Genomic DNA, 56,885 nt, shown 5'->3' with positions numbered 1-56,885 from the left:
CCGCGGACGCCGCGCTCGCCTCGTACGACGCCGTCGTGCTGGCGGTGAAGCCGCAGATCCTGAAGAGTGTCGCCGAGGCACTGGCGCCGCATCTGCAGGCGTCGCAACTGGCAATCAGCATCGTCGCGGGCATTCGCATGGATGACATGTCGCGCTGGCTGAACGGCCACGCGCGCATCGTGCGCGTGATGCCGAATACGCCGGCGCTGATCGGCATGGGCGTCACGGGCCTGGTTGCGACCGGCAGCGTCGACGAAACCGGCCGCGCACTCGCGTCGCAGGTGCTGGGCGCAGTCGGCGAAACCGTCTGGTTCGACGACGAAGCGAAAATCGACGCTGTCACCGCGATCTCGGGCAGTGGTCCCGCGTACGTGTTTTATTTCATCGAGGCGCTGCAGGAAGCCGCGCGCCAACTCGGCATGGATGAAGCGCAAGGCCGCGCGCTGGCGGTCGCGACCTTTACCGGCGCGGCACAATTGGCCGCGAACTCGGACGAGCCGCCGAGTCTGTTGCGCGAGCGTGTGACGTCGAAGGGCGGCACCACGGCGGCCGCGCTGGCCTCATTCGATGCGAGCGGGATCAAGGATGCGATCGTACGCGGCGCGCTTGCCGCCGATGCGCGCGCCAAGGAAATGGGCGACGAGTTCGGCAAGCTGTAAGGGCGATCAACTGGCAATTGCCAGCACGGCAGGAAAGTAGAAAGTACGCCAAAGGACGCTGCGCCTCGAATTAATCCGAGGCTGCATCCGCGGCGCAAACAAAAACTCTGTACGAGACCAGCCGCGGCATAACAGCAACGCAAGAGAAGCGCCGTCGAATCGCAGCGGCGGCGCAACAGAACCGCAGAAGAATTAAATCGAAGCCGCCGCGTAATGCGCTGCGATACCGACAAACAACGCGCCGCCCAGCCAGTTGTTATGACGGAACGCCGCGAAGCACGCCATGCGCTCGCGATTGCGGATCAGCGTGTAGTGATAGATCGCGCAGCCCACCGCCGCCGCCCATCCCAACCAATACAACACGCCGAAGCCAAGCATCACGCCGATGCCGACGTAAATCCCCAGCGTCACCGCATAGCACAGCATGATCGCCGCCACGTCGAAGCGGCCGAAGGTCAGCGCCGACGTGCGGATACCGATCTTGATGTCGTCGTCGCGATCGACCATCGCGTATTCAGTGTCGTACGCAACCGACCAGAACACGTTGGCCAACAGCATGACCCAGGCGAGCATCGGCACGTGATCCTGGATCGCGGCGAACGCCATCGGAATGCCGAAGCCGAACGCGATGCCCAGATAAGCCTGAGGAATCGCAAAGAAGCGCTTCGTGAACGGATACGATCCGGCGACGAACAGCGCCGCCACCGACAACTCCTTCGTCAACGTGTTCAGCGGCAGAATCAGCAGAAAGGCCAGCAGCGACAAGCCGGCCGCCAGCGCCACCGCTTCCCATGCCTTGATCTTGCCGGATGTAATCGGCCGGTTTTCCGTGCGCTTCACGTAGCGATCGAAGTCGCGATCCGCGTAGTCGTTGATCGCGCAGCCCGCCGAGCGCATCAGCACGGTACCCACCGTGAAAATCACCAGCAGCGGCCACGACGGATGACCGTCGGAGGCAATCCACAGCGCATTGAGCGTCGGCCACAGCAGCAGCAGGCTGCCGATCGGCTTGTCCATGCGCACGAGGCGCAGATACAGGGGGAGTCGGGCGAACATGGGCGGATTCGGTGAAGTGCAGACGGTGCCGCTATTTTACGGGATGCGGACGGCAGGCGGCCTTCAGGCGGGCGAAGCTCGCCTTCTGGGAGCCCAGAACCGGGGCTGCAACCGCAGCCGGGCCTTGAGCTACAGTTGGATCCGGATCCGGCGCCGCAAAAAACAAAACCTCCCGCAAAGGGAGGCTCTGTTTGTTTTGCCACGCAACGGCTCAAGCGCCACGCGGAGATCCCAGACACAACGCCTGGAACGCTAAAGCAAGCATTTAAGCCAGCATCGAGCGCAGCATCCACGCGGTCTTTTCGTGCGTTTGCATGCGTTGTGTCAGCAGGTCGGCGGTCGGCTCGTCGTTGGCGGCTTCCGTCGACGGGAAAATCGCGCGCGCGGTACGCACCACGGCTTCCTGGCCCTCCACCAACTGGCGGATCATGTCTTCCGCCGCCGGCACGCCGTCAGCTTCCGGAATCGACGACAGCTTCGCGAATTCCTTGTAGCTGCCCGGCGCATGCACGCCCAGCGCGCGAATACGTTCAGCGATCGAATCGACCGCGAGCGACAACTCGTTGTACTGCGTTTCGAACATCAGATGCAGCGTGTTGAACATCGGACCCGTCACGTTCCAGTGAAAGTTGTGGGTCTTCAGGTAGAGCGTGTAGGTGTCGGCGAGCAAGCGCGACAGACCTTCTGCAATCTTCTTTCGATCCTTGTCGCTGATCCCGATATTGACGTGCTGTACGGCTTCTTTCTTGGCCATGACGACTCCTTTGAAGAGTGATACGAACCGGTCGGTAGAGTGACGGCGTGCGGATAGCGAACCCGGCACGTCGAACGCCCGCCAGTTTAGCTTAGAAAGCCGCTGCGTTCGTGTGACGCGTGGTCGCTTGCCGCACCCGCGGCCTCGCGTTCAATCACGCACCCAATGCATGTTGCACGGCTTGCGCAACGATCACCACGAGTCCGCTCGAGACGATCGCGAACCCCACTGCCTTGCGCAGCATCGACGCGTACTGCCGTTGCTTGCCGCGAGCGGCCGGCGAGCCGCCAATGGTGGACATCATCATCTGGATCATGATCGTGCTTCCTCGGTTCGTATCAATACCGGCGGGGCGCCGATGCGCCCCGCCCTGCTGCATCAACTCACTTCAACTGCTTACTTCTTGCTGCCTTCGGCAAGTTCGGCCAGCGCGGCGATCACACCTTCCGCATAGGCCGGATCGGCGCGACGGAAATGCTCGATCTGACGCGCGACGATCTCTTGCGGCACACCGTTGATATGGCGTGCGATGTTGCCGAACAGACGCTGGCGCTGTGCCGCATCGAAGAGCGCAAACAGCATGCCCGGCTGCGTGTAGTAGTCCTCGTCCTCGCGATGGTCGTAACGATCGACCGTCCCCGCTGCGAGCGGCGGCTCCGCCGCGTTGGTGTCCTGCGCGAAATCACCGAAGCGATTCGGCTCGTAGTTCACGTTGCCGCCGAGGTTGCCGTCCGTGCGCATCCCACCGTCGCGATGGAACGAATGGTGGACCGGGCAACGCGGGGCATTCACCGGAATCTGATGGTGATTGATACCAAGGCGATAGCGCTGCGTGTCGCCATACGAGAACAAACGGCCTTGCAACAGACGGTCCGGCGAGAAGCTGATACCCGGCACCACGTTGGCGGGCGTGAACGCTGCCTGCTCCACATCCGCGAAATAGTTCGCCGCGTTGCGATTCAACTCGATTGTGCCGACGTCGATCAACGGGTAATCCTTCTGCGACCACACCTTCGTGATGTCGAACGGATTGAAGCGGTACTTCGCGGCTTCCGCTTCCGGCATCACCTGAATGGCAAAACGCCATTTCGGGAAGTTGCCTGCTTCAATGCTCGTGAGCAGGTCCTGTTGCGCGCTTTCACGGTTCTGTGCGACCACTTGTGCCGCTTCGGCATCGGTAAAATTCTCAATGCCTTGCATCGACTTGAAGTGGAACTTCACCCAGAAACGCTCGTTGTTCGCGTTGATAAACGAGTACGTGTGCGAGCCGAAGCCGTGCATCTGGCGGAAGTTCTGCGGAATGCCGCGATCGCTCATCAGGATGGTGACCTGATGCAACGACTCCGGATGACGCGACCAGAAATCCCATGCCGCGATATTGCTGCGCATGTTGGTGTACGGGTCGCGCTTTTGCGTGTGGATGAAATCCGGGAACTTGAGCGGATCGCGGATGAAGAACACCGGCGTGTTGTTGCCAACCACGTCCCAATTGCCTTCTTCCGTGTAGAACTTGATCGAGAAACCGCGCACGTCGCGTTCCGCGTCGGCGGCGCCGCGTTCGCCGGCCACCGTCGAAAAGCGCATGAAAAGCGGCGTGTCCTTGCCGACCTCGGCGAACACTTTCGCCTTCGTGAAACGCGAGATGTCGTGCGTGACTTTCAGCGTGCCGAATGCGCCCGAACCTTTGGCGTGAACGCGGCGCTCCGGAATCACTTCGCGGTCGAAGTGGGCGAGTTTTTCGAGCAGCCAGACGTCTTGCAGGACGACCGGACCGCGCGCGCCGGCGGTCATCGAGTTCTGGTTGTCGGCGATGGGTGCGCCGGCTGCATTGGTGAGCTTACGTTCGGACATGCGGGACTCCTGAGTGGCTTTGATCGGAAACGGAATGCGGGGAGAGGTGCGGCGCGCTGATGCCTACGGCTTATGCGGATAGGGCCCGATCGACCAGCAAGGACAATGCAACAGTGCCCATGCCGCGCACCGACGCGGCGAAAGTGCCGGTGCTGCCAGTGGTCGTGCGGGCGGGTTGAGCGGCGACGGTTTGGACTTGCTGCGAGTTCGGCTGCGTCATGATTTCCTCCGGGTCTGATGGGATCGGGCGATCCATGGAGGAAACTATAACAATGCTATCGAATTATCGTGTTTGATTAATTATATCTATTCGATAGGGAGTGCAACTAGCGGCGCCTTAAGTGCCGCCGGGCCGGCCGCACAGGGTGCGCGGCGGGCCGGCTTGGGCGCAGGCGTCGCCGGTCAGTTGACGGCGACAGGCAGATCGAGCTTTTTGACGCCCGTCAGATCGCAGGCGTTGATGGCGTCGCAGATGGCGTCGATCGCGGGCGTCCGCGTGAAGCTCTTGCGCCAGGCAAGCACCACACGGCGATCCGGCACCGGCTCGTCGAAGGCGACGTAGCTGAGCAGACCGGCGTCGATACCGCCGGCGTGCGGCTTGACCTCCTGCACCGACATGCGCGGCAGCACGGTAATGCCGACGCCGCTCGCCACCATATGACGGATGGTTTCCAGCGACGAACCTTCGAAGGTCTTCTGGATGCCGTCCGCGTTCTGCGAGAAGCGCATCAGTTCCGGGCAGACGCCCAGCACATGGTCGCGGAAGCAGTGGCCGCTACCGAGCAGCAACATGGTTTCCTGCTTCAGATCCTCGGCGTCGATCTTCGCGCGGTTTTCCCACGCATGACCTGACGGCAGTGCGACGACAAACGGCTCGTCATAGAGCGGACGTTGCATGAGACCCGTTTCCGGGAACGGCAGCGCCATGATGGCGACGTCGATTTCGCCCTGCTTGAGCAGCTCAATCAGCTTGACCGTGTAATTTTCCTGCAGCATCAGCGGCATCTGCGGGACGCGCTTGATCATCTGTTTGACGAGCGTAGGCAGCAGATACGGCCCGATCGTATAGATGACGCCGAGGCGCAACGGCCCGACCAGCGGGTCTTTGCCCTGTTTCGCGATCTCTTTGATGGCGAGCGTCTGTTCGAGGACGCGCTGCGCTTGCGTGACAATCTGTTCGCCGATCGGCGTGACACTGACTTCGCTGGTGCCGCGCTCGAAGATCTGCACGTTAAGCTCGTCTTCGAGCTTCTTGATTGCCACCGACAGGGTCGGCTGGCTAACGAAACACGCTTCGGCGGCCCGGCCGAAGTGCCGTTCGCGGGCAACCGCGACGATGTATTTCAATTCGGTGAGCGTCATTGGGGGACCAATCAGTGCGATGAGTTCGATAGGTTCTAGTTATACACCTATAGGGTCGGTTCGCCAACTTTTTGGTCCTTTGCCGGCCTGGCTGACGGACGTCTCCGCCGTCAAGGACCCATCCTCAAGCCTTCAGATATTGCTCCCGCGCTCCGAGCCAGCGGGCCAGATGCTGCAGCACCACCTCGGGATACTTTTCGAGCAAAGCCGCGGCGGCCTCTCTGGCCGGCTCGATGAGCCACTGATCATTCTGGAGATCGGCAAACCTCAACATGGCCGCGCCCGACTGCCGGGCGCCAAGAAACTCTCCCGGACCGCGAATCTCGAGGTCGCGCCGGGCGATTTCGAAGCCGTCAGTAGTCTCCCGCATGGTCTGCAAGCGCGCCCGCGCCGTCATCGATAGCGGACCGGTATAGAGCAGCACGCAGACCGAAGCCGCACTCCCGCGCCCCACCCGCCCGCGCAACTGATGCAACTGCGCGAGACCGAAGCGCTCGGCGTGCTCGATCACCATCAGCGAGGCATTCGGCACATCGACACCCACTTCGATCACCGTCGTCGCCACCAGTAGCTGCACTTCGTTGCGCGTGAACGCATCCATCACCGCGGCCTTCTCCGCCGGCGCGAGACGTCCGTGCACCAGCCCGACGTTCAATTCGGGCAACGCGGCCACCAGCGTCTCGTAAGTCTCCACCGCGGTCTGCAACTGCAAGGTCTCGCTTTCTTCGATCAGCGGACACACCCAGTACACCTGGCGACCCGTCAACGCAGCCTCGCGCACGCGGCCGATCACCTCTTCGCGCCGCGCATCGGAGACGAGCTTGGTCAGAATCGGCGTGCGCCCAGGCGGCAATTCGTCGATGGTCGAGACGTCGAGGTCGGCGTAATAGGTCATCGCGAGCGTGCGCGGAATCGGCGTCGCCGACATCATCAATTGGTGCGGCTGGAAATCGCTCGCCCCGTCGGCGGCATTCTGCGCCTTGGCGCGCAAGGCAAGACGCTGCGCCACGCCGAAGCGATGCTGTTCGTCGACGATCACCAACCCCAGTCGCGCGAACTCGACCGCGTCCTGGATGATCGCGTGCGTACCGATCACAAGCTGCGCCGTGCCAAGCGCCGCTGCTTCGATCGCAGCGCGCTTTTCCTTCGTCTTAAGACTGCCGGCAAGCCACGCGACGCTTACTCCGAGCGGCTCCAGCCAGCCGCGCAATTTGCGCGCGTGCTGTTCGGCGAGGATTTCGGTCGGCGCCATCAGCGCGGCCTGGTAGCCGGCGTCGATCGCCTGTGCCGCGGCCAGCGCGGCCACGATCGTCTTGCCGCTGCCAACGTCACCCTGCAACAACCGCTGCATCGGATGAGGCTGCGTCAAGTCGAGCGCGATCTCGCCGCCCACGCGCTCCTGCGCCGCGGTCAAGGAAAACGGCAGCGCCTTCAGCAAACGCGCCACGAGCGCCGCTTCGTCGCCCAGCTTGCGGCGCGGCATGGCCGGCGCCGCACGCGTGCGGCGCTCGTCATGGGCGCGCTTCAACGACATCTGCTGCGCCAGCAATTCCTCGAACTTGATCCGCACCCACGCCGGATGCGTGCCATCCATCAACGAGTTTTCATCGGCCTGCACACCCGGGTGATGCAGCGTGCGCACCGCCTCCATCAGCGCCGGCACGCCGAGCGGCTGCAAATAAGCTTGCGCGATCGGTTCGGGCAGCAACTCCGGCAACGAGGTGCGCGACAACGCGTTGTCGATCGATTTGCGCAGATACGCCTGCGTCACGCCCGCGGTGCTCGGATAGACCGGTGTCAGCGCCTGCGGCAGCGGCGTGTCTTCGTCGACCACGCGCACCGCCGGGTGCACCATCTCCATGCCGAAGAAACCGCCGCGTACATCGCCGCGCACGCGCAGCCGCGCGCCGATCGCCATCTGCTTGACCTGCGAGCCGTAGAAATTCAGAAAGCGAAGGACGAGTTCGTCGCCGGCGTCGTCGCGCAGTTTCACCAGCAACTGGCGGCGCGGACGATAGGCAATTTCGTTGTCGAACACCACGCCTTCCGTTTGCGAGATGCCACCCGGCAGCAGATGCCCGATCGGCGTCAGCGAGGTCTCGTCTTCGTAGCGCATCGGCAGATGCAACACCAGATCGATGTCGCGCGTGAGACCGAGTTTGGCGAGCTTGTCGACGGGTTTGGCCGCCGGCTTGGCACCGGCTTCGGCAGCAGGCTTCCTGGCGGCTTTGCCCGCGGATTTGCCGGCAGGCTTGTCACCGAATGGGTCAACCATTTCACCTTCACGCGCGGCCTTGTCGCTCTCCGGCGCGACACCCCCGCCAAGGTCGTTCTGGTCGGCCGCCGCTGCTTTGCCCCGCGAGACGCGGCGCTTCGGCTCGGCGCTCACTTCATCGGTAGCGGAGGGCAATCGGCGTTCGGACAAAGGCATGGGTTGCTTCGCAAGTACAATATCGGCTGTCAAAGGTGTCGCCGCCAAGCAGCGCGCGGGCTCGCGGGCCGCTCCGGCGTCCCGCAATCATAGCCGCCCGGCTCCGGCTTCGGCTCAATTCAGTCCCAATTCGCTCCCAGTCGTCCGCATGTTTACGCTTTCCGATTTCGATTTCGATCTGCCGCCCGAGCTGATCGCGCAAGTCGCGCTGCCCGAGCGCAGCGCCAGCCGTCTGCTCGAAGTGGCCAACACGGCCGACGCAACCGACGCCGCGCGCCTGATCGACCGCCGCTTTGCTGAATTACCCGAGTGCATCGCGCCCGGCGATCTGCTGGTCTTCAACGATACCAAAGTCCTGAAGGCGCGCTTCCTCGGCCAGAAGGCCAGTGGCGGCAAGATCGAAGTGCTGGTAGAGCGCCTCACGGGCGAGCGCACGGCGCTTGCGCAGATCCGCGCGAGCAAGAGCCCGCAGCCGGGCACCACAATTCGCCTCGCCGACGCGTTCGATGTGACGGTCGGCGAACGCGTCGAGCCGTTCTACACGCTGCATTTCCCCGACGACTGTCTGACGCTCATCGAGCAATTCGGCCGCCTGCCGCTGCCGCCATACATCGAGCACGACCCCGACGCGACCGACGAAACCCGCTACCAGACGGTGTTCGCGCAAAACCCGGGCGCGGTGGCCGCACCCACGGCCGGCCTGCATTTCGACGACGCGCTGCTCGCGCGGCTCGACGCCCGCGGCGTAGAGCGCGCGACGCTGACGCTGCATGTCGGCGCCGGTACTTTCCAGCCGGTGCGGGTGGAGAATCTGGCCGAGCACAAGATGCACAGCGAGTGGTACCACCTGCCGCAATCGCTCGCCGACAAGATCGCGGCGACGCGTGCGCGCGGCAACCGCGTGATCGCCGTGGGCACGACGTCGATGCGCGCGCTCGAAGCCGCCGCGCGCGATGCTGAAGCCGCCGGACGTCCGCTCGGCGCGGCCAGCACGGAAACCGACATCTTCATCACGCCGGGCTATAAATTCCGCGTGGTCGACCGGCTTGTGACCAATTTCCATTTGCCGAAGTCGACATTGCTGATGCTGGTGTCGGCGTTCGCAGGCGTCGAAACGATTCGCGGGGCTTACCGCCACGCGATCGAACAGCGTTACCGCTTCTTTAGCTATGGCGACGCGATGCTGCTCACGCGCCGCGACGCTTGAACCATTTCGTGTCGCATGGCGATATCCCGTGCGATAGCGTTGCGCGCCGGCAGCGCGCGCGGTAGTCTGCCGCTCCTTGCTACATTGATGTAGCGGCAGCCGTTGCTGACCTCTCCTGCACCCACGTGCAGCAGCAGATCGGCGCCGCATCTCGAGTTTTCTTTACCCAGCCGCCGTGGCCTGCCCGGCGGCGTTCATCATTTGCGCCGGACTGTTTTCCGGTAGCACAGGAGTCCCCCATGACCGACGGTCATACCCACGATGCAAGCGGTACCTGCAATACCTGCGCAAGCACCCCCTCGCGCCCTGACAACGGCCTCAAATTCGAACTGCTCGGCACCGACGGCCAGGCACGCCGCGGCCGCGTCACGCTCAATCACGGCGTGGTCGAAACGCCGATCTTCATGCCGGTCGGCACGTACGGCACGGTGAAGGCGGTCCAGCCGCGCGAGCTCGAAGAAATGCACGCGCAGATCATCCTCGGCAATACCTTCCACCTGTGGCTGCGCCCGGGCCTGGAGACGATCGAGGCGCACAGCGGCCTGCACGGCTTTATGGGCTGGAAGAAGCCGATCCTGACCGACTCGGGTGGTTTTCAGGTGTTTTCGCTCGGCGATCTGCGCAAAATCACCGAAGATGGCGTCACGTTCGCATCACCCATCAACGGCGACAAGCTCTTCCTGTCGCCCGAAGTGTCGATGCAGATCCAGAAGGTGCTGAACTCGGACATCGTCATGCAGTTCGACGAATGCACGCCCTACGCGACCAACAACGTGCCGACTTCGCATCAGGAAGCCGCCGATTCGATGCGCATGTCGATGCGCTGGGCCAAGCGCTCGATCGACGAATTCAACCGCCTCGGCAATCCGAACGCGTTGTTCGGCATCGTCCAGGGCGGCATGTTCGAAGACCTGCGCGACGAGTCGCTGGCGGGTCTCGCGGAGATGGATTTCCACGGCCTCGCAATCGGCGGCCTGTCGGTCGGCGAGCCGAAAGAAGACATGATACGCGTGCTGAACCATATCGGCCCCAAGCTGCCCGCCGACAAGCCGCACTACCTGATGGGCGTGGGCACGCCGGAAGATCTGGTGGCGGGCGTAGCCGCCGGCGTCGACATGTTCGACTGCGTGATGCCGACCCGCAACGCGCGCAACGGCTGGCTCTTCACCCGTTTCGGCGACATCAAGATCCGCAACGCCGCGCACAAGAACTCGCTGCGCCCGCTCGACGAGCAATGCGGCTGCTATACCTGTCGAAATTTCACCCGCGGCTACCTGCATCACCTGCATCGTGTAGGGGAAATCCTCGGTGCGCAGTTGAACACGATCCACAACCTGCACTACTACCTCGAGTTGATGCAGGAAATGCGCGACGCGATCGACGCAAAACTGTTCGAGCCTTTCCGCAAGCGCTTCCACGAGGACCGCGCGCGCGGCATCGATTAGCCGGCATTTGGGAATCAACTGACGAATTTGCCGGAGGAATCCGCTGGTGTCTCGCGGAAAACCTTACAATTAACTTTCGCACACGGCAAAAAAGGCTTTAAACGGTTGATCGGAAAGCCGATTCGCCGCGCCGACCCCTGTCAGGCCAGTGGTAGAATAACCGGCTGATTTTTTTGATCGTTTTGACTTATAACGGAGAGACCAACGTGTCGTTCATTTCCAATGCCTTCGCCCAAGGCACAGCAGCAGGTGGCATTGAATCGAACCTGATGAGCTTCCTGCCGCTGATCCTGATGTTCGGCGTGCTGTACTTCATCATGATTCGCCCGCAAATGAAGCGCCAGAAGGAACATCGCAACATGCTCGCCGCCATGGCCAAGGGCGATGAAGTGGTGACGAATGGCGGCATCGTCGGCAAGGTGACCAAGGTGGGTGAGGCTTACGTCGGCGTCGAAATCTCGGAAGGCACGGAAATCACCGTGCAAAAGGCGTCGGTTACGACGATTCTCCCGAAGGGCACGATCAAGTCGCTGTAAGGCCTGCTCTCTCGCGTCCGGCGCGGCCTCGCCGGCAGTTCTCGCAGCACAACGCTGAACTGCCCGCGCTCATCGCCGGACGCATCGCTTCCAAGCCAACCTTCCCGTTGGACCACTCATGAATCGCTACCCCCTCTGGAAATACGCCGTGATGCTGGTGGCTCTGGTCATCGGCCTCGTCTACACGCTGCCCAATCTGTTCGGCGAAGCGCCGGCGGTGCAGGTGTCGAGCGGCAAGGCAACGGTCAAGCTCGACTCGACCACGCTGTCGGCAGTCGAAACGGCGCTTGCCGCCAATCAGATCAAGCCTGACGAAGTCACGTTCGACAACTCGTCGACCAACGCGAACATCCGCGTGCGGCTCCTCGACACCGACACGCAATTGCGCGTGAAGGACCTGCTGCAGAAGTCGCTGAACAGCGACCCGACCGACCCGCAATTCATCGTTGCGCTGAACCTGCAAAGCGCGTCGCCGCGCTGGCTGACCGCCCTGCATGCGCTGCCGATGTACCTCGGTCTGGACTTGCGCGGTGGCGTGCACTTCCTGCTGCAGGTCGACATGGCCGGCGCGCTCAACAAGAAGCTCGACTCCGACGCCTCGGATGCACGCACCATGCTGCGTGACAACAACATCCGCGACGGCGGCGTGAACCGCGTCAACCAGACGGTGGTGATCAATTTCGCCGACCAGGCCACGGCAGACGCGGCATCCAAGCAACTGGGCCGCGGCATCGGCGAACTCCAGTGGGCCTCGCAAGCGAACCCGGACGGCGGTGTGCAACTGGTCGGCACGTTCACGCCGGCGGTGCAGAAAGCCGTGCAGGACGCCGCGCTCAAGCAGAACATCACCACGCTGCATAACCGCGTGAACGAACTCGGCGTGGCCGAGCCGGTGATCCAGCAGCAAGGCTCGGACCGTATCGTCGTCGAACTGCCGGGTGTGCAGGACACGGCGAAGGCAAAGGACATCATCGGCCGTACAGCAACGCTCGAAGCGCGCCTCGCCGATCCGGTCAATACGCATCCGAATCCGTCCGATCCGGTGCCGCCGGGTGACGAACTGTTCACGCAAGGCAACCAGACGCCGGTGCTGCTGCGCAAGCAGATCATCTTCACGGGTGACCGCATCATCGACGCGTCGGCAGGCTTCGACGAACATCAGCGTCCGTCGGTCAACATCCGCCTCGACTCGGCCGGTGGCCGCGCGGTGCGCAGTGTCTCGCGCGATAACATCGGCAAGCCGATGGCCATGGTGCTGTTCGAAAAGGGCAAGGGCGAAGTGCTGACGGTGGCGACCATCCAGTCGGAACTGGGCGACCGTTTCCAGATCACCGGCCAGGCCACGCCGCAAGGCGCCGCCGACCTCGCGCTGCTGTTGCGCGCCGGTTCGCTCGCCGCACCGATGGACATCATCGAAGAACGCACGATCGGCCCGAGCCTCGGCGCGGACAACATCAAGAAGGGCTTCCACTCGGTGGTGTGGGGCTTCGTGGCAATCGCCGTCTTCATGATCGCGTACTACATGCTGTTCGGCGTGATCTCGATGATCGGCCTGTCGGTCAACCTGCTGCTGCTGATCGCCGTGCTGTCCATGTTGCAGGCCACGCTCACCTTGCCGGGTATCGCCGCTATCGCGCTCGCGCTCGGTATGGCGATCGACGCGAACGTGCTGATCAATGAGCGCGTGCGCGAAGAACTGCGCCACGGCGCGCCGCCGCAACTGGCGATCCAGAACGGCTACGCGCATGCATGGGCGACGATTCTCGACTCGAACGTCACCACGCTGATCGCCGGCCTCGCGCTGCTCGCCTTCGGCTCCGGCCCGGTGCGCGGCTTCGCGATGGTCCACTGTATCGGCATCTTGACTTCGATGTTCTCGGCTGTGTTCTTCTCGCGCGGTATCGTCAACCTCTGGTACGGCGGCAAGAAGAAGCTCAAGTCGCTGGCTATTGGCCAGGTGTGGCGTCCGCAACCGGAAGGTATCGACGGCGCCGCCGCTTACCTCGGTAACGAAGATGCTGCGACCGACACGGCACGTGCCGTCGCCGCGGCAAGCGCCAAGCCCAAGGCCAAAGCTGCGGCCCAGGCGCGTACCAAGCCGACCGTGCGCCGCCGCGATGCGTCGGGTTCGTCGAACACGCCGCAGAAACCGGGTTCATCCCGCTGAGTCCCGGAGAACAAGACCATGGAATTTTTCCGTTTTCGCAAAGACATTCCGTTCATGCAGCGTGCGTTGCTGTTCAACGCAATCTCGCTGCTGACGTTCGTCGCTGCTGTGTTTTTCCTGCTGCATCGCGGGCTGCATCTGTCGGTGGAATTCACCGGCGGTACCGTCATCGAAGTGCAGTATCCGGGTGCCGCGCCGCTCGAACCGGTGCGCGGCACGCTCAACAAGCTCGGCTATCCCGACGCGCAAGTGCAGAACTTCGGCACCTCGCGCGACGTGCTGATCCGTCTGCCGCTCAAGCAGGGCTACACGTCGGCGCAACAGAGCGACCAGGTGATGGGCGCGCTGAAGGGCGAGGACCCGCAGGTGCAATTGCAGCGTGTCGAGTTCGTCGGCCCGCAGGTCGGCAAGGAACTCGCGACCGACGGCCTGCTCGCGCTGGCCTGTGTGGTGGTCGGCATCGTGATCTACCTGTCGTTCCGCTTTGAGTGGAAATACGCAGTAGCCGGCGTGATCGCTAACTTGCACGACGTGATCATCATTCTCGGCTTCTTCGCGTTCTTCCAGTGGGAGTTCTCGCTGTCGGTGCTGGCCGCGGTGCTCGCGGTGCTCGGCTACTCGGTGAACGAATCCGTCGTTATCTTCGACCGGATTCGTGAAACCTTCCGCCGCGAACGCAAGCTGACCGTGATCGAGGTGATCAACCACGCGATTACCAGCACGATGTCGCGCACGATCATCACCCACGGCTGTACGCAGATGATGGTGCTGTCGATGTTCCTGTTCGGCGGTCCGACGCTGCACTACTTCGCTCTGGCACTGACGGTCGGTATTCTGTTCGGTATCTACTCGTCGGTGTTCGTCGCCGCGGCGCTCGCCATGTGGCTCGGCGTGAAGCGCGAAGATCTGGTGAAGGACAAGAAGGAACGCACCGATCCGGACGATCCAAACGCAGGCGCGCAAGTTTGAGCTTGCTGTAGTCAGACCTCGCAATAGGAAAGGCCGGTTCTCTCGAACCGGCCTTTTGCGTTTACCGCCTTTGCCGCGCGTTAGCGAAATCCGAGTTTGCGCCGCGCCGCCATCAGTGCCACCAGGCTCACGGCCGCAGCAAAAATCATGTAATAGCTCGGCGCGGCCTTCGACCCCGTGAAGCTGATCAGCCACGCGATGATGAACGGCCCAAAGCCGCCGAAGATCGTCACGGCGATGTTATAGGCCAGCGACATGCCGGTCGTGCGCGTCTGCACCGGGAACATTTCGGAGAGCAAACCCGGCAGCGCCGCAAAATAGCCCGTCATCAGAAAGCCGAACACCACCTGCAGCGCGATCAGCGTGCCGAAGGTCGGATGTGCGACCAGATACACGAACGCCGGATTGATCAGCACGAGAAGCAACAGCGCCGAGATCAGCATGATCGTGGTACGCCCGTGGCGGTCCGACAGATGGCCGACCAGCGGCGAAAACACCATCTGGATCACACCGGTCAGCGCAATCGCCGCGAACGCGACCGAAGGCGCCAGCCCCAATTGCTTTACGCCATAAGTCGGCATGAACAGCACCAGATAGGTCGACACGGTACCGAGCACCACCACGCCGATCGCAATCACGAGGCGCAGCTTCTGGCTCGCGAACGTGTCGCGCAGCGGCGTCGTGGTGGTTTCCGCCGCGAGGAACTCAGGCGTTTCGTCGAGTTTGGTCCGGATGTACCACGCGACCGGCCCGATCAGGAGACCAAAGAAGAACGGCACGCGCCAGCCCCACGAGGCCATCTGCTCCGGCGACAGCTTGCCGGTCAACAGCACGCCGAAGCCGGCCGCGAGCAGCGTGGTGAGCCCCTGGCTCGCGACCTGCCAGCTCGCGAAGAAACCGCGCCGTCCCGGTACGTGTTCCGCGAGAAAAGCCGTGGCACTGCCGAACTCGCCGCCCGCCGAAAAGCCTTGCATCAGGCGCGCCACCACGAGAATCACGGGCGCGGCAATGCCGATGCTCTGATACGTCGGCAGAAGCGCGATGATCAGCGTGCCGCACATCATCAGCAGGATCGACAGCGTAAGCGCCGCTTTGCGTCCGGCGCGGTCGGCGTAAGCACCGATCACGATCGCGCCGAGCGGCCGCATGAAGAACGACACGCCGAAGGTGCCGAGCGTCAGCAGCAGCGAGACCGTGTCGTTACCCGCCGGGAAAAACAGCTTCGCGATGGTGACCGCGAAAAAGCCGTACACCACCAGATCGAACCATTCCAGCGCGTTGCCGATCGAGGCGGCGACCACCGCGCGCCACGAATTCCGCCGGCTCCCCGCCAGGCTTGCCGCTGTCGTTGCGTTCATGCAGATCTCCAATGCGCGCGAAATATTATTAACGTAGGTTTTACGCCGGATCTTGCCGAACTGGGTGCGCGCACAACCAATGCGGTGTCAGCGCTCTATGTACCTGAAAAATTAAAACGGCGCGAGCGGCAATTCGCTCGTGGCCATTGCACAAGGCTTCCGGCGTTTCAGGCAGGCAATAAAAAACCGCTTCATCGCAAAAGCGAACGAAGCGGTCTTTTTTTGTTGCGGCGCAACGGCCGCGCCATAAGCGACATTAAATACAGATACGCAAGAGGCTCGTTAAAGCGCTTATTGCTTGATGCCCTCGGCCTGAATATGCAGCTTGGTATCCATGCTGAAGCCGTACTTGGCACCGAAATCCATGCCGTAATCGCTACGGTTGAAATGAGCGCTCGCTTCCACGCCGCACACTTCGCGCTTGAGCACCGGATGCGGCATGCACTTGAACGATTCGATCGTCAGATTCAGCGGCTTGGTCACGCCATGGATCGTCAGGCTGCCGACCACCTGGACCGGCTTGTCACCGTCGAACTTGATATCGGTACCCTTGTAGGTCACCGACGGATACTTGGTCACATCGAAGAATTCGTCCGTCTTCAGATGCTCGTCGAGCTTGGTGTTGCCGGTTTCGACCGAAGCCGGGTCAACCGTGACGTCCACCGTGCCGGTCTTCGCTGCGCGGTCGAGCGTGACCGTGCCCGAGCTCTTGACAAACTTGCCGCGCCACACCGAGAGGCCACCGAAGTGATCCGCCTCGAAGCTTGGAAACGTGTGGGTCGGGTCGAGCTGATAGGTGTCCGCTGCAGCAAACGCGCCGAGCGAGAAAGAAGAAGCCAGTGCGCCGACGGCGATCAACAGGGATGTTTTCAATTCATGCTCCTTATGTTTTTCGGAATTCCTGACTTGAAGGAAAGCGGCTGCGCCCGGAGAGCGCGGCGAACGTCACTTGTGTGCTGCAACGAGATGAAACTTGATCACCACGTCATCGGCCACTACCGAGGTGTCTTTCCATTCGCCGGTACCGATGTCGAATTGCGAGCGTTTGATCGGCAGCGAGCCGTCGAACGTCTGGGTTGCGCCCTGCTGGGTGACCGCGACCGGCACCACGACGGTCTGCGATTTACCCTTGATGGTCAGCTTGCCGGTGACCTTGAACTGATTGCCACCGGCCGGCGCAATCGCGCTCGACACGAAGGTAGCAGTCGGATATGTCTTCGCGTCGAACCAGTCCTTGCCGCGCACCTGGTCGTTGTAGCTTTCGTCGCCGAGATCGTAGCTGGCCACGTCGATGCTGAACTGCGCACTGCCGTCGGCCGGTTTTGCCGGGTCGAACTTGACTTGCGCGGTGAACTTGCCGAATTTGCCTTCCACCGGCACGTTCATCTGCTTCGAAATTGCCGTCACCGAACTCTTCGTGACGTCGACCTGGGCGAGCGCACTGCCGGCCGCGGTCAGCGAGGCCGCAGCAAACGCGGCGAGCATGTAGCGATAAAACGAAACTTTCATGGTTATCCTTATTTGATGAAAGGGAGCATGCGCGACAGCAGGCCGTCGCGGTCCAACCATTGATGCTTGAGCGCCGCCGCGACGTGCAACGCGACCAGCACGAGCAACGTGTAATTCAGCGCGATATGCACGTTCTTCAGCAGTTCCTTGAGATGCGGGTCCGGTGCGATCAGGCGCGGCAGCGGAATCAGGCCGAGGTACACCACCGGTATGTTGGCCGCCGAGCTATACAGATAGCCGGAGGCGGGAATCGCGATCATCAGCACGTACAGCAGCAGATGCGTGAGATGCGCGGCGCCGCGCTGCCAGGCCGGCATGCGCCGCGGCATCGGCGGGGCAGCATGGGTGGCGCGCCACAGAATGCGCGGCACGGCGATCGCGAACACCGTCACGCCGATCCATTTGTGCCAGGAGAAGTAGCGCAGCTTGGTGGGCGTGAAGCCGGGGATGTCGGTCATCACCCAACCAAGCGCGAAGCCGCACACGATCAGTAGCGCGATCAGCCAGTGAAAGGCAATGGCCGTCCGCGTGTACGACTCCCGGCCACCGAAAGAAGGATTGAGTGCCATGACAGGTCAACGCAAGCTAAGAAAGGTTAACGGAGCAGCCGGCCCTGCTATTCCACGCCGCCAATGCATGCAGCATCGTGCGGCGCGATAGAAAACATGGCGGCTGCGGCACAGGCCAAGGCCGCCATGCTACCGCAAGCGGAAAAAGCTGGCTGTGTCGACCGGAGTCAGCGCTTCAGCGCTTACTCCGGTCCCATGCAAAGCCGGCACCCGGAAGTTTTCCCGCGTGCAGAACGGCATTGAACAATTGGGGCCGGACAATGTCAGAAGCAGGTATTTTTGTGTAAGACTATTCCTGATTCCGACGCCACCGGGTTCACTGCTTGCATAGGGTGCAATGGCCTGCCCCGCGGCGAAGCGCGTTTGGTACTATTGCTCCACGCTTTCTGCAGCCCCGCCCTGAAACGGGCATTGCACGCCTCCCATCACGTCGTTAGCCCTTCTGCCGTATGGACCATGACAACCTGATCGCGTGCCATGAATGCGATACGCTGTTCCGCAAGCCCCCGCTTGTCGGGCGCGTGGTCGCGCGCTGTCCGCGCTGCGGCGCGACGCTCTATCGCGGCGTCTCCCGCAAACTCGACAGCATCTGTGCGATGACGCTGGCCGCACTGATCACCTTCGTCATCGCCCAGGCCTTCCCGATCGTCGAACTCGATGCCAACGGCATCACCTCGCAAACCACGCTGTTCGGCGCGCTCGTCGCGTTATGGGGCGAGGACATGCAGATCGTCGCGGTCATGGTGTTCTGCTCGACCATCCTGTTCCCGCTGACCGAGCTGGTCGCGCTGCTCTACGTGCTGATCCCGCTGCGCGCCGGCTATGTGCCGCCCGCCTTCAACCGCGTGTTGCGCGCCATTCAATTCGTGCGGCCGTGGGGCATGATCGAAGTGTTCATGCTCGGCGTGCTGATCACCATCGTGAAGATGGTGAGTCTCGCGCGCGTGATTCCCGAAGCGGCGCTATTCGCGTTCGGCGTGCTGACGCTGATGATCGCGGTAGTCCTCACGTTCGATCCGCGCGTGCTGTGGGATGTTGCCGACGAAATGGACGACCGCGGCCCGCGGCCGTTGCCGCGCACCTCCGCGGACAGCGCGGCGGCTGCCGTCAGTTCGGTCGCCGGGCCGCCCGCGCCACCGGAGGTGCAAGCCGGGTCGCAATCCGCTTTGCCGCCAGGCGTGCCGCCGGCCCCGCATCAGGGATGAGCGCACGATGAAATACGTCACCGCGAAGCGCGCGGGTCTGGTCTCCTGCCATGCATGCGGACGCGTCGAGCCGCGCATCCGCTCCGTCACGCCGCAGCACTGCAGCCGTTGCGGCGCGGTGCTGCACCGGCGCAACCCCGACAGCCTGATGCGCACGTGGGCGCTGCTGATCGCCGCCGCCTTGCTGTATATTCCCGCGAATCTGCTGCCGGTGATGCATACCTCGTCGCTCCTCGGTTCGGAAGACGACACCATCATGAGCGGTGTCGTGTACTTCTGGACCTCGGGCGACTGGCCGCTGGCCGTGATCGTGTTCATCGCCAGCATCATGGTGCCGATGCTCAAGCTCAGTGTGCTGGTGCTGCTCACCGCCACCGCGCAGCGCCGCTCGCGCTGGCGGCCGGAGCAACGCACCACGTTGTACCGCATGGTCGAACGGATCGGGCGCTGGTCGATGCTCGACGTCTTCGTCGTCACGCTGACCGTCGCGCTGGTCCGTTTCAAGTCGCTTGCTGTGATCACGGCCGGCCCGGGCGCGATCGCCTTCGGTTCGGTGGTGATTCTGACGATGATGGCATCCATGCAATTCGATCCACGGCTCATCTGGGACAACGTGGAAGGCAGTACTCCAAAACCTCAGGACCTCGACCATGACTAGCCCGCAAGGACCGACGCCCGCCTCCGATGCGCCGCGCAACGATTCGAACGGACCGAAGCTGCCACCCCAACTGCCAGACCCCGACATCGAGCCGAAGAGCCGCTGGCTGCCCTCGCTCGTCTGGGTGATTCCGCTGATCGCCGCGCTGATCGGCGTCGCGCTCGTGATCAAGTCGGTAACCGAAAGAGGCCCGACCATCACGATCACGTTCACCAGCGCCGAAGGCCTCGAGCCCGGCAAGACCAAGGTCAAGTACAAGGACGTCGATGTCGGCTCGGTGAAGACCATCACGCTCTCGAAAGATCTGTCGCACGTGCTGGTTCAGGTGCAGCTCACCAAGGAAGGCGAAGACTTCGCGGTCAAGGATTCGCGCTTCTGGGTGGTGCGCCCTCGCGTCGGCGCGAGCGGCGTGTCCGGGCTGACCACGCTGCTCTCGGGTGCGTACATCGGCGCGGACGCCGGCCATTCACCGGACACCGAAAGAGACTTCGTCGGCCTCGAAACACCGCCGCCTATTACGGGCGACCAGAAGGGTCACCAGTTCATTCTGCACGGCGACTCGCTCGGCTCGATCGACATCGGCTCGCCGATTTTCTACCGGCGCGTGCAGGTCGGCCAGGTGGTCGGCTTTTCGCTCGACAAGGACGGCACCGGCGTGACGATGCAGGTGTTCGTGTCGGCGCCGTTCGACCAGTACGTCGGCACCAATTCGCGCTGGTGGCATGCGAGCGGCGTCGATCTGCGGCTCGACTCGAGCGGCTTCAAGCTGAATACGCAGTCGCTTGCGACGGTGATCGTCGGCGGCTTGTCGTTCCAGTCGCCGCCGGGCCAGGGCGTGGGCGCGCAGGCGCCGAACAACATGACGTTCCGCCTCGGTTCGGATGAACAGGACGCGATGCGCGAGCCGGACGGCGTGCCGTTGCGCGTGGTGATGAACTTCAATCAGTCGCTGCGTGGGCTGTCGGTCGGCGCGACGGTCGACTTCCGCGGCATCGTGCTGGGCCAGGTGACCAACATCGGCATCGACTACGATCCGAAGACCCGTAGCTTCACGATGCCGGTGACGATGAACCTGTACCCGGACCGCCTCGGCAAGCGCTTCCGCGAAACTGCACCGACACCGGGGACCCTCGCAGGTCAGGCCTTGCTGCAACAGCTCGTCAAGCATGGCCTGCGCGGCCAGTTGCGCACCGGCAATCTGATTACGAGCCAGTTGTACGTGGCGCTCGATATTTTCCCGAAAGCGCCGCCGGCCACGGTCGACGTCACAGGCGATCCGCTCGAGTTGCCGACCATCCCGAACTCGCTCGACGAGCTGCAGGTGCAAGTTGCCGACATTGCGAAGAAGCTCGACAAGGTGCCGTTCGACCAGATCGGTTCGAACCTGAACAGCGCGTTGAAGAATGCCGACCAGCTATTCACGCGACTCGACAAGGAAGTCGTGCCGGAGGCACGCGACACGCTGGCCGCGGCGAAGCAGACCTTCGGTTCGGCCGAGGCGACGTTGCAGCAGGACTCGCCGTTGCAGTCGGATGTTCATCTGGCGTTGCAGGAACTGACGCGCACGTTGCAGTCGCTGAATGCGTTGTCGGATTATCTGGAGCGTCATCCGGAATCGCTGTTGCGCGGTAAAACAGGAGATAAACCATGATGTTTGCCCGGCTCCCCCGCCCGCCGCGCGGGCTCGTGCGCGGCGCTGTTTATATCGGCGCTCTGGCCGGACTGGTGGCGATGGCGGCGTGTTCGTCGCCGAGCAGCCGCTTTTATACGCTCGGCGCGGAGGGTACGCCTGCCGGCTCCGCGGCGCCGGTTAGCGCCAGGACTTCGGCTGCGCCAGCGTGGCTGATTGAAGTCGCGCCAATCGATGTGCCGCCGCAAGTGGCGAAGAATCAGCTTGTGGTGCAGACGGGACCGACGCAGGTCCAGGTGCTCGAGCAGGAGCGTTGGGCTTCGTTGCCGGGTGACGAGATTCGTCGAGCTTTGTCGACTAGTCTTACGCAGCAGCTGGGCACAATCGATGTGTATGGCACTGCTTATCCGGATACGACGCCGGTGTATCGGGTCAGCATGAATGTGCAGCGGTTCGAGTCGTGGCCGGGGTCGCATGCGTTGATCGATGCGGTTTGGAGTGTGCGGGCTGTACGTGGTGCTGCGGTGATGACCTGTCGGAGTGTGGTGAGTGAGCCGGTGAGCGGCGGCTACGATGCGCTTGTTAATGGGCATCGCGTCGCGTTGCAGCGGATTGCTGTGCAGGTGGCTGCTGCTGTGCAGGCGATGGCTGCTGCTTATCCTAAGGGGGGCTCCGCCGGGAAGGGGGTTGCTATTGCTGTGCCGGCTTGTCCTTCTGCTGTTGTGAGTAGTTGAGGGAGGTTTTTGCCTGCGCGGCGCTTTTGTCAGTGTTCTTGTGGTGTTGGCCTTTCCTTGAATTGTTAGTGGTCTATTAGCGTTGCCCCTGTGCGGGGCGGCACCTACTTTTCTTTGCCGGCTGCAAAGAAAAGTAGGCAAGAGAAAGCGGCTCAAACCGCTCATGCTAAGTGGGTCCCGTGGTTTGCAACGGGTAGTGGTGCATCTGGAATCCGTGTTCTCGCACATTCCGCGTGAGTGACAAAGGACTCATCAGCTCCCACTCCGCACTACGTGCGTCGCGGACGGGTCTGCGTGGGAAACCAGGGGCTTCAGTTGAGCACGGTGGGGGCCGTCGGCTTCGCCTCGGCGACGCACCTCAACACTCGTCCGGGAACACCAACTTCATAATGATTTGTCGGTGTACTGCAATCACAGGCACAGTTGCAGTCACAATCGCGATGGCGGTGCAAAGGCAAGCCACGGTTCGGTGGCGAGACGCGAGCGTCAAAACGTAGCGGGTGGTTTTATGAAGTACGCTTCGGCGCGCGCAGCGCCGCCGGAAGTATGACGCCCTTGTCACTGGCGTATGCAGGTGCACGAACCCAGATTCCAGATGCACCACTATCCGTTGCAAACCACGGTGCCCACTTAGCAGGAGCGGTTTGAGCTGCTTTCTCTTGCCTACTTCTCTTTGCAGCCGGCAAAGAGAAGTAGGTGCCGCCCCGCACAGGGGCAACGCTAATAGACCACTAACAAATCAAGGAAAGGCCAAAGCCCTAAGAACACTGACAATAAGCGCCGCAGGCAAAAAAACCCAAATGCTCACCTCATTCAAAACCCTCCTAAAAAAATGGCGCGCCTCCCGCGACAGCGGCCACCAGCTCGACGCGCTGCTAGCGATCGCCGACAAGACGGCGCCATATCCAGACCGTAGCGAATGGCTGATCGAACTCGCCCACTGGATCCACCGCGGCCGCGCAGTCCACCCCGAGCAACCAGGCACCGCCAGCCCCACCCCAGCACACACAAGAATCCGCTACATGCTCAACGTGCTGGACCGCAACCCAGCCTGGAAGTCAAACGTCGCCGGCATTCTCCGTGCGCTCCTGCGCGAAAGCGACGGCCTTTCGCTTCTCTGCGATGCAGGCATGCCCGTGCACTCAGGCTTCTTCGGCGCACTCTTCGAGCGCCTCGAAGCCTCACTGATCCCGCCCGCGCCAAACCGCCGCGATCTGAGAGCAATCGTCACGCTGATGTTCAGCCAGGAACGCGACGCCGAGTGGATCGCAAATCTGCCCACCGATCTGCTCACCCGCATCCGCGCGCTCTTCGATTACGAACAGGACGACAGCGAAAAGCGCGACACCACCCCGTTCTCGCTCGACCTGCTGGCCGCCCTGCACAACCTCACCTGCCAGATCAGCTCGACCGGTCTGTCGCAAACCGTCCGCAGTCGCCTCGGTGAAGTCGACCTCGGCGATGCCGGCGGCGTGCGCGTCGCCATGGAAAAGCAGCCGTTCTACCGGCTCACGCGCGCCATGCTCGCCGTCGAAGCGGCCCATCAGGCAGTCAGCGAAGGCGCCCCGCAGGAGAAGCTGCTGCATGAGGTCAACTATCTGCGCCTGCTGCTCGACGAGTGCCGCAGCGCCACCGACAACGTCTTCGCCCATCTCTATCGCAACGGCGTCAGCGTCGATATCGTGTTCCAGGTCGAACGGATGCGCATGCGCATCGTACGCGCGGAACACCTGCTGAACGCCTGGATGGCGCAGGACGATCCGCATGCCGGCGCACGTCTCACCGCCGAACTGGTGGACGCGAACCACGCGAGTCAGAGCGTGGCGCATCTCGTACGCAGCAATTTCTCGTTGCTCGCGCGCAAGGTCGTCGAATACAGCGCCGATACCGGTGAACACTACATCGCCCGCGATCGCGCCGAATACCTGAAGATGCTGCGCATGGCGGCCGGCGGCGGGCTCGTGACCGTCGTCACGGTCTGCGTGAAATTCGCCATCACCGGCGCGCATCTGCAGTCGATGTTCGAAGGCCTGCTCGCCGGCATCAACTACGCGGCCAGCTTCCTGCTGATGCACTTCCTGCACTTCTCGCTCGCCACCAAACAACCGGCAATGACCGCGCCCACGCTCGCGCGCGAACTCGACGGCACCGGTACGCCGGCAGGCGTCGACAGCTTTGTGAGTTCGGTGACCGCGTTGATGCGCACGCAGGCAGCCGCGGTGCTCGGCAACGTGCTGCTGGTGTTTCCCGTGTGCTTCGGCGTGCAATGGGTGTGGCATGCGCTCTTCAACGCCAACATCATTTCGCCCGAGAAGGCCCACGCCACACTGCACTCGTTCTCAGTCCTGGGACCGACACCGTTCTACGCCGCGCTGACCGGCGTGCTGCTGTGGTCGTCGAGTTTGCTGTCAGGATGGGCGGACAACTGGTTCGTCCTGCATCGCGTGGCGGATGCGCTCGCCTACAACCGGCGCCTGCGCATGACGCTCGGCGCGGCCGGCACCGCCCGGCTCGCTGCCTTCTGCCGCTCGAATGTGGCGGGCGTCGTGGGCAACATCACGCTCGGCCTGATGCTCGGGCTCGTGCCGGCGATCCTCACCGCCTTCGCCTTCACTTTCGAGGTGCGTCACGTGACACTGAGCGCCGGCTCGATCGGCATCGCGCTCGGTGTGCTCGGCGAGGACGCGTTGAAGTTGCCGGAGCTGTGGTGGGCGGTTGCGGGTGTCGGCAGCATGGCGATCCTCAACGTGGCCGTGAGTTTCGCGCTCGCCTTCTACATGGCGGTGAAATCGCGCGATTTGCGGCGCAATGCGGTGCGCTCGCTGCGCGGCGCGATCTGGCAGCGGGTGTTCAGGCATCCGCTGGAGCTGGTATGGCCGGCCAAAGCGGCGCCGCACCCCGACCGCGTACAATAGCGCCTTATCTAACGCCTTCCGGCAACCTCAATGTCCTTCGATTTCTTCCTTCCCTGTCCGCGTGGCCTTGAAGCCTCGCTCGCCGCCGAACTCGCGGAAATTGCCGCGAAGCACCTGAACGGCGCGCCGTTCACGGCCGGCGCGCAAGTGCCCGGCGGTGTGCATTTCCGCGGCGGCTGGGCCGCCGGCATGGCCGCCAACCTGCACTCGCGCCTCGCGAGCCGCGTGCTGCTGAAAATCGCGCATCGGCCGTATCGCAGTGAACAGGACGTTTACGCGCTCGCGGTCGAACAGCGTTGGGAGCAGTGGTTCTCGGCAAACGAAACGCTGCGCGTGGATGTCACCGCCATCAAGTCGCCGCTGCGCAGCCTCGAATTCACGACGCTGCGTGTCAAGGACGCGATCTGCGACCGTCTTCGTGAAGTGAGCGGCGCGCGTCCGAACATCGATACCGCCGCGCCCGACGTGCGCGTGTTCGCGTTCCTCACCGCCACCGAATGCACGCTCTACCTCGACACGTCCGGCGATCCGCTCTTCAAGCGCGGCTGGCGGCTGGACAAGGGCGCGGCGCCGCTGCGCGAAAACCTCGCGGCCGGCATCCTGCGTCTGACCGGCTGGACCGCCGGCACACCGCTGTACGACCCGATGTGCGGCAGCGGCACCTTCCTTGCGGAAGCCGCTCAAGTGGCGCTGAATATCGCGCCGGGTGCGGAACGCCGCTTCGGCTTCGAGAAGCTCAAGCAATTCGACGCCAAGACCTGGCAACCGCTGAAGGCCGCCGCGCTCGACGCCAAGCACGCTGCGCGCACCTCGCGCGCCGATCTGCAGATTTTCGGCAGCGATATTTCCGGCGACATGCTCGACAAGGCGCGTGCGAACTTCCAGCGCGCCGGTCTGCCGTCGATTCCGCTCAAACAGGTCGATGCGCGCGGCATGACGGCGCCGTCGGCTGAGCCTGGCATCCTCGTCGCGAATCCGCCGTATGGCGAGCGGATCGAAGTGCGCGGCCGCAACGCGCGTGGTGAAATCCGCGAAGGCCGCGCTACGCGCGAAGGTCGCGACGACGACAGCTTCCACCGCGCCCAGGAAGAGGCACCGGACAGCGAGTTTTTCCAGTCGCTCGGCGATGCGCTGAAGCAGCGTTTCACCGGCTGGCATGCGTTCATCCTGACGTCGGATCGCAAACTGCCTGGCCAACTGCGTCTGCGTGAATCGACCAAGACCCCGCTCTTCAACGGCGCGCTCGAATGCCGGTTGTTCCGTTTCGATCTGATCGCGGGCAGCGTTCGCCAGCGGCCGCAGAACAACGACACACCGGCAGCGTAAGCCGGAGCAGAGCAACATCGAAAAAACCGCGGATTCTGGTCCGCGGTTTTTCTTCGCCGGTAGCTCGGCGATCGGCCGGGGTTGGGTCCCACCTGTTGTCACACAAGCTTCTCCGTTCCTCCGTTCGCGGCCGCCTCGCCCCGCCATTCGGCCATCCCGCGCGCTCTGCCGCTTTACCATCCCGCCACGGCTGCCGGCTCATCGACCACCACGTCCTTTTGCTACGCCCGCCACTCCCTACTGACACTACGCTGTCAGTAGCCCCCACGCACACTCCTTCTCACGCCATCCGGCGCTTTGCATGGCTTACCGCCATCCCCAGGAGAGTGTCATGTCCGCATCATCCAAAGTTGTTGCATGGTTTGAGATTCCGTCCGTCGATTTCGAGCGCGCCGTTCGCTTTTACGAAGCCGCGCTCGACGTCAAACTGACTCGCGAGGGAATCGGCGGCCAGCCGATTGCCATCTTCGGCTACGAGGAACCGGCCACCGGCGGTGCGATCATCCATAGCCCGTCGATGACGCCCTCCGACGACGGCGTGCTCGTCTATCTGAACGCCCGGCCGACCGTCGACGCCACCCTCGCCCGCATCGAAATGGCCGGTGGCAAGACCGATGGTCCGGTGATCAAGTTGCCGCAGGACATCGGCTACATCGCGTTCTTCACCGACACGGAAGGCAACCGCCTGGGCCTGCATTCGCTCACCAACGGCTAATACCCAACGCGGCGCACAAGCGCGGCGGCCAGCAGGCACCGCGCAGAACGCTGACCGGAGCGCGGCATGCGGCGCTATCATCGCGGGACTGTTCCTGTCCTTTTCTACAAGACGCCCACGATGACGCGCCGCGCCGACCGTCTGTTCCAGATCGCCGAACTGTTGCGCGGACGGCGTCTGACCACTGCGCAACAACTCGCCGACTGGCTGCATATCTCGCTGCGCACGGTCTATCGCGACGTGCGCGATCTGCAACTGTCAGGCGTGCCAATCGAAGGCGAAGCGGGCATCGGCTACCGGTTGAGCCGCGCGGCAAGCCTGCCGCCGCTTACCTTCACCGCCGATGAACTGGCCGCGCTCGCAGCAGGCGCGCGGATGCTCGAATCGTGGGGCGGCGCCGGCTTCGCGAGCGGCGCACGCGGGGCGTTGGCGAAGATCGCCTCGGCGATGCCCGCCGACAAGCGCGCAACGATCGAACGTCTGGCGATCTTCGCGCCGTCGTTTCATATCAAGGCGGAGTTTTCAGCGAAGGTGGACGTGCTGCATCGGGCGATCGATGCACGTCAGGTGGTGAGTTTTGCCTATACCGATGCGAATAGCGCAGAGACCGAGCGGCGCGTGTGGCCGCTGTCGCTGGCTTATTGGGGCGCGCGCTGGACGCTCGGCGCGTGGTGCGAATTGCGCAGCGATTTCCGCAATTTCGGGTTGCAGCGGATCCGGGATCTTGAGGTACTCGAAACGTATCCAGATCAGGAAGGACGACGATTGGCGGATTGGCTGCGGCATGTGAATGCGAAGCCGCGGTGAATCACGAAGCGCCTTGCCTCGGCCAGATTTCGCGCACGCATCAGCCGCGTATCTGGCGGTTCGCGGCCCGCCGCGAGGCAGGCCGCGTAGCACAGTAGCGCGTTATTCCACCGCCTTCACCATATCCTCAATCACCTTCTTCGCGTCGCCGAACACCATCATCGTCTTGTCCATGTAGAACAGGTCGTTGTCGAGACCGGCGTAACCCGCTGCCATCGAACGCTTGTTCACGATGACGGTACGTGCCTTATACGCCTCAATGATCGGCATGCCCGCGATCGGCGACTTCGGGTCGTTCTTCGCGGCCGGGTTCACCACGTCGTTCGCACCGAGCACCAGCACCACGTCCACCTGACCGAACTCGCCGTTGATATCGTCCATTTCATAGACCATGTCGTACGGCACTTCGGCTTCGGCGAGCAGCACGTTCATGTGGCCAGGCATCCGGCCGGCCACCGGGTGAATCGCGTACTTCACCTCGATGCCCTTCTCGACCAGCTTGTCGGTCAGCTCCTTCAACGCATGCTGCGCGCGTGCGACCGCAAGACCGTAACCCGGCACGATCACCACGGTTTCGGCATTGCCGAGCATGAACGAAGCGTCATCAGCCGAACCGGATTTCACCGGACGCTGCTCTGCCGACCCACCTGCTGCCGCCGCACCCGCCTCGTTACCGAAGCCGCCGAGAATCACGTTGAAGAACGAGCGGTTCATCGCCCGGCACATGATGTACGACAGGATCGCACCCGACGAACCCACCAGCGAGCCCGCGATGATCAGCATCGGATTGTTCAGCGAGAAGCCGATACCCGCCGCCGCCCAGCCCGAGTACGAGTTGAGCATCGACACGACCACCGGCATGTCCGCGCCGCCAATCGGGATGATGATCAGCACGCCGAGCACGAACGCGATGATCGTCATGATGATGAACGGCAGCCACGATTGCGTGAGGAAGAAGATCACGCCGAAGCCGAGCATCCCGATCGCAAGGAACAGGTTGATCAGGTGCTGACCTGCATAGACCACCGGTGCGCCCTGAAACAGCCGGAACTTGTACTTGCCCGACAGCTTGCCGAACGCGATCACCGAACCGGAGAACGTAATCGCGCCAACGAACGTGCCGATGAACAGCTCGACGCGATTGCCATACGGCAGAAAGCCCGGCACCGGATTCTCCGGATCGACCAGACCGAAGGCCGACGGCTCCGAGACCACCGCATACGCAATGCATACGGCCGCCAGACCGATCAGCGAGTGCATCGCCGCGACCAGTTCCGGCATCTTGGTCATCTCGACGCGCGCGGCGACAAACGCGCCGATCGCGCCGCCGATCACCAGGGCGACCAGCAGCAGGCCAAGCCCCAGCCCAAGGTTCGAGCCGAGCGCATTCGCCTGTTTGACGATCAGCGCGATGGTGGTGAGGATCGCAATCGCCATCCCGACCATGCCGAAGGTATTGCCGGTGCGCGCCGTCTTCGGATTCGACAGCCCCTTGAGCGCCTGAATGAAACAGACCGACGCAACCAGATAAAGCAGCGTGACGACGTTCAGACTCATTACGCGTTCTCCTTGGCCGTCTTGTCAGCGATGAGCTTCTTCGGCTCTTTCTTGCGGAACATCTCCAGCATTCGCCTCGTCACCAGGAATCCGCCGAACACGTTCACCGCCGCGAGCGCGACAGCCAGCGTGCCGAAGAACTTGCCGGTGTCGCCTACGGTGAGGCCTGCTGCGAGCATCGCGCCGACGATCACGATCGCCGAGATCGCGTTGGTCACCGCCATCAGCGGCGTGTGCAGCGCGGGCGTGACGTTCCAGACGACGTGGTAGCCGACGTAAATCGCCAGCACGAAGATGATCAGGTTGATGACGGTGTGGTTGATGACTTCCATCGCCGTTCTCCTCTATGCCTTGCGCGTGACTTCGCCGTCACGGGCCAGCAGCGTGGCCGCGACGATGTCGTCTGCGAGATCGATGTTCAGGGCGCCTTCCTTGGTGATGATCAGCTTCAGGAAGTCGAGCAGGTTGCGTGCGTATAGGGACGACGCATCGGCGGGCACCATCGAAGCCAGATTCGTATAGCCGACGATCTGCACGCCATGTTTCAGAACAACCTGGTCCGCTTCGGTGAGCGGACAGTTGCCGCCGCGCCGGCCTTCGTATTCGGCGCCGCGGCCTGCCGCGAGGTCGACCAGCACGGAGCCGGGTTTCATCGCCTGCACGGTTTCTACCGAGATCAGCGTCGGTGCGGCGCGGCCTGGGATCAGGGCGGTGGAAATCACCACATCGGCCTGCTTCGCGCGCTCGTGAACCAGTGCCGATTGCCGTGCAAGCCACGAAGGCGGCATCGGCCGCGCGTAGCCACCGACGCCCTGCGCGGCTTCACGCTCCTCATCGGTTTCGTAAGGGACATCAAGGAATTTGGCGCCGAGCGATTCGATCTGCTCTTTCACCGCCGGACGCACGTCCGAGGCTTCGATCACGGCGCCCAGGCGCTTGGCGGTCGCGATGGCCTGCAGACCGGCCACACCTGCGCCGAGAATCAGAACACGGGCCGCTTTCACGGTGCCCGCCGCGGTCATCAGCATCGGCATGAAGCGGGGATAAAGCGTGGCAGCCAGCAGCACCGCCTTGTATCCGGCGATGTTCGCCTGCGACGACAGCACGTCAAGGCTCTGCGCACGGGTGGTTCTTGGCGCGGCTTCCAGAGCGAACGCAGTTATGCCCGCGGCCGCCAGCTTTGATGAGTTTTCGGTATTAAACGGATCAAGCATGCCGACCAGCGTCGCGCCGCGCTTCAGAAGCGGCAACTCGGCATCGGTCGGCGACTGGACCTTGAGGACCAGATCAGCCCCAAAAGCGGTAGCCGCGTCGACAATTTCCGCGCCGGCGGCTGTAAAAGCTTCGTCAGGAAAGCTTGCGCCGGTGCCGGCGCCGCTCTGGATCGTGACCCGGTGGCCCTGGGTCACATACTTCTTGACCGTTTCGGGCGTCGCGGCGACGCGGGTTTCGTGCGCGCGCGTCTCGGCTGGCACTCCGATGTGCATCTTTTCTCCTCCTCGACTTCCTGTTTTACGACAGAGCTGCCGACGAGGCACGCCGGCTTGCAAGTGCAACGGCTAACGGCGTCACTTTAACCGAAACCTGGGGGTGCGCAGAAATCGGGGACAATCCGGGGGTGCCCGGCGGGCGACGCGGCTCGTCGGCTGGGGCTGAGCGGCCCTCGCAGCCGCCCGCCCGCTTCCAGGCAGCCCAGGCCCATAAACGGTAAAATGCGCACCCATGAAACCGGAAACTTGGCTGCCGCACGTCACCGTTGCGGCCATCGTCGAGCGTGACGGGCGTTTTCTCGTCGTCGAGGAACATACCGTCGACGGCGTGCGCCTGAATCAGCCCGCCGGCCATCTGGAAGCGGGCGAAACGCTTCTGGAAGCGGTCATCCGCGAAACGCTCGAGGAAACCGCGCAACCGTTCACGCCCGAGGCGCTGGTCGGCATGTATATGACGCATTTCGAGCGGCCCGGCAGTGAGGGCGTGACGTATCTGCGCTTCACCTATTGCGGCACGAGCGGCAAAGCGGATACCGGGCGCGCGCTCGATCCCGACATCGTCCGCACACTGTGGATGAGCGCCGACGAACTACGCGCCTGCCCCGAACGACATCGCACGCCGCTTGTCATGCAATGTCTCGACGATTACCTCGCGGGACGGCGTTTCCCGCTCGACTTCGTGCACACGCATTCGGTCGGGCGAAAACAGGCGTAAATAGACGTACGCAACCCGCACAAGCGGTCCTGATCCGTCACGAGCGACCAGGCAGGCGACAGGGCAACACGGTCAACCCACGATCAACGAAGTCACGCAGTACCCAGTGAGCACCTTATGAGCAAGCAGAAAGTCGTAGTAGGCATGTCGGGCGGCGTCGATTCGTCGGTTACCGCGTGGCTGCTGAAGGAACAGGGCTACGACGTAGTCGGCCTGTTCATGAAAAACTGGGAAGACGATGACGACAGCGAGTACTGCTCGACGCGCCAGGACTGGATCGACGTCGTCTCGGTAGCGGACCTGATCGGCATCGACGTGGAAGCGGTCAACTTCGCCGCCGAATACAAAGACCGCGTGTTCGCCGAATTCCTGCGTGAATATTCGGCTGGCCGCACGCCGAATCCGGACGTGCTGTGCAACGCCGAAATCAAGTTCAAGGCCTTCCTCGATCACGCGATGTCGCTCGGCGCGGAAACCATCGCGACCGGCCACTATGCGCGCGTGCGCGAGAACAACGGCCGCTTCGAACTGCTGAAGGCCTTCGATCATACGAAGGACCAGTCGTACTTCCTGCATCGGCTGAACCAGGCGCAGTTGTCGAAGACGCTGTTTCCGCTCGGCGAGATTCCGAAAACCAAAGTCCGCGAGATCGCCGAACAGATCGCGCTGCCGAATGCGAAGAAGAAAGATTCGACCGGCATCTGCTTCATCGGCGAACGGCCGTTCCGCGACTTCCTGAACCGCTATCTGCCGACCAAACCCGGCCCGATGAAAACCACCGACGGCAACGTGGTCGGCGAACACATCGGCCTCGCGTTTTACACCTTCGGGCAGCGCAAGGGCATTGGCCTCGGCGGCAGCAAGGAAGGCAGCGGCGAGCCGTGGTTCGTCGCCGGCAAGGATATTGCGTCGAACACGCTGTATGTCGCGCAAGGCCATGACCATCCGTGGCTGCTGAGCCATACGCTTTCCGCAGGCAATACGAGCTGGGTCGCGGGCGAACCGCCGGCTGACGGTTTCGCGTGCGGCGCGAAAACCCGCTACCGGCAAGCGGACGCACCGTGCTCCTTCAGCGCGGCAGGTGTCGGCGAAGGCCTCTTCGAGCTGAATTTCGACGCCGCGCAATGGGCTGTCACACCGGGGCAATCTGCGGTGCTCTACGATGGCGACGTATGTCTCGGCGGCGGCATCATCGAACACGCGGTGACCGGGCAGCCAACGGCGCGCCAGCCGCAACAGGCAGCATTGCTCACCGCCCGTTGAACCATGAGTTCGATCGTGCGGCAACGCTTCGGCGCCGCCGCACGCGCTTAACCTGCATGCCTTATCTTCAAGCTTCAGACTTCACGCTTCACCCATACGTTTCACCTTCGAGCCGCAGCTGGCTTCACCATAACAAACAGGTGTTCGTTCCCCTCGCGGCAGACTCCGTTTGCGCCGGCAGCGTTGACGATCCCTCCGCGACGATCCTCACTGCACTGGAGCCCCCATGTTTTCTCGACGTTATCTGGCGATGTGGTGCGCAGTCGTGCTGTTCGCCATCTGTGCCCTGTTTGCCGCGACGAATCACATTTCGTGGTTCTGGATCATCGTGCCGGTGGCGCTCGTCGCGCTCGGCCTGTTCGATCTGACGCAGCAGCATCACGCAATTCTGCGTAACTATCCGCTGTGGGGCCACTTCCGTTTCCTGTTCGAATTCATCCGCCCGGAAATCCGCCAGTATTTCGTCGAGGACGATACCGACGAGAAACCGTTCTCGCGCGCGCAACGCAGCATCGTCTATCAGCGCGCGAAGAACGATGTGGACAGCCGCCCGTACGGCACCGAGCTCGACGTCAAAGCCATTGCGCACGAATGGATCAGCCACTCGCTCGCGCCGACCACGCTCGATAACCACGACTTCCGTATCGTCGTCGGCCCGGACCGTGCACAGCCCTATTCGATGTCGATCTTCAACGTCTCCGCGATGAGCTTCGGCTCGCTGTCGGCGAACGCGATCATGGCGCTGAACCTCGGCGCGAAGAAGGGCAACTTCGCGCACGACACCGGCGAAGGTTCGATGTCGAAATACCACCGCGAGCATGGCGGCGACATCATCTGGGAAATCGCCTCGGGCTATTTCGGCTGTCGTAACGACGACGGCACCTTCAGCGCGGAGAAGTTCGCGAAGCAGGCTGCCGAGCCGCAAGTGAAGATGATCGAGGTGAAGCTCTCGCAAGGCGCGAAGCCTGGTCACGGCGGCGTGCTGCCGGCCGCGAAGATCACGCCCGAGATTGCGGAAACGCGCGGCGTTCCGATGGGCCGCGATTGCATCTCGCCCGCCACCCACTCCGAATTCTCGTCGCCGCGCGGCCTGCTCGAATTCGTCGACCGTTTGCGCACGCTGTCAGGCGGCAAGCCGACCGGGTTCAAGCTGTGCATCGGGCATCCGTGGGAATTCTTCGGCATTGCGAAGGCGATGCTCGAAACGGGAATTCTGCCGGACTTTATCGTGGTCGACGGTGCGGAAGGCGGCACGGGCGCAGCGCCACTGGAGTTCACCGATCACGTCGGCGTGCCGTTGCAGGAAGGCTTGCTGCTGGTGCACAACACGCTCGTCGGCATCGGCTTGCGTCAGCGCATCCGCATCGGTGCGAGCGGCAAGATGATTACTGCGTTCGATATCACCAAGACGCTGGCGATCGGCGCGGATTGGGTCAACGCGGCGCGTGGCTTCATGTTCGCGGTCGGTTGCATTCAGGCCCAGACCTGCCACACCGGCCGCTGCCCGACGGGCGTCGCGACGCAGGATCCGGTTCGTCAGCGCGCGCTGGTCGTGCCGGACAAGGCCGAGCGCGTGTTCAACTTCCATCACAACACGCTGCATGCGCTGAAGGAAATCATTCAGGCGGCGGGGCTCAAGCATCCGGCGGAGCTGCGCGCGCATCACATCGTGCGGCGCGTGTCGTCGCATGAAGTGCGGTTGATGTCCGACCTGTTGAAGTATCTCGATCCGAACGATCTGCTGAAGGGCAACTATCGCTACACGTTGTACGAGAAATATTGGCCTATGGCGCAAAGCGATTCGTTTGCGCCGAAAGTTGAACTGGCCGCGACGTAAGGCAGTTGTGGCGGCGATTGGCTTGTGAACCAGTCGCCGCTTAAGTCTCAGATTTAGACGACGAGTTCTTGCAGAAAGATAAGAATCCTTAGGAACCCGTCTTATATACAACCGCGGCGACGGGCCGTACATTGGCAGGGTCTTCTGCATCCGCTTAATGTTCATGCTTACACCCCCTCCTGCTCCGCTGCCGCTTGGCGCTCATACGCAACTCGTCCAGACCCGCCACGGCTGGATGCTCGCCAATCCGAACGACTTCTATCTCGGCCGCGCGCTCATCGAATACGGTGAATGCAGCGAACTCGAATCTGCCGTGTTACGGCAGTTGCTGGTGCAGCCAGGCATCGTCGTGGAAGTCGGCGCGAATATCGGCGTTCACACGATCATGCTGGCGCGTGAGGCGCAGGCGCGTCACCAGGTGCTCGTCGCGTTCGAGCCTCAGCCGGTGATTTTTCAAAACCTCTGTGCGAATCTCGCGGCCAATGGTCTGCGCAACGTGCTCGCGTGGCCGTACGCGTGCGGCGCGACTGCGGGGACATTGCATTTTGCGCGACCGGATTACGATGCGCCGGGCAACTTCGGCGGCGTGTCGATGCAGACCGAGGCTGCGGCGAATACGCTCCCGGTTCCGTGCGTGCGGCTGGACGATGCACTGCGCTCACATACCGTGGGGCTGCTGAAGCTCGACGTGGAAGGGTTCGAGTTGAACGCACTGCTAGGGGCTGAGGAAACGATTGCCTGCTCGTGACCGGTGATTTATGTGGAAAACGATTGGCTCGATCAGTCACGGGCTTTGATCGAGTGGTTGTGGTCGAAGGAATACCGGTTGTGGTGGCACTTGCCGCTTTTGTTCAATCCGGGCAATTTCTTTGGACGCTCGGAGAATATCTACGGCCGCGTGGTGTCCTGCAATATGCTGGCGCTTCCGCGGGAACTGGAGATGGAGATTGACGGGTTCGTCGAAGTGACGGATTCGGCGACGCATGCGTTGATGAGTTTGAGCAGTTAGCGGACGGGACACATCCCGACAAAACGAACGACAATCGGCCGCATGAAGCGGCCTTTTTCCGTTTGAAGAACACTTCAGTCCCCGTCCGACCCCGCAAAACGGACACCCCCCTCCCTTTCCGTTAAAATCTACGGTTTAGCACTTCGCTCCACGGCCAGCTCGCGCGCTCCGGCGCTTGCGGCGCGGCCCTATGCCCGAAAGGCACTTCATGCTCACGTTTCAGCAAATCATCCTGACACTGCAGTCCTACTGGGACAAGCAGGGTTGCGCGTTGCTCCAGCCGATCGACATGGAAGTCGGCGCGGGCACGTCCCACGTCCATACTTTCCTGCGCGCAATCGGTCCGGAACCGTGGCGAGCCGCCTATGTGCAGCCGTCGCGCCGCCCGAAAGACGGCCGCTACGGCGAGAACCCGAACCGCCTGCAGCATTACTACCAGTATCAGGTCGTGCTGAAGCCGGCGCCGGAAAACATCCTCGACCTGTACCTCGGCTCGCTCGAAGCCCTCGGTTTTGACCTGAAGCAGAACGACGTGCGCTTCGTCGAAGACGACTGGGAAAATCCCACGCTCGGCGCCTGGGGTCTGGGCTGGGAAGTGTGGCTGAACGGCATGGAAGTCACCCAGTTCACCTACTTCCAGCAAGTCGGCGGTCTGGATTGCAAGCCGGTGCTGGGCGAAATCACCTACGGTCTCGAACGTCTCGCGATGTATCTGCAGAAAGTCGAGAACGTCTACGACCTCGTCTGGACCGAGTGGGAAGAGCAAGGCCCGAACGGCCCGGAACTTCGTCGCCTGACTTACGGCGACGTGTACCACCAGAACGAAGTCGAACAGTCGACCTACAACTTCGAGCATGCGAACGTCGATCTGCTGTTCACGTTCTTCAACAGCTACGAAGCAGAAGCCAAGCGCATGATCGACGCGCAGATCGCGCTGCCCGCTTATGAGCTGGTGCTGAAGGCCGGCCACACGTTCAACCTGCTGGACGCCCGCGGGGCGATCTCGGTCACGGAACGTGCCGCGTATATCGGCCGGATTCGCGCGCTGTCGCGTCTGGTTGCACAGGCTTACTACGACTCACGCGAAAAGCTCGGTTTCCCGATGCTCGGCAATCCGGTGCACGGCGTGCCCGGCCTCACGACCGACGAGCAAGATGCCGCAATGCCCGCGTGGGCGCCGCCGCTGAAAGTCGAACGCAAGATCGACCAGGACTGACGAGAACACCAAGAAATGACTCAACCCCATCAAGCTACCCTGCTCGTCGAGCTGCTGACCGAAGAACTGCCGCCGAAAGCGCTCGCGCGTCTGGGCGACGCCTTCGCCGAAGGCATTGCGCAACGCCTCGCGGCGCGCGACCTGGTCGAAGGCGAACTGTCGTTCGAACGTTACGCCACGCCGCGCCGTCTCGCCGTCACGATCAAGAACGTGCGTTCGGTCGCGCCGGAAAAACACGTGCGAGAAAAAGTGCTGCCGGTTTCCGTCGCGCTGGATAAAGACGGCCAGCCCACGGCACCGCTCGCCAAGAAACTGGCCGCGCTCGGCTTCCCCGATTTTTCGGTGAACGACCTGGAGCGCGCGCAGGACGGTAAGGCCGAAGCCTTCTTCCTGCGCTACGCCGCGCCGGGCGCCACGCTCGCCGAAGGCCTGCAAGCAGCGCTCGACGAAACGATCGCCAAGTTGCCGATTCCGAAGCCGATGACGTATCAACGCCCGGACGGCACCAGTGTGCAGTTCGTGCGTCCGGCGCATCGTCTGACCACGTTGCACGGCGAACAGGTGGTGCCGGTCACGGCACTGGGCGTCGATGCCGACGACACCACGCTCGGCCACCGCTTCCTGTCCGAAGGCTTCGTGCAGATCCAGCACGCGGATTCGTACGCCGATACGCTGATGCACAAGGGCCGTGTGGTCGCGAATTTCGCCGACCGCAAGGAGGCCATCCGCACCCATCTGCTCGAGCAAGCCGACGGCGATCAGGTCGTGATGCCCGAATCGCTGCTGGATGAAGTGAATTCGCTGGTCGAATGGCCGGTAGTCTACGCCTGCCGTTTCGAGGACGAATTCCTGCAAGTGCCGCAGGAATGCCTGATCCTGACGATGCAGACGAACCAGAAATACTTCGCGTTGACGGATGCGAACGGCAAGCTGCGCTCGCGCTTCCTGATCGTGTCGAACATCGAAACGAAGACGCCGGGCGATATCGTCGAAGGTAACGAACGCGTGGTGCGTCCGCGTCTGGCCGATGCGAAGTTCTTCTTCGAGCAGGACAAGAAGAAGCCGCTCGCCGACCGCGTGCCGCTACTCGCGAACGTCGTGTATCACAACAAGCTGGGGTCGGCGCTGCAACGCGTCGAGCGCGTCGAAGCGCTGGCGGGGGCAATTGCCTCGCTGATCGGCGCAGATGTCGCGCTCGCAAAGCGCGCCGCGCGTCTGGCCAAGGCCGACCTGATCACCGACATGGTCGGTGAATTCCCCGAGTTGCAAGGCACGATGGGCACGTACTACGCGCGCCACGACGGCGAGCCGGAAGAAGTCGCGCTGGCGTGCTCGGAACACTATCAGCCGCGTTTCTCCGGCGATGCCTTACCGGCCACGGCAACCGGCACCGTCGTCGCGCTCGCCGACAAGCTCGAAACGCTGGTCGGCATCTGGGGCATCGGCCTGCAACCCACCGGCGAGAAAGACCCGTTCGCGCTGCGCCGTCATGCGCTCGGCGTGCTGCGGATTCTGGTCGAGAAGCAATTGCCGGTCGACCTGATCGAACTGTTGCGCACCGCTTACGCGCAATTCGCCACCGTGCCGGGCGTCGCCGATTCGACGCAAGCGATCTACGAATTCAGCATGGACCGCCTGCGCGGTCTGCTGCGCGAACGCGGCTACGCGCCCGGCGAAATCGACGCGGTGCTGGCACTGAACCCGACGCGCCTCGACGACATCGTCGCGCGCCTTGATGCAGTCCGCGAATTCGCGGCACTGCCGGAAGCAGCATCGCTCGCAGCGGCCAACAAGCGGATTTCGAACATCCTGAAGAAATCGGAAGGTTCAGCGACCGGCGGTGTGCAGGTTGCACTGCTGACCGAAGCGGCCGAAAAAGCCTTGCATGCGCAACTCGAACAGGTTGCACCGCGCGTGCAATCGCAACTCGCCGCACGCGACTACACGGGCGCACTCACCGCGCTCGCCGCGCTGCGCGAACCGGTCGACACGTTCTTCAACGACGTGATGGTCAACGCCGAAGATCCGGCGTTGCGCGCCAACCGTCTGGCCTTGCTCGGCGCACTGCATCAGCAGATGAATTGCGTCGCCGACATTTCCCGACTCGCCGCCTGAGCCCCGCGCCATGCCAACCAAAAAGGTGGTGATTCTCGACCGCGACGGCGTGATCAACGTCGATTCCGACGCGTTCATCAAGTCGCCGGACGAATGGGTTGCCCTGCCCGGCTCGCTCGAAGCGATCGCGCGGCTGAACCAGGCGGGTTATCGCGTGGCGATCGCGACCAACCAGTCCGGCATCGGCCGCGGTCTCTTCGACATGAACGCGCTCAATGCGATGCATCTGAAAATGCATCGCATGGCGGCGGCGGTCGGCGGGCGCATCGACGCCGTGTTCTTCTGCCCGCACACGGCGCAAGATCAATGCGAATGCCGCAAACCGAAGCCCGGCATGCTGAAGATGATCGCCGAACGTTTCGAAGTCGATCCGCACCATACGCCGGTGGTCGGCGACGCGATGCGTGATCTGCAAGCGGGTGCCTCGCTCGGCCATCCGACGCATCTGGTGCTGACCGGCAAGGGCCGCAAGACGCTCGCAGCCGGCGGCCTGCCCGAGGGTACGCGTGTGCACGACGACCTGCGTGCGTTCGCACTCGACTTCCTTTCCGACGCTCACGAGTGACGCGCACCACGCGCGTCCCCAACCCTCACTGACCCCGCCGATGCGCTTCATCCGTTCTTTGCTGCTGCTGATCTACTTCGTGCTCTTCACGGTGCCGTACGCAACCGCGTGCTTCATCGCGTTTCCGTTCATGCGCGCCGACAATCGCTACTGGATGGCGGCCGGCTGGTGCCGCGCCACGCTTCACACGGTGCGTTGGCTGAACGGCATCCGCTACAAGATCGAGGGCTATGAGAACCTGCCTAACGGTCCGGCCGTGCTGCTGTCGAAGCATCAATCGGCATGGGAAACGCTGGCGTTTCCGGCGCTGATGCCACGGCCGCTGTGCTACGTGTTCAAGCGCGAGCTGCTGTACGTGCCGTTTTTCGGCTGGGCGTTGGGCATGCTGAAGATGGTCCACATCGACCGCAAGGAAGGCAAGTACGCGTTCGAATCGGTCATCAAGCAAGGCAAGCAGCGCATGGCCGAAGGTGCCTGGGTCATCATGTTTCCGGAAGGCACACGTACGCCGACCGGCAAGCAAGGCAAGTACAAAACCGGCGGCGCGCGTTTTGCGATTGCTACCGGCGCGCCGGTCGTGCCGATCGCACACAACGCCGGACGTGTGTGGCCGCGCAACTCGTTTCTCAAATATGCGGGTATAGTCACAGTGTCGATCGGCAAGCCGATCGACACGACGGGGCTCACGCCCGATGAAGTGAACACGCGCGTCGAAAAGTGGATCGAAGCTGAAATGCGTCGCATCGATCCTACCGCGTACCGCGCGGCGGAAAGCAGCTCCGCCGCCGCACCAATCTGACGCGCCCGCGCCCTCGAAGGCGCATTTGCGCGAAGCCGAATCCGATGCAGAAGTCTCCTACGTCGCAGCCCGCTGCGGCGCTCGATAACCGGCAGCTCGATCTCCCGCTCTTCGCCGAGCCGGGGTCGACGTCGTCGTCCCCAACACCCTCCGCACCAACGGCGGGCTCGCAGAGCGGGCAGCAGCCGGTCGTGCCGCTCGCACCGGACGGCACCAAGCTGCGCAGCCTCACCATTGGTTCGCGCACGCTGCACTATGCGCTCAAGCGCTCGGCACGCCGCTCGATCGGCTTTGCGATCGACAGCACCGGCCTGATGATTACCGCACCACGTTGGGTCACGCTCGCGGATATCGAAACCGCGATCACCGAAAAGCAGCGCTGGATTTTTACGAAGCTGATCGAATGGCAAACGCGTGTCGAACAGCGCGCGTTGCCCAAGGTCGACTGGAAAGATGGTGCGGAAGTGCCGTATCTCGGTCAGCCGGTGCGCGTGAAACTCGGCTCGCCGCAAGGCACGCTCGCGTTCAATGCGGATGAAGCCGCACTGCAAGTGCCGCTGCCGTTGCAAGCGGACCCGCAGCAGATCAAGGATCGCGTGCAAGGCTGGCTGCAAGGCGAAGCAAAGCGCCTGTTCGGCGAACGCCTCGCAATCTACGCGGAGAAGCTGGGCGTCAACTATCGCGCGTATGCGCTCTCTTCCGCGGCCACGCGTTGGGGCAGTTGTTCGAGCGATGGGAAAATCCGCCTGAACTGGCGGTTGATTCACTTCCCCCTGTCGATCATCGATTACGTCGTGGCGCACGAACTCGCGCATCTGCGCGAGATGAATCACAGTCCGCGCTTCTGGGAGACTGTCGAATCGATTTTTCCGGAATTCCGCGAGGCGCGGCAGACGTTGAAGTCGCATCCGCCGGAATTGCTGCCGACGCTTTAAGGCCTTCAGATCCTCTTTGGCCTTCTTCGGCCCTTCAGGACTTCGGCCATGCAGACTTAAAGCCGGCGCCTCAGCGCGAAGCGCCAGCCTTCTACAACCCGCCACTCACTCCGTACAGAAAGTTTCCTGCAAGTGACGCCAAGTCACCTTGCCGTGCGCGTCCAGGTCCATCACCGCTGTCGAGCGCCGCACGTTCGCATTGCCCGCGTTGTCGCGCTGATACTCCCGATATTTCACCACCGCACCCGACGGATATTCAGACACGATCTCCATATCGCGAATCGTGATCTGCGAGCCGGGGCGCGCGCCGTTCAGCTTCGCGAAAGTCGCGCGCAGGCCCGCGTGGTCCAGTGCGAGTCCGGATGTCATAACCAGCGTGAATTGCGGAGCGAAGCGCGCCATGATGCGCTCCAGCGCATCGTGATCCGCAGAACCGTCGAACAACGCCTGGATTTCAACGTGGATCTCGTTAAGTTCTTTGAAGTAGGGATTGCTGTCATTCATAGCTTGTCCTCACCCCGCCGCTTACGTCACTTTTTCTTCTGGATGAATTCGATCTTGTAGCCGTCCGGATCTTCGACGAAAGCGATCACGGTGGTGCCGTGTTTCATCGGGCCGGCTTCGCGCACAACCTTGCCGCCCTGGGCCTTGATCTTGTCGCACGCCGCATACGCGTCTGCGACTTCGACGGCGAGGTGCCCAAAACCGGTGCCGAGGTCGTACGACGGCGTGTCCCAGTTGTGCGTGAGTTCGAGAACGGTGCCATCACGTTCGTCTTCATAGCCCACGAAAGCCAGCGTGAATTTACCGTCCGGATAGTCATCGCGGCGCAGCAATTTCATCCCGAGCAGCTCGGTGTAGAAGGCAATCGAACGGTCCAGGTCGCCGACCCGGAGCATAGTGTGAAGCAGGCGCATCGTGTACTCCCTAGTGCGTGATGTCGAGAACGACAATGTACCCGGAATCACGCCGCGCTGCAGGGCGCGCCACACGTGCCGACATGCGGCAAAACGCGTGGCGCGCCCGCTTTCAGCCCGCGCTTTTCACCTCGTCGCGCAATGCGCGCCGCAGAATCTTGCCGACATTGGTCTTCGGCAGTTCGCTGCGGAACTCGATGATCTTGGGGCGCTTGTAACCCGTCAGTTGCTCCTTGCAGAACGCAAGAATGTCCGCGTCGGTGAGCGCCGGGTCCTTCTTCACGACGTAAAGCTTCACCACTTCACCCGCCTCCGCGTCCGGCACGCCCACCGCCACCACTTCGAACACGCCCGGGTGCTTGGCCACCACGTCCTCGATTTCGTTCGGATAGACGTTGAAACCCGACACCAGAATCATGTCCTTCTTGCGATCGACGATCTTCACGAAACCTTCTTCCGTCATCACGCCGATGTCGCCGGATTTGAAGAAGCCGTCCGGCGTCATCACCTTCGCGGTTTCGTCGGGACGGTTCCAGTAGCCGGCCATCACCTGCGGCCCGCGAATGCAGATTTCGCCGCGCTCGCCGAGCGGCACGTCATTGCCGGCGTCGTCGCGAATCGTAATTTCCGTGGACGGCAACGGCAAGCCGACAGTCCCGGTGAACGCGGTGGACGTCGGCAGATTGGTTGTGGCGCACGGCGAGGTTTCCGAGAGCCCATAGCCTTCGACGATCGGCACACCGGTCAGCGCCTGCCAGCGTTGCGCGACGGCTTGCTGTACCGCCATGCCGCCGCCGTTCGATTGCACCAGCTTCGAGAAGTCGAGCGTCTTGAAGTCCGGCTCGTTCAGCAGCGCGTTGTACATCGTGTTCACGCCGGGGAACGAGTTGATCGCGTAGCCTCGCAAGGCGTTGATCAGCCCCGGCAGATCGCGCGGATTCGGAATCAGGATGCCCATGCCGCCACAACGCATCGTCAGCAAACCGCAGACCGTCAGCCCGAAGATGTGATACAGCGGCAGCGCGACGACCGTGATGTACTGCTTGATGTCGGTGCGCCCACGATAAACCGGTTCGCGCCACAACTCCGATTGCAGGACGTTGGCGATCAGGTTGCCGTGCAGCAAGGTGGCGCCCTTCGAGACGCCGGTGGTGCCACCGGTATATTGCAGCACCGCCACATCGCTTTGCGTGAGCGTGACGGGTGTAAAGCCCGCGTCCGAACCGCGTGCGATCGCATCGTTCAGCGCAATACACGAAGTCGGCGGCACATTCTCTGCAACCTCTGGACTACCCGCGCCGAGCATCTCGCCGATCGACGTCAGCACGACATGCCTGATCGACGTTTGCGCTTGCACCGTCTCGAGCGTCTTCGCGAACGGTTCGAGCAGCACGATCGCTTCCGCGCCGCTGTCGTTCAACTGATGCTCGAGTTCTCGCGGCGTGTACAGCGGATTGACGTTCACCACCACGTAACCGGCACGCAGGATGGCCGCCATGACCACCGGATACTGCAATACGTTCGGCAGCATCACGGCGATGCGCGCGCCGCGCGCGAGGCCTAGCCATTGAAACCACGCCGCAAGGTGACGCGACTTCGCATCGAGTTCGCCGTAGGTCAACTCGTGTCCCATGCAAACGAACGCGCGCTCTGCGGCGTGCGCCTGGAAACTCTGCTCCAGCAAGTCGCCGACAGAACTGAACTGCGTAGTGTCGATCTCCGCCGGCACGCCTGGCGGATAGGACTTCAACCAGATTTTTTCCATGTCTCCTCCTTGGGTTTCGCATCGCGATGCGCCAATACACGATGTGCCGCTGCGCCAACACACCGATGCGAGTCGCTTCTATCGCGTAGTAAGTGCGGGCATACGCCGCGCGGGCCGGTCGAAGCAATCGAAGAATCTGCGCAACTGCTCGGCCGTGCCACGCTCCAGCACTACTGTGCCGTTCTCGAGGCACGCCGGCAACTGCGACACCATGTCGCGCAACATGCCGTACAGGGTGCTGGTTTCCAGCGCGAGTTGAACATCGATCGCCGACGGAGTGCGCTCGTGAATCTGCAACACGCCACGCCGCAATTCGAGCGCATGCGTTTCATTGCGATCCGTCACGTGGAATGCGAGTGTCATCTGCACATCGGCGCAACGTTCCGGATCGACGTTCACGCTAAAGCGCTGAAACACATTGCGCAACGGTTGGGCGCGCAATACATCCGTCGAGGCGAGGCTCGAGCTGCCGGCGAACGGCAGTTCGTCGTAGGCGTGTTCGAGTTCGCGCGCCGCGCTCAGGTACCAATTGCGCCAGTTGGTGTTCACCGTGCGGTAGCCCAGCTCGCGCAACACGCTCGCCTTGATGTTGCGGGCTTCGACGTCGCTTGTATCGAGGCGCACCAGCAGCGTGGCCAGTTCCGCAGCCCAACGCCAGTCGCCGTCACCCAGCGCGATACGCGCAGCGGCACGCACCGCCTCCACGCCGCCCATCATCTTGACCATGCGCTGCGAACGTTCAGCACGCGGCAACGGATCGAGCGATGCCGGATCGCCATCGAACCAGCCGAGCTGACCGCTGTACACCTGCCGCACCGAATGCTTGACCGTGCCGTAGTACTCGCCGAGCCACGCGTGCTCCGCGAGGTGCGGCGTCAACGCGGGAATGGCCTCAGCGAGTTCGTCCGGGCTCAGGCCGAAGTTCATGTGGCGAATGGTCTGATCGTGGATGAACTGGATGGCGTCGCGATACACGCACAGCACCTCGGCGACATACTGCGCGCCCGATACCGGACGGCCATGCGCCGGCACCATGTGCGCCGCGTTGAAGCCGCGCATCATGTCGATGGTCTGATACCAGCGCACCATCCATGGCGGATGCGCAATGGGGCGCCACGGTCCATCACTACTACAACCGGGACCGTACTCGTCTCCTACCCGTGCTGCTAGCGAAGGAAACGCGACTGACATTTAAAAGTTGTGTCCCCGACAGGCGCAAACGAAGCGGCCGCCGCCCGCCGGATAGCAGCACACGCAGCACCCAGTCCGTCTGGGTCGCTGCTTCCCTCACGGAGGAAACCATGACGAATCATCGAAAGAGAAAGACACGCGACACGGGCCGCGATGATGGTAAAGATGAGCGACCAGGAGACACCCCGAACTCGTCTGGCCCGCCAGTGCCCGACAGCGCTGCTCCGGTCTTGCAGTCAGAGGACGAAGACGCATTGGTCGACGAAGACGCGCCGGGATGAGATGCGACGGAGCGAGGCGTTGCGCCGAAAGGGAACATTTCCAGGAGGGACGCAGCGAGTGGAGATTGCTGCGATGGACAACTGATTTGACAGACAAGAACTGCTGCTTCACCTCGCGAACATGCTCGAACTTTTGAGCTGTTTGGGCCCGGACAGGTTCGCCAGACGCGCTGGTGGTCCAGCTTGCGAAGGACCAGGATTTGTTACAGGACTTCGAGTTTCTCCAGGCGCGTGCCGCCAAGATGACGGTGGCCGATTTCAGTGCACGCGTCACCAGCGCGTTCTTCCTGTGGCCAAAGGAACTGCTCGAGACGGAGGGATGCGGGGGCCGAGCCGTTGCACGATGTCGCGCAGGAAGTGAATCAGGTCGGGGTCGCGCCGGGCGCGATGAGGCACCCAATCACCGCCGGCACCGGCGACCAACTTCCCGAGTCGGCCGCCTGATAAGGCCCCAGAGGCATGCGGTTAATGGTGACGCGTCGTGCGGTCCTTCGCCGCTTCCCTGGCGTCCCCGACGTCTTTCCTGGCTTGTCCCGCGGCTTGCTCAACATCGCCTTTCAGTTCCCGGGCCGGCCTGCCCGTGACCTTGCCCATGGCCTCGTTAAACTTGCCCTTCATCTTTTGAGCAACGCCTTTGACCTGGTCCTTGTTCATGATGTCTTCCTCCAAGTATGCGACCGACGTCGCGTTACCAGATTGCGACAAAAACAGTATAGGAAAAGCGGGGCGTTCGTGAAGCAGAGGGCGCGAACGAACCAGGTTGCACGATTCGCGTATGGTAAATCGCCGGGGACAAGACGCCCGGGAGCTAGCGCTCGCGATATGCATCCTGCGGCCGCCGGACGGTTGAAGCAATATGACGTTCCAGGTGCGCTCGACAAACGCGATGCTCGCCAACCCCTGCCTTCGCGCGGCGTGCCCCCTTCACCAACACAACGCCTGCGTTGTTCTGCCGACGCAACGAACAGTGAGCTCCGTGGGAACTTGTTCTGAAATCAGGCGGAACCGCAATCACTACGGCCCCCTACAGCAGAGCCGCCCGGTAACCCTCGTCCCGCTTCGTTCGGCCAGACGGGAAACGGGTCGAGAGGTCTCCTGATAGCAGGACATCGAGCCCTTCGCCCGGTCCTCAGTTCCAGCATTGCGCAACGAATCGCGAGTTGCACGAGTCGAAAATTGTCGATTTCATGTCTCCGCGCGGTAAGCGATGACGAAGCCGTGTGCAACCCGCTGTTATCGCGTCGGTGGCAATTCAAGACGTAGCCTATACACGATTACCGAGTCAGCAAGTGGGATACCACTGGCATCGTGACGAGGCAGCTGCGTACTACTGGCCCTTTTGCCTTGAGCCGCCAGGTCCGCTTTTGACGTCGCTGTTCGCGCCGCTATTTGTACCCTTATTCAGACCGTTGGTCTTGCCCCTATTGGAACGCTCCGTCCTGGGGATACTGCGCGCCGCGACGACGCCACTGCCCGTAACGTCGGGAGAACCGTAGCCGGTCTCGTTCGGGGTCTTCATCGAACCGGCACCGGCGCCGGGTGTTGGGACCCCGCCAGCGCTGCCGCCGGCCTGTGCGTATGTTATTGCCGACAGTGCCATCGCGAGAGCCGAAGCGAAAAACGTCCTGGTTATATTTTTCATGGCTCACCTCCGGAGAAGATATCTCATGCAAGCGTCTGCCGCTCACGAATGAAGTGCAGCAAGGTGCGTGCCTCGTGTCGCTCATTCGTCTCCTTTGTAGCGGCAGGTAGGCGACAAAATCGACAACGGAGGCTCCCGCAACGCAGTCATGTCCGAAAAATGCCGCGCTCACGGCGGTCCTTCGCAATGCCTGGCGCTCCGCCGCGCCCTGCAGTGCAGCGGGCTGTTCGTGCGCTCTCGACTCTCGTCGATTTCTGGTATGGATTCGCGCGTGCTTCGTAGGAATCGGCCCGTCATTTCGGCGGGCCGATTCCTATGTACAACACGAGAAGAATCGCGACAGAGATTTCCGGTTTAGTCGTTGACGAGAAAGTTGGCCGCGTTCACACGCTCTCAATCGGGAGTTCAAACTAGGGCCCGCTCAGCTCGCCTTCCAGAATCCATTGACGCTCGCTTTCCGACAACCGGTCAATCCGGAGTGTGCCGGAATCCGGGAGCCCGTTGAATTTTTCTGTCGCTCCGCTGACTTCCCACAGGCCGTTGAAAGCAGAAGGTGACTCGCCGCGTTTGCCTGGCAAGGTTGTCTGTCGCAGTTGCGTTTTCAGATAGAGTATGCCGCCGGGGCCACAAGTGATGACAAGATAGCGGGTTCCTCGACCATTGGTTTCGGGTCTCAATGTCACCTCGTGGAATCTCCACTCCTGCCCCCGTCGCGGCGCGAAGCATGCCCTCGCTCATCACCTTGCCTGAGCGACGCACAAGCGCGGCATCTCGATTGTTGCCGTCTGCAAACACCAGTTTCGTGTATTCATTGGGCGACCCGGGTTCACCGTTCTTGATGTCAAACCGGATTTCGGCTGTAAACGGCTTTGCTTCAGTCAATGATTGGGTCCCGGCCACGCCGCCTGCGGACGACCCCTGAGTCAACTGGCTCAATTGCAACTGAATTTGCTATTGCTCGTCTTCCGTCGCCTGCGCGCGCACAGCGCCCAGCGAAAAGCGCGCCGACGATGAACACCGGACGGCCTGGCGAGTCCAATCAAATACCGACGAAAACACCTCCTATTCCGAAGAAAGAAGACCACTGAAGAGGACCAGAAACCAATTTCCGGGCATCTCAAATTTGCGGACGAGCCGTGCGACGTGGGGTTTCTCCTCCCTTCTCTGCTCGGATTCTCAAAGGTGTACGCGCCAACGGATATGCGTGCGCAGGGACCAATTTGAGGGTTGGCACCGTTCGCTGATTGCGCAGACAGGGGCTGCCGCCTACGCTTGAGCGCGTCAGCAAACTGGCGGTCCTCGAGGTTCGTGGCTGCGGGACAGACCAAGGAGCGGCAGATGGACGTTGCTCAATATCTGCAGGCGATGAAGCAACTTGAACGCGCGACGGAAAGCATCTGGAAGAATGCGCCGGAGCCATTCAAAACCCAGGCATTCAAGTGCGGCTGGGCGCTCGACGATACGAAGAAGCGCCTTCGCTCATGGGGTTACGATTTGCTTCGAGACCGCGACCGAATGTTGCTGGCTACGGCTGGCATGAACGCCCAGCGGCTAGAGGCATGCGGAGATTTTGAGAGAGCGGTAAAAGAGATTCAGGCCGCGATTTTCCTCTTGCGTAATAGTCCTGGCGGCCCGTTTGACGACATCTTCGGCGGGCCACTTACACCAGAGCTAGAGGCTGACTTCCGGCTCCGTGACCTCGGGCCGTCTACAACCGCACCGACTATGGACACCGGACTCCCTGGCGAGTCCAATCAGATACCTCCGAAAAATCCCCCTATACCTAAGAACGAAGACGACTAAGGAGAGCCAGAAACATGTTTTCGGGTCTCTCGAACCTTGCCGACAAGCCTTGTTTTAGAATTCTTCCTACCCTCGAACCACGCGCAGGTGCGTGAGCCGGCCAACAAGCAGGCCGCACTAGGCATAAGCGCGGTGGGGCTTCGAATCGGATTTGACTGAACTCTCGTAGGTGCTCGCTGTGTCAAACCAGGGTTGATGCCTCTACCTGTGAGACGGTCTCAGGCTCCTTCTCATGCATCTCGAAGTATCGGTCAAGCGCGGCGAGTGTGATGTTTTCGCGCACGACGGTGCGCCGTTTCGCTCAGGCAAAAACAACCTGCTGTCGTGAAGAGAGCTTTGTCGGATGCATGGCCGGTGGGGCGCCGTTAGCCGGTGAGTAGCGCCGACTTGATAGCTCCCCAACTCGCAATACGCGCGTCCATGCGGAGCCGTTCGGCGCGCAGGACATCGTGGCAACCAACGCGGGAACCATTATGATAAGGCTGGTACTGCCGGGAGCCCCTCAGGGGCAACTGGGCGGTTGGGTAAACAAAAAGCCGTGAACCATGGACAGCACTCTCGCCGCCGAAGCCAGTGTTTCCGCAGACGGAAAGCTGGTCGCTTTTATCGCACATGCCCGTGGGCGTGCGGTGCAATGTTCGATTACTCGCGATGCACTGGAGCAGCACTTCTGGGCACCCATCGGAGCAGACGACGCGCACCTGCTAAAAGCTTGTATGGACGGACACAAGCGGATTGTGGCAGCTGTTGAACGAAAGGTGCTGAGAGGCTCGGACGAGCCGATAAAGCTGAACGCCGCAGATTTCTCTCACTGAGCGTCGCGTTACGCCGTTTCGCTCAGGCAAAAACAACCTGCTGTCGTGAAGAGAGCTTTGGCAGATGCATGGCCGGTGGGGCGCCGTTAACCGGTGACTAGCGCCGACTCGATAGCCTCCCAACTTGCAATACGCGCGTCCATGCGGAGCCGTTCGGCGCGCAGGACATCGTGACAACCAACGCTGGAGCCAAGCGGATGGAAGATGACCAGAAAGATGGGATGCTTGAGACGCGGCTGGTGAGGGTGCGCGGCCTCGTGCAGGGCATTGGCTATCGGGAAGCCTGTGTACGCCGCGCCCATGCACTGGGCGTCACTGGCTGGGTCCGCAACCGCATCGACGGCTCGGTGGAAGTGATGGTTCAGGGTTCGCCGGAGCAGCTTGCAGAAATGTGTGCCTGGTTAAGTGAGGGCATGTCCGCCGCGCTTGTCGACAGGCTTGAGGTAACCGAGGTCCCGCCACCGTTCGCCCGCTTCGAACACTTTGAGCGATTACCGACGTTGTAGGGACTCACGGTTTGCCCATAGCATTCCCACAGTGCACAAGTCTGGCGTGCCAACTTTGAACGACGTCCTCTCCTCGACCCGGCGGCTCAATTTTCTTTGCCTGGGACGCATTCTTCGAATGCAATTGCCAGCGTTGAGCAGATGACCGCGGCGCGACAGTACCTACGTTCCGAGACCTGGCCGCCCGCTTTCGCCTTCAACTACGCGGACCCGCGGATTCGCGCTGCTTCCTGTGTTCGTGGCGAATATCGGTACCGCGAACAACATAGACGATGGCTTCGGCAATGTTGGTAGCATGGTCGCCGATACGCTCGATGGCTTTAGCGATAAACAGATAGTCGAGCCCAATCTGGATTGTCCGAGGGTCTTCCTTCATGGATGTGACGAGCTTGAGCACGAAGGCTCGAAACTCGGTGTCGATGGTTTCGTCGTCGCGGACAATCTGTGCAGCCGCAGTTGCATCCATGCGCGCAAATGCGTCCAGCGCTCTACGAAGCAGGTGCGAAGCCATTTCGCCCGAAGCCTTGATTTCAGCGATGTTGACGGGTCGCGCGGTGGTCTCCATGGCAATGCGGCGTGTTCGCTTCGCAATCTTCCGTGCCTCATCACCAGTACGCTCGAGGTTGGTGATGCACTTCGAGGCGGCCATCAGGAGTCGCAGGTCACGAGCGGTGGGTTGCCGGCGAACGATGATGTTGCTAACTTCTTCGTCGATTTCTATTTCCATCGCGTTGAGCCGGTGTTCACCCTCCATGACCTGCTCAACAAGTGTCAAATCGAACGTGTTCAGTGCCTCCATCGCGCGGGCAATCTGCGCCTCCACCAAGCCGCCCATTTCGAGCAACCGGGTTAAAAGCAGGTTGAGGTCGAGGTCAAACCCGCTGGAAAGATGCTTATCCGACATTTTCGCTCCTCGGACAAACTTGCCTGCGATGCAATGCTCAGCTACGCGATGCCTTGGTTCGTGCGAGCAAGGGCGGCGCGACTACGTCGCGTTGCTCAAGCAGATGCACGAGGAATGCGAACTCTATCCACCTGCGCCGGAATGAGCGGCAGTGCAAGTCGCGCGATGCGGACATGAGCAACGAAAAATTGCTAGCGTGCAATGCGCAAGCGCGCTCGTTGCGTCCAGTGCGGAAACCGCAGCGCTACGATTTTTCTGGCCGGCCGGTCTTCACAGTTTCGACGGCAGAAATAGCTGCCAGCAAATGCTTTGGGGGCGCCGATTCGAGCAGGAGAAGACCAGCCCTCAGTAGCTCGCTCTTTTTCACCGATATGCCTGCGTCAAGACATTTCTGTTTCAGCGCCGCGATTTTTTCGTAGTCGGACTTCGGCATCGTGAAGCTGTCACGCACGACCTTTTCCTTCTTCACGTGCTTTGTCTTCACTTCAACCGCTGGAGCGGCTGAAGCTGCTCCAGCGGTTGCGGCGCGCGTCTGTTTTGGAACCCTGGTCGAAACCGGTTTCGCCTCTACGGCTTCGGTGGCCGGTGCATTTGCCCTATTTGCCTGCTTGTCGGAGGCTTTCGCATGGCCGTTTGCGTTCTTCGGGAAGTGAAAGGCTTTCTTGGTCGGCTTCCTGATGCTGGCTTCGGTCATGACCATCCCCAAGTTGACAAACGATATAAACAGTATATACAGTTTTTGAGCGGTTCTCGATTGCATTGGCGACGCCACCTACGGATATGACCCGCAAGTTGTCCACACAATCTGTTTGCAAGGCTGTAGATAATTCGCGAGCAAGCGGCGCAAGCCCCTGAAACGATTGGATTTGTGCATTGCGCGCTCGACGCGTGCATTTGACGGGGCGCCAGAGACCTGTACGGAATTGTGGAGTAAGCACACCACTGGTCAGGCCTACGAAAGAATATGTACAGACAAAACGACGACAACTGACCCTCCCTCAACGATAGGTCGATTCAATTTGCATGCGGGGCGGCAACATCGTCTAATCGCCTTTCCGCGCGCGCCCCTCTCTTCAAAATCCAGGAGCACACTATGGCCCCACCCAACTTTGAACATGTCGTCAAGACAATCGCCTCTGACACCAATACGTCCACTGAGACTGTTTCGAAGATGTATGCAGACACATGGGCCGAATACAGCGACGGCGCGCGAATCCTGGACTACCTGACGGTCCTGGTCACCAAACGCGTTCGTGAAAATCTGCGCGGTGTTTCGCGAGACCTACACTAGGCGGCCGCCACAAAGCTCATCAAATCGCCTCAGGGTACCCGGCGTCGATGGCGTATACCGGGAAGGCCGCTCAGGGTCTCGGCATCCCCGGGTTTGCCTGTCGTTGACGAAGACAATCCGGTTCGGTACCTTTTGTTAAATCAGAGATACCGCAGAGCAGTGATTGATGGCCGACAACTATGAAACGACCAGAGAAATTGAAATCGAACTGAACGGGTCGCGCTATCGCGGCCGGTATCGCGTTATGAGCGGTACGGTCATCGTCTACTACGAGAACGAAATCAAGTTTGCCGACTGCGGGATGAACGGACCTGAAGTCGTGGCGAAGTGGCTGCTCACCGACCTATCGCGCCGACTCGAAGCGAAGAAGAGAAAATCCGCCGGCAGCTAGCCCACACGGTGGAAAGCGCTGGGCTCGGCGGCCAACTGGTCACCATACGTTGCGCAGCATTTTGTGAGCGGCGCGCATGTGTCGCTTTTTCTGGGCGCCAAGAAACACCACAGCCTCCGTGACAACGTCCGGTTCGCCCAGCTGGAACGAATACTGTCGTAGCAACGTTTCACTGACGACCAGGTCATTGAGCTTGCCCAACTCGTCCTGCACCCCGGTCAACAGTTCGGTTTTTTTCCGATGGCTGCCGTCGAGCACCGGAGCAAAGAACTCGAGCAAATATCGAAGCTTTTTCCCTGCGATTCGTACCTCGTGCAGCGCGGCGTAGCCTGGATGTTCAGGTTGAATCGCACGCTTTACCTTCTTCTTCAGCGCCTTCTCGGCGACATCCACTCGCGATTCTGCAAATTCTGCGAGCATCGTATTCACAACTTGTGAGTTCAGTTGTTGTTGCGCGGAGGACAATGCGCCGTGCAATTTATCTTCGACGCCGGCGCCGCGAATCGTTCTGCGACTGAACGACAGTGCAGCGGCCCGGTGCTCGCCCACCACGCGAAGCAGCGGGCCAAACGATAGCCGCGTTGGCTCCTCGCCTGAAAGAACGTCACGCAGCACATCCCAGTCTCGGGTTTTACCCGCTGCATTAGCCAGATACTTGAACTCCTCCCGTTGAAGCGTGCAGTCTTTCCTGTCAAGCAGCGGTTCGTAGGCCCAATACAGCGAACGCAATCGACGCAGCGCTACACGAAGCTTATGGAGGACCTCGGGGTCCGCTTTCGCGCGGAGTGCATGGGCGCGACGAATGGCTTCTGCAGCGGTCGCGGTGGCAAGGATAGTGAACGCTTCGGCCGCAGATGTGGCTACGCTTATCGACTCCGCAAGGGGCCTTTCTTTGACAGAGCCCGAAGCGGAGGCGTCAGGTTCTTCCATCGCCGGAGCAGAATTGTGCGAGCTCATGTCTGGAACGCCTTCGGATACAGCAACGTAGAAAGGAACTACAGAAGTCCACGACCTGCTTTCAACATACTTCAACAGCGCTTGCTTACTAGACGGTGTGTTTGACCCTATTTCAATCGTACAACGACGCACGCCTGGAAATTAATACGGTCTGGCATTTCGTTCGCGCTTCTGAATACACACGAGTCATCGCGGTCAATACTTACAAACGGTCAATGCAGCCATCAGGGTCGCTGGCGTGCTTCCGAAGCATGGTGGCCATCGCGTCCTGTCAGGCCGTCATCAAACGTTCAAGCCACCAGGCAACCATTTGACGGCCGACACACCGTGCCGGTGACTTGTCGTTCCCTCATCCCAACCCCGTCGTAAATACCACGCGGCTGCTCAGCGAGCGACCGCATCAAGTCGCGGATGCCTCGCGACACCAAGGAGATACGCATGTCGACAAAGTGTATTGCTCTCTCGAACAACGACATTATTCTTGTGGCATGGACATTCGAACACAAGCTTCCAGATTGCGTTGGCTTCGATGTCCGACGCATTGATGCATCACAAGCGAATCTCGAAAGCGATAGTCCACAGGGCGTAGCCGGCTTTCCGAGCAATCCGAATTCGGGACAATCCGGACAAACAACCGCTCAGGGCCCAATCCAGAAGTTCTTCTGGAAGGACCTGTATGCACGGGATGCGCATACACAGGGCAGCTACATCTATCAAATCATCCCACTTCAGGGGACCTTCAGCAAAGATGCGTCGCCGAAGCTGTCGCCGCTCACAGGCGTAAGCGCTCTCTTTTCGAACCCAGTCAGTCTGACGGCCGAACACGGTCCGCAGGAAGACCCTGAAGCCATCAAATGCTATTTCAATCGGGGGATACTTGCCACGCAGGCCGTAGCCCGTCAGCTCCCCAAGAGCAAGGCCGATTTGCCGGACTCTGGCGCTCTGCTCAAACGCATCGCCGACGCCAATGACCCACTGCGAAAGTCGCTGGCCGGCGACCTGGTCACAGTGCTGCCATCGCTGCTGGTGGAGGCAAAAGCGCACGGTGGAAGCTGTTACGGCGCATTGTATGAGCTCGCCGACAAACAACTCGAAGCATCTCTGGTCAGCAACAAACAATTGCATCTGATTCTGTCGAACACCTACGACAGCACGACGCACGATGACAAGGAAAACGCGCCCGCACGAGTAGCGCTCCATCATTCCGGAGTCGACGTGATAGACCGGATGCTGCCCGACGGCAGCCATATCGGGCACAACAAGTTCATGCTTTACGTCGATGCTTATGGCAAGCCGGCGGCCGTGCTGACTGGCTCGACCAATTGGACGCCGACGGGGCTGTGCGCACAAACGAATAACAGCATCGTGCTGCGCTCTCCAACACTGGCAAACGCTTACTCGAACTATTGGGATGCGCTCAAGAAGGATACGCTAGACGCGGGCACGGACCCTCATGCACTACAGAGCAAGACGTTCCGGACGGAAAACGCATCCCCCATCGCCGTGGAGATTCCCGGCGCGAAGAAAGCAACGCTGTGGTTCTCACCGAACACGCCGCAGAAGAACAAGGCGAAAGGCGTGACGCCGCCGGATATGGCGAATGTGTATGCGCGCATCGAGAACGCAAAATCAGCGGTGCTGTTCTTAGCTTTCGACCCAGGCCAGCCCAGCATCATTGACGCGGCTGCGTCAGCGCAGGAAAAGAACAGCACACTTTTCATCCGGGGCGCACTCACCAATGCAGACCGCGCGGGCAACTTCGTCATCGACCTTCACAACAACAATACGAGGCCAGCGGACCCCGCTCAGGTGATTCCAACCGAAGGAGTAAATGACGCATTCGGCGTCTGGGAAAAGGAACTCGCAAGAGCCGGTCACGCCGTCATTCACGACAAAATAGTTGTCATTGACCCGTTTGACCCCGAGAACTGCACCGTGGTTGTCGGAAGCCACAACCTCGGCAACAAGGCGTCGTCCACCAACGATGAGAACCTCCTTATCATTGAAGGTAACGTCAGCCTGGCATCTGCGTATGCAGTTCACGTGCTCGATGTGTACGACCACTACCGCTGGCGTTACCTTCTCGCGCAGCATGGGACCAAGGATAGCTGGCAGGGACTGCATGAGGATGACTCGTGGCAGGACACGTACTTCTCGCCAGCGGGGAAAACGAATAACGCCGAGTTGGTGTTCTGGTTGGAGGCGTCGACGCGTGCGACGGAAGCGCGACCCGCAGCGAAGCCCAAGCGGACAGCCGAATTGGAGGCGTGACCTCTAGCGAAGCGCTGAATTGCGCGACTGACCGCCGTCGTTTCGACCAATTGCGCTCTTGCACGCGATACGACGCTCAGCAGCTCTCGGACGAATCCGGTACAGGATTCGAATGGGTAACAGGCGCACTCGAAGACCCCCACACGCCGGCTGGTTCCAACCAGCTGTTTCTTTACTCCTGCTTCCGGAAACGGTGACTGTCGGGGCGTCCTGTCTCGGCGTCGCGCCTGGCCAATTGCGTGAACCTGGTCAGGCGCAGCAGGAGTCAGACTGCTGCATCGGCGGACACCTGTTGGTACCGTACGAGCAGTACACGCAGCAATCCCCGGGTTTCGGTCTGACCACTGCCTTGCAATGCTCGCATTCGTAAAACCACACACAGGCGTTGGTCGGCATCGTCTCGTTTTTCTTGTGCCCACACACCGGACAGGTGATGTTGGAATCCAACACGACTGAAATCATTACTGCACCTGCCTGACGTGAGTCGGATAGCTGGAGTCAGTTGTGGCGGTAGCGTTTGTCAACGCGTCGACCGACGCCTTGTTCGGGTCAAAGACTACCTGCGTGCGTTTGCCTGCGAAGTCGACCTTAGCCGAAGCCACGCCGTGTACTTTCTCAACTGCCTTGCGAACCGTAATCGGACACACAGCGCAATCCATCTTCGTGACGTCAAGTGTGACCTTGCGAAGCTACCTTGCGAACCGTAATCGGACACACAGCGCAATCCATCTTCGTGACGTCAAGTGTGACCTTGCGAAGCTCCTCCGCGAGGGCCGTGGATGCGCTC

Annotated in this window: 55 protein-coding genes and 1 pseudogene (1 of these 56 running past the window's edge); 30 read left to right on the top strand and 26 right to left on the bottom strand. The window is 61.7% G+C overall.

Annotated elements, in window-relative coordinates; genetic code table 11:
* Positions 1 to 659: the 3' portion of a pyrroline-5-carboxylate reductase gene (gene proC / locus P3T25_RS26075; protein WP_429359432.1), read on the top strand. It extends 157 nt beyond the left edge of the window; the window shows 659 of its 816 coding nt (coding positions 158-816); the start codon falls outside the window, past its left edge; its stop codon occupies positions 657 to 659.
* A gap of 192 nt (positions 660 to 851) precedes the next feature.
* Here proC and ubiA read toward each other — a convergent pair whose 3' ends face one another.
* The 7 genes from ubiA to recG form a co-directional block, all read right to left on the bottom strand.
* Positions 852 to 1,715, bottom strand: coding sequence for a 4-hydroxybenzoate octaprenyltransferase (gene ubiA, locus P3T25_RS26070; protein WP_429359430.1), 864 nt, complete (start codon positions 1,713 to 1,715; stop codon positions 852 to 854).
* A 265-nt stretch (positions 1,716 to 1,980) separates the two neighbouring features.
* The gene (locus P3T25_RS26065; protein WP_097391341.1) at positions 1,981 to 2,469 is read right to left on the bottom strand and encodes a Dps family protein; all 489 of its coding nucleotides are present in this window, start codon (positions 2,467 to 2,469) and stop codon (positions 1,981 to 1,983) included.
* 154 nt (positions 2,470 to 2,623) lie between these two features.
* A complete protein-coding gene (locus P3T25_RS26060; protein ID WP_171926314.1) occupies positions 2,624 to 2,785 on the bottom strand; it encodes a hypothetical protein in 162 nt (53 codons plus the stop codon).
* Between the two features lie 80 nt (positions 2,786 to 2,865).
* Positions 2,866 to 4,320: a catalase gene (locus P3T25_RS26055; RefSeq protein ID WP_429359427.1), complete on the bottom strand. Its 1,455-nt coding sequence runs from the start codon at positions 4,318 to 4,320 to the stop codon at positions 2,866 to 2,868.
* 70 nt (positions 4,321 to 4,390) lie between these two features.
* A complete protein-coding gene (locus P3T25_RS26050) occupies positions 4,391 to 4,540 on the bottom strand; it encodes a hypothetical protein (RefSeq protein ID WP_408518762.1) in 150 nt (49 codons plus the stop codon).
* A 182-nt stretch (positions 4,541 to 4,722) separates the two neighbouring features.
* Positions 4,723 to 5,682 (bottom strand): hydrogen peroxide-inducible genes activator, encoded by a 960-nt coding sequence (locus P3T25_RS26045; protein ID WP_054037761.1) that lies wholly within the window; start codon positions 5,680 to 5,682, stop codon positions 4,723 to 4,725.
* A 124-nt stretch (positions 5,683 to 5,806) separates the two neighbouring features.
* The gene (gene recG / locus P3T25_RS26040) at positions 5,807 to 8,113 is read right to left on the bottom strand and encodes an ATP-dependent DNA helicase RecG (RefSeq protein ID WP_429359424.1); all 2,307 of its coding nucleotides are present in this window, start codon (positions 8,111 to 8,113) and stop codon (positions 5,807 to 5,809) included.
* Between the two features lie 148 nt (positions 8,114 to 8,261).
* Between recG and queA the strand changes: the two genes are divergently transcribed.
* The 5 genes from queA (at position 8,262) to secF (ending at position 14,437) form a co-directional block, all read left to right on the top strand.
* Positions 8,262 to 9,320: a tRNA preQ1(34) S-adenosylmethionine ribosyltransferase-isomerase QueA gene (gene queA / locus P3T25_RS26035; protein ID WP_429359422.1), complete on the top strand. Its 1,059-nt coding sequence runs from the start codon at positions 8,262 to 8,264 to the stop codon at positions 9,318 to 9,320.
* A 239-nt stretch (positions 9,321 to 9,559) separates the two neighbouring features.
* Positions 9,560 to 10,765: a tRNA guanosine(34) transglycosylase Tgt gene (gene tgt, locus P3T25_RS26030; RefSeq protein WP_429359420.1), complete on the top strand. Its 1,206-nt coding sequence runs from the start codon at positions 9,560 to 9,562 to the stop codon at positions 10,763 to 10,765.
* Between the two features lie 206 nt (positions 10,766 to 10,971).
* Positions 10,972 to 11,301, top strand: coding sequence for a preprotein translocase subunit YajC (yajC, locus tag P3T25_RS26025; protein ID WP_020069679.1), 330 nt, complete (start codon positions 10,972 to 10,974; stop codon positions 11,299 to 11,301).
* Between the two features lie 118 nt (positions 11,302 to 11,419).
* Positions 11,420 to 13,468, top strand: coding sequence for a protein translocase subunit SecD (gene secD, locus P3T25_RS26020; RefSeq protein ID WP_171926309.1), 2,049 nt, complete (start codon positions 11,420 to 11,422; stop codon positions 13,466 to 13,468).
* A gap of 18 nt (positions 13,469 to 13,486) precedes the next feature.
* Entirely contained in the window at positions 13,487 to 14,437 is a 951-nt protein-coding gene (gene secF, locus P3T25_RS26015) for a protein translocase subunit SecF (protein ID WP_154566669.1), read from the top strand.
* Positions 14,438 to 14,517: 80 nt separating this feature from the next.
* Here secF and P3T25_RS26010 read toward each other — a convergent pair whose 3' ends face one another.
* The 4 genes from P3T25_RS26010 to P3T25_RS25995 all read right to left on the bottom strand — a co-directional run bounded on the left by P3T25_RS26010 (position 14,518) and on the right by P3T25_RS25995 (position 17,873).
* Entirely contained in the window at positions 14,518 to 15,795 is a 1,278-nt protein-coding gene (locus P3T25_RS26010; protein ID WP_171926308.1) for an MFS transporter, read from the bottom strand.
* Positions 15,796 to 16,086: 291 nt separating this feature from the next.
* Positions 16,087 to 16,656, bottom strand: a complete 570-nt coding sequence (locus tag P3T25_RS26005; protein ID WP_154566681.1) for a YceI family protein — start codon at positions 16,654 to 16,656, stop codon at positions 16,087 to 16,089.
* Positions 16,657 to 16,740: 84 nt separating this feature from the next.
* Positions 16,741 to 17,304 carry a YceI family protein gene (locus P3T25_RS26000; protein ID WP_429359416.1) on the bottom strand — a complete coding sequence of 188 codons (564 nt, stop codon included), beginning with the start codon at positions 17,302 to 17,304 and terminating at the stop codon, positions 16,741 to 16,743.
* Positions 17,305 to 17,312: 8 nt separating this feature from the next.
* The gene (locus P3T25_RS25995) at positions 17,313 to 17,873 is read right to left on the bottom strand and encodes a cytochrome b (RefSeq protein ID WP_266261552.1); all 561 of its coding nucleotides are present in this window, start codon (positions 17,871 to 17,873) and stop codon (positions 17,313 to 17,315) included.
* Positions 17,874 to 18,322: 449 nt separating this feature from the next.
* Here P3T25_RS25995 and P3T25_RS25990 point away from each other — a divergent pair, with 449 nt between their 5' ends.
* From P3T25_RS25990 to P3T25_RS25955, 8 genes are all read left to right on the top strand, one after another.
* A complete protein-coding gene (locus P3T25_RS25990; RefSeq protein ID WP_429359415.1) occupies positions 18,323 to 19,078 on the top strand; it encodes a paraquat-inducible protein A in 756 nt (251 codons plus the stop codon).
* A 7-nt stretch (positions 19,079 to 19,085) separates the two neighbouring features.
* Positions 19,086 to 19,736, top strand: coding sequence for a paraquat-inducible protein A (locus P3T25_RS25985; protein WP_097391329.1), 651 nt, complete (start codon positions 19,086 to 19,088; stop codon positions 19,734 to 19,736).
* Entirely contained in the window at positions 19,729 to 21,387 is a 1,659-nt protein-coding gene (locus P3T25_RS25980) for an intermembrane transport protein PqiB (protein ID WP_429359414.1), read from the top strand. Before P3T25_RS25985 ends, P3T25_RS25980 begins: the two co-directional genes overlap by 8 nt.
* Positions 21,384 to 22,100 (top strand): PqiC family protein, encoded by a 717-nt coding sequence (locus tag P3T25_RS25975; RefSeq protein WP_429359413.1) that lies wholly within the window; start codon positions 21,384 to 21,386, stop codon positions 22,098 to 22,100. Before P3T25_RS25980 ends, P3T25_RS25975 begins: the two co-directional genes overlap by 4 nt.
* Before the next feature lie 800 nt (positions 22,101 to 22,900).
* Positions 22,901 to 25,015 (top strand): site-specific recombinase, encoded by a 2,115-nt coding sequence (locus P3T25_RS25970; protein ID WP_429359412.1) that lies wholly within the window; start codon positions 22,901 to 22,903, stop codon positions 25,013 to 25,015.
* Positions 25,016 to 25,045: 30 nt separating this feature from the next.
* A complete protein-coding gene (locus tag P3T25_RS25965; RefSeq protein ID WP_171926304.1) occupies positions 25,046 to 26,341 on the top strand; it encodes a THUMP domain-containing class I SAM-dependent RNA methyltransferase in 1,296 nt (431 codons plus the stop codon).
* A gap of 331 nt (positions 26,342 to 26,672) precedes the next feature.
* The gene (locus tag P3T25_RS25960; protein ID WP_429359411.1) at positions 26,673 to 27,056 is read left to right on the top strand and encodes a VOC family protein; all 384 of its coding nucleotides are present in this window, start codon (positions 26,673 to 26,675) and stop codon (positions 27,054 to 27,056) included.
* 66 nt (positions 27,057 to 27,122) lie between these two features.
* Entirely contained in the window at positions 27,123 to 27,863 is a 741-nt protein-coding gene (locus P3T25_RS25955; RefSeq protein ID WP_429359410.1) for a helix-turn-helix transcriptional regulator, read from the top strand.
* Between the two features lie 102 nt (positions 27,864 to 27,965).
* Here the strand turns inward: P3T25_RS25955 and P3T25_RS25950 are convergent, their stop codons facing one another.
* The 3 genes from P3T25_RS25950 to P3T25_RS25940 are packed head-to-tail and all read right to left on the bottom strand — an operon-like array spanning position 27,966 to position 30,907.
* The gene (locus tag P3T25_RS25950) at positions 27,966 to 29,420 is read right to left on the bottom strand and encodes an NAD(P)(+) transhydrogenase (Re/Si-specific) subunit beta (protein ID WP_266261558.1); all 1,455 of its coding nucleotides are present in this window, start codon (positions 29,418 to 29,420) and stop codon (positions 27,966 to 27,968) included.
* On the bottom strand, positions 29,420 to 29,752 hold the full coding sequence (locus tag P3T25_RS25945) for an NAD(P) transhydrogenase subunit alpha (protein WP_028198874.1): 333 nt from the start codon (positions 29,750 to 29,752) through the stop codon (positions 29,420 to 29,422). The genes P3T25_RS25950 and P3T25_RS25945 overlap by 1 nt, the downstream gene beginning before the upstream one ends.
* A gap of 12 nt (positions 29,753 to 29,764) precedes the next feature.
* Complete coding sequence (locus P3T25_RS25940) at positions 29,765 to 30,907, bottom strand: Re/Si-specific NAD(P)(+) transhydrogenase subunit alpha (RefSeq protein WP_171926300.1); 1,143 nt, start codon at positions 30,905 to 30,907, stop codon at positions 29,765 to 29,767.
* A gap of 235 nt (positions 30,908 to 31,142) precedes the next feature.
* Between P3T25_RS25940 and P3T25_RS25935 the strand changes: the two genes are divergently transcribed.
* The 10 genes from P3T25_RS25935 (at position 31,143) to P3T25_RS25890 (ending at position 41,364) form a co-directional block, all read left to right on the top strand.
* Entirely contained in the window at positions 31,143 to 31,625 is a 483-nt protein-coding gene (locus P3T25_RS25935) for an NUDIX hydrolase (protein ID WP_429359409.1), read from the top strand.
* A gap of 117 nt (positions 31,626 to 31,742) precedes the next feature.
* On the top strand, positions 31,743 to 32,888 hold the full coding sequence (gene mnmA, locus P3T25_RS25930; RefSeq protein WP_429359408.1) for a tRNA 2-thiouridine(34) synthase MnmA: 1,146 nt from the start codon (positions 31,743 to 31,745) through the stop codon (positions 32,886 to 32,888).
* A gap of 226 nt (positions 32,889 to 33,114) precedes the next feature.
* Positions 33,115 to 34,725 (top strand): FMN-binding glutamate synthase family protein, encoded by a 1,611-nt coding sequence (locus tag P3T25_RS25925; protein WP_429359407.1) that lies wholly within the window; start codon positions 33,115 to 33,117, stop codon positions 34,723 to 34,725.
* Between the two features lie 163 nt (positions 34,726 to 34,888).
* Positions 34,889 to 35,473, top strand: a complete 585-nt coding sequence (locus P3T25_RS25920; RefSeq protein WP_429359406.1) for an FkbM family methyltransferase — start codon at positions 34,889 to 34,891, stop codon at positions 35,471 to 35,473.
* 12 nt (positions 35,474 to 35,485) lie between these two features.
* The gene (locus P3T25_RS25915) at positions 35,486 to 35,734 is read left to right on the top strand and encodes a hypothetical protein (RefSeq protein ID WP_429359405.1); all 249 of its coding nucleotides are present in this window, start codon (positions 35,486 to 35,488) and stop codon (positions 35,732 to 35,734) included.
* A 208-nt stretch (positions 35,735 to 35,942) separates the two neighbouring features.
* Positions 35,943 to 36,950: a glycine--tRNA ligase subunit alpha gene (gene glyQ, locus P3T25_RS25910; RefSeq protein WP_013088411.1), complete on the top strand. Its 1,008-nt coding sequence runs from the start codon at positions 35,943 to 35,945 to the stop codon at positions 36,948 to 36,950.
* Between the two features lie 15 nt (positions 36,951 to 36,965).
* Positions 36,966 to 39,065, top strand: a complete 2,100-nt coding sequence (gene glyS, locus P3T25_RS25905) for a glycine--tRNA ligase subunit beta (RefSeq protein WP_429359404.1) — start codon at positions 36,966 to 36,968, stop codon at positions 39,063 to 39,065.
* A gap of 10 nt (positions 39,066 to 39,075) precedes the next feature.
* Entirely contained in the window at positions 39,076 to 39,630 is a 555-nt protein-coding gene (gene gmhB / locus P3T25_RS25900; protein ID WP_063494776.1) for a D-glycero-beta-D-manno-heptose 1,7-bisphosphate 7-phosphatase, read from the top strand.
* Positions 39,631 to 39,670: 40 nt separating this feature from the next.
* Entirely contained in the window at positions 39,671 to 40,429 is a 759-nt protein-coding gene (locus tag P3T25_RS25895) for a lysophospholipid acyltransferase family protein (protein ID WP_154560580.1), read from the top strand.
* A gap of 44 nt (positions 40,430 to 40,473) precedes the next feature.
* Positions 40,474 to 41,364, top strand: coding sequence for a M48 family metallopeptidase (locus tag P3T25_RS25890; RefSeq protein WP_171926295.1), 891 nt, complete (start codon positions 40,474 to 40,476; stop codon positions 41,362 to 41,364).
* Between the two features lie 105 nt (positions 41,365 to 41,469).
* Here P3T25_RS25890 and P3T25_RS25885 read toward each other — a convergent pair whose 3' ends face one another.
* The 7 genes from P3T25_RS25885 to P3T25_RS25855 form a co-directional block, all read right to left on the bottom strand.
* Positions 41,470 to 41,868, bottom strand: coding sequence for a hypothetical protein (locus tag P3T25_RS25885; RefSeq protein WP_429359403.1), 399 nt, complete (start codon positions 41,866 to 41,868; stop codon positions 41,470 to 41,472).
* Positions 41,869 to 41,894: 26 nt separating this feature from the next.
* Positions 41,895 to 42,281, bottom strand: coding sequence for a lactoylglutathione lyase (gloA, locus tag P3T25_RS25880; RefSeq protein ID WP_097391309.1), 387 nt, complete (start codon positions 42,279 to 42,281; stop codon positions 41,895 to 41,897).
* Between the two features lie 112 nt (positions 42,282 to 42,393).
* Positions 42,394 to 44,046, bottom strand: coding sequence for a long-chain-fatty-acid--CoA ligase (locus P3T25_RS25875; protein WP_429359402.1), 1,653 nt, complete (start codon positions 44,044 to 44,046; stop codon positions 42,394 to 42,396).
* Between the two features lie 78 nt (positions 44,047 to 44,124).
* On the bottom strand, positions 44,125 to 45,237 hold the full coding sequence (locus P3T25_RS25870) for an alkyl sulfatase dimerization domain-containing protein (RefSeq protein WP_429359401.1): 1,113 nt from the start codon (positions 45,235 to 45,237) through the stop codon (positions 44,125 to 44,127).
* Between the two features lie 746 nt (positions 45,238 to 45,983).
* Entirely contained in the window at positions 45,984 to 46,172 is a 189-nt protein-coding gene (locus P3T25_RS25865; protein WP_154560575.1) for a CsbD family protein, read from the bottom strand.
* 673 nt (positions 46,173 to 46,845) lie between these two features.
* Complete coding sequence (locus P3T25_RS25860) at positions 46,846 to 47,160, bottom strand: hypothetical protein (protein WP_429359400.1); 315 nt, start codon at positions 47,158 to 47,160, stop codon at positions 46,846 to 46,848.
* Positions 47,161 to 47,570: 410 nt separating this feature from the next.
* Complete coding sequence (locus tag P3T25_RS25855; protein WP_429359399.1) at positions 47,571 to 47,843, bottom strand: hypothetical protein; 273 nt, start codon at positions 47,841 to 47,843, stop codon at positions 47,571 to 47,573.
* A 655-nt stretch (positions 47,844 to 48,498) separates the two neighbouring features.
* On the opposite strand from P3T25_RS25855, the gene P3T25_RS25850 reads away from it, so the two are divergent.
* The 3 genes from P3T25_RS25850 (at position 48,499) to P3T25_RS25840 (ending at position 50,284) form a co-directional block, all read left to right on the top strand.
* Positions 48,499 to 48,963, top strand: a complete 465-nt coding sequence (locus P3T25_RS25850) for a hypothetical protein (RefSeq protein ID WP_429359398.1) — start codon at positions 48,499 to 48,501, stop codon at positions 48,961 to 48,963.
* A 545-nt stretch (positions 48,964 to 49,508) separates the two neighbouring features.
* Positions 49,509 to 49,778: a DUF1488 family protein gene (locus P3T25_RS25845; RefSeq protein ID WP_154560572.1), complete on the top strand. Its 270-nt coding sequence runs from the start codon at positions 49,509 to 49,511 to the stop codon at positions 49,776 to 49,778.
* A gap of 197 nt (positions 49,779 to 49,975) precedes the next feature.
* The gene (locus tag P3T25_RS25840) at positions 49,976 to 50,284 is read left to right on the top strand and encodes an acylphosphatase (protein ID WP_154560571.1); all 309 of its coding nucleotides are present in this window, start codon (positions 49,976 to 49,978) and stop codon (positions 50,282 to 50,284) included.
* Positions 50,285 to 50,480: 196 nt separating this feature from the next.
* On the opposite strand, the gene phoU is transcribed toward P3T25_RS25840, so the two are convergent.
* Together phoU and P3T25_RS25830 are read right to left on the bottom strand one after the other, a co-directional pair.
* A complete protein-coding gene (gene phoU / locus P3T25_RS25835) occupies positions 50,481 to 51,188 on the bottom strand; it encodes a phosphate signaling complex protein PhoU (RefSeq protein WP_429359397.1) in 708 nt (235 codons plus the stop codon).
* Between the two features lie 244 nt (positions 51,189 to 51,432).
* Positions 51,433 to 51,882: a hypothetical protein gene (locus P3T25_RS25830; RefSeq protein WP_429359396.1), complete on the bottom strand. Its 450-nt coding sequence runs from the start codon at positions 51,880 to 51,882 to the stop codon at positions 51,433 to 51,435.
* Between the two features lie 399 nt (positions 51,883 to 52,281).
* On the opposite strand from P3T25_RS25830, the gene P3T25_RS25825 reads away from it, so the two are divergent.
* Positions 52,282 to 52,479, top strand: coding sequence for a DUF3562 domain-containing protein (locus tag P3T25_RS25825; protein WP_154560568.1), 198 nt, complete (start codon positions 52,282 to 52,284; stop codon positions 52,477 to 52,479).
* A gap of 166 nt (positions 52,480 to 52,645) precedes the next feature.
* Positions 52,646 to 52,870 (top strand): hypothetical protein, encoded by a 225-nt coding sequence (locus tag P3T25_RS25820; protein ID WP_154563513.1) that lies wholly within the window; start codon positions 52,646 to 52,648, stop codon positions 52,868 to 52,870.
* A gap of 39 nt (positions 52,871 to 52,909) precedes the next feature.
* On the opposite strand, the gene P3T25_RS25815 is transcribed toward P3T25_RS25820, so the two are convergent.
* Entirely contained in the window at positions 52,910 to 53,827 is a 918-nt protein-coding gene (locus P3T25_RS25815) for a CHAD domain-containing protein (protein ID WP_429359395.1), read from the bottom strand.
* A 438-nt stretch (positions 53,828 to 54,265) separates the two neighbouring features.
* On the opposite strand from P3T25_RS25815, the gene P3T25_RS25810 reads away from it, so the two are divergent.
* Positions 54,266 to 56,098: a phospholipase D-like domain-containing protein gene (locus P3T25_RS25810; protein WP_429359394.1), complete on the top strand. Its 1,833-nt coding sequence runs from the start codon at positions 54,266 to 54,268 to the stop codon at positions 56,096 to 56,098.
* Positions 56,099 to 56,347: 249 nt separating this feature from the next.
* On the opposite strand, the gene P3T25_RS25805 is transcribed toward P3T25_RS25810, so the two are convergent.
* Together P3T25_RS25805 and P3T25_RS25800 are read right to left on the bottom strand one after the other, a co-directional pair.
* Positions 56,348 to 56,560, bottom strand: coding sequence for a GDCCVxC domain-containing (seleno)protein (locus P3T25_RS25805; protein ID WP_154560564.1), 213 nt, complete (start codon positions 56,558 to 56,560; stop codon positions 56,348 to 56,350).
* Positions 56,560 to 56,763, bottom strand: a pseudogene (locus P3T25_RS25800) (cation transporter); the annotation flags it as partial. The pseudogene P3T25_RS25800 and the gene P3T25_RS25805, both read right to left, overlap by 1 nt.
* Positions 56,764 to 56,885: the final 122 nt, after the last annotated feature.

Source organism: Paraburkholderia sp. GAS32 (genome assembly GCF_050434225.1).
GTDB lineage: Bacteria > Pseudomonadota > Gammaproteobacteria > Burkholderiales > Burkholderiaceae > Paraburkholderia > Paraburkholderia madseniana.
This window is presented reverse-complemented; position numbering and strand designations above follow the sequence as displayed.

Coding starts and splice junctions, on each gene's coding strand:
- P3T25_RS25920 (WP_429359406.1), top strand. CDS start 34,889: ATGCTTACACCCCCTCCTGCTCCGCTGCCGCTTGGCGCTCATACGCAA.
- tgt (WP_429359420.1), top strand. CDS start 9,560: ATGACCGACGGTCATACCCACGATGCAAGCGGTACCTGCAATACCTGC.
- phoU (WP_429359397.1), bottom strand. CDS start 51,188: ATGTCGGATAAGCATCTTTCCAGCGGGTTTGACCTCGACCTCAACCTG.
- mnmA (WP_429359408.1), top strand. CDS start 31,743: ATGAGCAAGCAGAAAGTCGTAGTAGGCATGTCGGGCGGCGTCGATTCG.
- P3T25_RS25815 (WP_429359395.1), bottom strand. CDS start 53,827: ATGAGCTCGCACAATTCTGCTCCGGCGATGGAAGAACCTGACGCCTCC.
- P3T25_RS25860 (WP_429359400.1), bottom strand. CDS start 47,160: ATGAAAAATATAACCAGGACGTTTTTCGCTTCGGCTCTCGCGATGGCA.
- P3T25_RS26055 (WP_429359427.1), bottom strand. CDS start 4,320: ATGTCCGAACGTAAGCTCACCAATGCAGCCGGCGCACCCATCGCCGAC.
- P3T25_RS26045 (WP_054037761.1), bottom strand. CDS start 5,682: ATGACGCTCACCGAATTGAAATACATCGTCGCGGTTGCCCGCGAACGG.
- P3T25_RS26060 (WP_171926314.1), bottom strand. CDS start 2,785: ATGATCCAGATGATGATGTCCACCATTGGCGGCTCGCCGGCCGCTCGC.
- P3T25_RS25965 (WP_171926304.1), top strand. CDS start 25,046: ATGTCCTTCGATTTCTTCCTTCCCTGTCCGCGTGGCCTTGAAGCCTCG.
- P3T25_RS25945 (WP_028198874.1), bottom strand. CDS start 29,752: ATGGAAGTCATCAACCACACCGTCATCAACCTGATCATCTTCGTGCTG.
- P3T25_RS25925 (WP_429359407.1), top strand. CDS start 33,115: ATGTTTTCTCGACGTTATCTGGCGATGTGGTGCGCAGTCGTGCTGTTC.
- P3T25_RS25960 (WP_429359411.1), top strand. CDS start 26,673: ATGTCCGCATCATCCAAAGTTGTTGCATGGTTTGAGATTCCGTCCGTC.
- secF (WP_154566669.1), top strand. CDS start 13,487: ATGGAATTTTTCCGTTTTCGCAAAGACATTCCGTTCATGCAGCGTGCG.
- P3T25_RS26000 (WP_429359416.1), bottom strand. CDS start 17,304: ATGAAAGTTTCGTTTTATCGCTACATGCTCGCCGCGTTTGCTGCGGCC.
- P3T25_RS25850 (WP_429359398.1), top strand. CDS start 48,499: ATGGACGTTGCTCAATATCTGCAGGCGATGAAGCAACTTGAACGCGCG.
- P3T25_RS25805 (WP_154560564.1), bottom strand. CDS start 56,560: ATGATTTCAGTCGTGTTGGATTCCAACATCACCTGTCCGGTGTGTGGG.
- P3T25_RS25870 (WP_429359401.1), bottom strand. CDS start 45,237: ATGTCAGTCGCGTTTCCTTCGCTAGCAGCACGGGTAGGAGACGAGTAC.
- P3T25_RS25985 (WP_097391329.1), top strand. CDS start 19,086: ATGAAATACGTCACCGCGAAGCGCGCGGGTCTGGTCTCCTGCCATGCA.
- P3T25_RS25975 (WP_429359413.1), top strand. CDS start 21,384: ATGATGTTTGCCCGGCTCCCCCGCCCGCCGCGCGGGCTCGTGCGCGGC.
- P3T25_RS25935 (WP_429359409.1), top strand. CDS start 31,143: ATGAAACCGGAAACTTGGCTGCCGCACGTCACCGTTGCGGCCATCGTC.
- P3T25_RS25970 (WP_429359412.1), top strand. CDS start 22,901: ATGCTCACCTCATTCAAAACCCTCCTAAAAAAATGGCGCGCCTCCCGC.
- P3T25_RS25895 (WP_154560580.1), top strand. CDS start 39,671: ATGCGCTTCATCCGTTCTTTGCTGCTGCTGATCTACTTCGTGCTCTTC.
- P3T25_RS25955 (WP_429359410.1), top strand. CDS start 27,123: ATGCGGCGCTATCATCGCGGGACTGTTCCTGTCCTTTTCTACAAGACG.
- P3T25_RS25885 (WP_429359403.1), bottom strand. CDS start 41,868: ATGAATGACAGCAATCCCTACTTCAAAGAACTTAACGAGATCCACGTT.
- P3T25_RS25940 (WP_171926300.1), bottom strand. CDS start 30,907: ATGCACATCGGAGTGCCAGCCGAGACGCGCGCGCACGAAACCCGCGTC.
- queA (WP_429359422.1), top strand. CDS start 8,262: ATGTTTACGCTTTCCGATTTCGATTTCGATCTGCCGCCCGAGCTGATC.
- P3T25_RS25875 (WP_429359402.1), bottom strand. CDS start 44,046: ATGGAAAAAATCTGGTTGAAGTCCTATCCGCCAGGCGTGCCGGCGGAG.
- P3T25_RS25845 (WP_154560572.1), top strand. CDS start 49,509: ATGGACAGCACTCTCGCCGCCGAAGCCAGTGTTTCCGCAGACGGAAAG.
- P3T25_RS25950 (WP_266261558.1), bottom strand. CDS start 29,420: ATGAGTCTGAACGTCGTCACGCTGCTTTATCTGGTTGCGTCGGTCTGT.
- P3T25_RS26010 (WP_171926308.1), bottom strand. CDS start 15,795: ATGAACGCAACGACAGCGGCAAGCCTGGCGGGGAGCCGGCGGAATTCG.
- P3T25_RS25840 (WP_154560571.1), top strand. CDS start 49,976: ATGGAAGATGACCAGAAAGATGGGATGCTTGAGACGCGGCTGGTGAGG.
- gmhB (WP_063494776.1), top strand. CDS start 39,076: ATGCCAACCAAAAAGGTGGTGATTCTCGACCGCGACGGCGTGATCAAC.
- P3T25_RS25990 (WP_429359415.1), top strand. CDS start 18,323: ATGGACCATGACAACCTGATCGCGTGCCATGAATGCGATACGCTGTTC.
- glyQ (WP_013088411.1), top strand. CDS start 35,943: ATGCTCACGTTTCAGCAAATCATCCTGACACTGCAGTCCTACTGGGAC.
- P3T25_RS25995 (WP_266261552.1), bottom strand. CDS start 17,873: ATGGCACTCAATCCTTCTTTCGGTGGCCGGGAGTCGTACACGCGGACG.
- P3T25_RS25825 (WP_154560568.1), top strand. CDS start 52,282: ATGGCCCCACCCAACTTTGAACATGTCGTCAAGACAATCGCCTCTGAC.
- gloA (WP_097391309.1), bottom strand. CDS start 42,281: ATGCGCCTGCTTCACACTATGCTCCGGGTCGGCGACCTGGACCGTTCG.
- glyS (WP_429359404.1), top strand. CDS start 36,966: ATGACTCAACCCCATCAAGCTACCCTGCTCGTCGAGCTGCTGACCGAA.
- recG (WP_429359424.1), bottom strand. CDS start 8,113: ATGCCTTTGTCCGAACGCCGATTGCCCTCCGCTACCGATGAAGTGAGC.
- P3T25_RS25810 (WP_429359394.1), top strand. CDS start 54,266: ATGTCGACAAAGTGTATTGCTCTCTCGAACAACGACATTATTCTTGTG.
- P3T25_RS26065 (WP_097391341.1), bottom strand. CDS start 2,469: ATGGCCAAGAAAGAAGCCGTACAGCACGTCAATATCGGGATCAGCGAC.
- ubiA (WP_429359430.1), bottom strand. CDS start 1,715: ATGTTCGCCCGACTCCCCCTGTATCTGCGCCTCGTGCGCATGGACAAG.
- P3T25_RS25890 (WP_171926295.1), top strand. CDS start 40,474: ATGCAGAAGTCTCCTACGTCGCAGCCCGCTGCGGCGCTCGATAACCGG.
- P3T25_RS25865 (WP_154560575.1), bottom strand. CDS start 46,172: ATGAACAAGGACCAGGTCAAAGGCGTTGCTCAAAAGATGAAGGGCAAG.
- P3T25_RS25980 (WP_429359414.1), top strand. CDS start 19,729: ATGACTAGCCCGCAAGGACCGACGCCCGCCTCCGATGCGCCGCGCAAC.
- P3T25_RS25830 (WP_429359396.1), bottom strand. CDS start 51,882: ATGACCGAAGCCAGCATCAGGAAGCCGACCAAGAAAGCCTTTCACTTC.
- P3T25_RS26050 (WP_408518762.1), bottom strand. CDS start 4,540: ATGACGCAGCCGAACTCGCAGCAAGTCCAAACCGTCGCCGCTCAACCC.
- P3T25_RS25820 (WP_154563513.1), top strand. CDS start 52,646: ATGGCCGACAACTATGAAACGACCAGAGAAATTGAAATCGAACTGAAC.
- secD (WP_171926309.1), top strand. CDS start 11,420: ATGAATCGCTACCCCCTCTGGAAATACGCCGTGATGCTGGTGGCTCTG.